The organism is Caulobacter sp. SRI_008 (assembly GCF_057586355.1).
This window is the reverse complement of the sequence record NZ_JBYCZS010000036.1, coordinates 1-50,530: the sequence shown is the minus strand read 5'-3', so window position 1 is coordinate 50,530 and position 50,530 is coordinate 1. Positions and strand designations below refer to the sequence as shown.

40 protein-coding genes and 1 tRNA gene are annotated in these 50,530 nt (G+C 69.4%); 17 read left to right on the top strand and 24 right to left on the bottom strand.

From position 1 onward, the window contains the following. The 5 genes from AC2YHT_RS23900 to AC2YHT_RS23880 form a co-directional block, all read right to left on the bottom strand. Positions 1–954 (bottom strand): TrbL/VirB6 family protein (locus AC2YHT_RS23900; RefSeq protein WP_487292328.1); only part of this gene is annotated, 954 nt, incomplete at its 3' end. Beyond that, the gene (locus tag AC2YHT_RS23895) at positions 951–3,302 is read right to left on the bottom strand and encodes a VirB4 family type IV secretion/conjugal transfer ATPase (protein WP_487292327.1); all 2,352 of its coding nucleotides are present in this window, start codon (positions 3,300–3,302) and stop codon (positions 951–953) included. The genes AC2YHT_RS23895 and AC2YHT_RS23900, both read right to left, overlap by 4 nt. After that, positions 3,299–3,586, bottom strand: a complete 288-nt coding sequence (locus tag AC2YHT_RS23890; protein WP_110121867.1) for a VirB3 family type IV secretion system protein — start codon at positions 3,584–3,586, stop codon at positions 3,299–3,301. The genes AC2YHT_RS23895 and AC2YHT_RS23890 overlap by 4 nt, the downstream gene beginning before the upstream one ends. Before the next feature lie 6 nt (positions 3,587–3,592). After that, the gene (locus AC2YHT_RS23885; protein WP_487292326.1) at positions 3,593–3,910 is read right to left on the bottom strand and encodes a TrbC/VirB2 family protein; all 318 of its coding nucleotides are present in this window, start codon (positions 3,908–3,910) and stop codon (positions 3,593–3,595) included. Continuing rightward, positions 3,910–4,527 carry a lytic transglycosylase domain-containing protein gene (locus tag AC2YHT_RS23880; RefSeq protein ID WP_487292325.1) on the bottom strand — a complete coding sequence of 206 codons (618 nt, stop codon included), beginning with the start codon at positions 4,525–4,527 and terminating at the stop codon, positions 3,910–3,912. Before AC2YHT_RS23880 ends, AC2YHT_RS23885 begins: the two co-directional genes overlap by 1 nt. Positions 4,528–4,917: 390 nt before the next feature. Between AC2YHT_RS23880 and AC2YHT_RS23875 the strand changes: the two genes are divergently transcribed. Then, complete coding sequence (locus AC2YHT_RS23875; protein WP_487292324.1) at positions 4,918–7,395, top strand: TonB-dependent receptor; 2,478 nt, start codon at positions 4,918–4,920, stop codon at positions 7,393–7,395. Between the two features lie 205 nt (positions 7,396–7,600). Here the strand turns inward: AC2YHT_RS23875 and AC2YHT_RS23870 are convergent. After that, positions 7,601–7,675 (bottom strand) — tRNA-Thr (locus AC2YHT_RS23870). A 341-nt stretch (positions 7,676–8,016) separates the two neighbouring features. Between AC2YHT_RS23870 and murA the strand changes: the two genes are divergently transcribed. The 5 genes from murA to AC2YHT_RS23845 all read left to right on the top strand — a co-directional run bounded on the left by murA (position 8,017) and on the right by AC2YHT_RS23845 (position 14,276). Next, complete coding sequence (gene murA / locus AC2YHT_RS23865) at positions 8,017–9,309, top strand: UDP-N-acetylglucosamine 1-carboxyvinyltransferase (protein ID WP_487292323.1); 1,293 nt, start codon at positions 8,017–8,019, stop codon at positions 9,307–9,309. Positions 9,310–9,311: 2 nt separating this feature from the next. After that, positions 9,312–9,749, top strand: coding sequence for a DUF2948 family protein (locus tag AC2YHT_RS23860; protein ID WP_487292322.1), 438 nt, complete (start codon positions 9,312–9,314; stop codon positions 9,747–9,749). A 198-nt stretch (positions 9,750–9,947) separates the two neighbouring features. Then, the gene (locus AC2YHT_RS23855; RefSeq protein WP_487292321.1) at positions 9,948–11,063 is read left to right on the top strand and encodes a hypothetical protein; all 1,116 of its coding nucleotides are present in this window, start codon (positions 9,948–9,950) and stop codon (positions 11,061–11,063) included. Between the two features lie 56 nt (positions 11,064–11,119). Beyond that, positions 11,120–13,033, top strand: coding sequence for a M1 family metallopeptidase (locus AC2YHT_RS23850; protein WP_487292320.1), 1,914 nt, complete (start codon positions 11,120–11,122; stop codon positions 13,031–13,033). A gap of 70 nt (positions 13,034–13,103) precedes the next feature. Further along, positions 13,104–14,276 (top strand): glycoside hydrolase family 5 protein, encoded by a 1,173-nt coding sequence (locus AC2YHT_RS23845; RefSeq protein WP_487292319.1) that lies wholly within the window; start codon positions 13,104–13,106, stop codon positions 14,274–14,276. A gap of 283 nt (positions 14,277–14,559) precedes the next feature. Here AC2YHT_RS23845 and AC2YHT_RS23840 read toward each other — a convergent pair whose 3' ends face one another. Both AC2YHT_RS23840 and AC2YHT_RS23835 read right to left on the bottom strand, forming a co-directional pair. Continuing rightward, entirely contained in the window at positions 14,560–15,813 is a 1,254-nt protein-coding gene (locus AC2YHT_RS23840) for a dicarboxylate/amino acid:cation symporter (RefSeq protein ID WP_487292318.1), read from the bottom strand. A 143-nt stretch (positions 15,814–15,956) separates the two neighbouring features. After that, complete coding sequence (locus tag AC2YHT_RS23835; RefSeq protein ID WP_058346819.1) at positions 15,957–16,163, bottom strand: hypothetical protein; 207 nt, start codon at positions 16,161–16,163, stop codon at positions 15,957–15,959. A gap of 226 nt (positions 16,164–16,389) precedes the next feature. Here AC2YHT_RS23835 and AC2YHT_RS23830 point away from each other — a divergent pair, with 226 nt between their 5' ends. After that, on the top strand, positions 16,390–19,398 hold the full coding sequence (locus AC2YHT_RS23830) for a TonB-dependent receptor domain-containing protein (RefSeq protein ID WP_487292317.1): 3,009 nt from the start codon (positions 16,390–16,392) through the stop codon (positions 19,396–19,398). A 300-nt stretch (positions 19,399–19,698) separates the two neighbouring features. Here the strand turns inward: AC2YHT_RS23830 and AC2YHT_RS23825 are convergent, their stop codons facing one another. Further along, positions 19,699–19,974, bottom strand: coding sequence for a FecR/PupR family sigma factor regulator (locus AC2YHT_RS23825; RefSeq protein ID WP_487292316.1), 276 nt, complete (start codon positions 19,972–19,974; stop codon positions 19,699–19,701). A gap of 252 nt (positions 19,975–20,226) precedes the next feature. Between AC2YHT_RS23825 and AC2YHT_RS23820 the strand changes: the two genes are divergently transcribed. Further along, a complete protein-coding gene (locus AC2YHT_RS23820; protein WP_487292315.1) occupies positions 20,227–20,589 on the top strand; it encodes a CZB domain-containing protein in 363 nt (120 codons plus the stop codon). 9 nt (positions 20,590–20,598) lie between these two features. Here the strand turns inward: AC2YHT_RS23820 and AC2YHT_RS23815 are convergent, their stop codons facing one another. From AC2YHT_RS23815 to AC2YHT_RS23780, 8 genes are all read right to left on the bottom strand, one after another. Then, complete coding sequence (locus AC2YHT_RS23815) at positions 20,599–22,002, bottom strand: efflux transporter outer membrane subunit (protein ID WP_487292314.1); 1,404 nt, start codon at positions 22,000–22,002, stop codon at positions 20,599–20,601. Next, positions 21,999–25,202, bottom strand: coding sequence for an efflux RND transporter permease subunit (locus AC2YHT_RS23810; RefSeq protein ID WP_487292313.1), 3,204 nt, complete (start codon positions 25,200–25,202; stop codon positions 21,999–22,001). The genes AC2YHT_RS23815 and AC2YHT_RS23810 overlap by 4 nt, the downstream gene beginning before the upstream one ends. Continuing rightward, a complete protein-coding gene (locus AC2YHT_RS23805; protein ID WP_487292312.1) occupies positions 25,199–28,333 on the bottom strand; it encodes a multidrug efflux RND transporter permease subunit in 3,135 nt (1,044 codons plus the stop codon). Before AC2YHT_RS23805 ends, AC2YHT_RS23810 begins: the two co-directional genes overlap by 4 nt. 15 nt (positions 28,334–28,348) lie before the next feature. After that, the gene (locus AC2YHT_RS23800) at positions 28,349–29,638 is read right to left on the bottom strand and encodes an efflux RND transporter periplasmic adaptor subunit (protein WP_487292311.1); all 1,290 of its coding nucleotides are present in this window, start codon (positions 29,636–29,638) and stop codon (positions 28,349–28,351) included. 104 nt (positions 29,639–29,742) lie between these two features. Beyond that, positions 29,743–30,003, bottom strand: coding sequence for a hypothetical protein (locus AC2YHT_RS23795; RefSeq protein ID WP_487292310.1), 261 nt, complete (start codon positions 30,001–30,003; stop codon positions 29,743–29,745). Between the two features lie 175 nt (positions 30,004–30,178). Next, positions 30,179–31,351, bottom strand: coding sequence for a S41 family peptidase (locus tag AC2YHT_RS23790; protein WP_487292309.1), 1,173 nt, complete (start codon positions 31,349–31,351; stop codon positions 30,179–30,181). A gap of 89 nt (positions 31,352–31,440) precedes the next feature. Continuing rightward, positions 31,441–32,202: a pseudouridine synthase gene (locus AC2YHT_RS23785; protein ID WP_487292308.1), complete on the bottom strand. Its 762-nt coding sequence runs from the start codon at positions 32,200–32,202 to the stop codon at positions 31,441–31,443. A 4-nt stretch (positions 32,203–32,206) separates the two neighbouring features. Then, on the bottom strand, positions 32,207–33,247 hold the full coding sequence (locus tag AC2YHT_RS23780; protein WP_487292307.1) for a lysine-2,3-aminomutase-like protein: 1,041 nt from the start codon (positions 33,245–33,247) through the stop codon (positions 32,207–32,209). 197 nt (positions 33,248–33,444) lie between these two features. On the opposite strand from AC2YHT_RS23780, the gene AC2YHT_RS23775 reads away from it, so the two are divergent. Beyond that, positions 33,445–33,990 (top strand): GNAT family N-acetyltransferase, encoded by a 546-nt coding sequence (locus AC2YHT_RS23775; protein ID WP_487292306.1) that lies wholly within the window; start codon positions 33,445–33,447, stop codon positions 33,988–33,990. A 43-nt stretch (positions 33,991–34,033) separates the two neighbouring features. On the opposite strand, the gene AC2YHT_RS23770 is transcribed toward AC2YHT_RS23775, so the two are convergent. Further along, positions 34,034–34,159 carry a hypothetical protein gene (locus tag AC2YHT_RS23770; protein WP_255580250.1) on the bottom strand — a complete coding sequence of 42 codons (126 nt, stop codon included), beginning with the start codon at positions 34,157–34,159 and terminating at the stop codon, positions 34,034–34,036. A 129-nt stretch (positions 34,160–34,288) separates the two neighbouring features. Here AC2YHT_RS23770 and AC2YHT_RS23765 point away from each other — a divergent pair, with 129 nt between their 5' ends. Beyond that, positions 34,289–35,191 (top strand): LysR substrate-binding domain-containing protein, encoded by a 903-nt coding sequence (locus AC2YHT_RS23765; RefSeq protein ID WP_487292305.1) that lies wholly within the window; start codon positions 34,289–34,291, stop codon positions 35,189–35,191. A 145-nt stretch (positions 35,192–35,336) separates the two neighbouring features. Here AC2YHT_RS23765 and AC2YHT_RS23760 read toward each other — a convergent pair whose 3' ends face one another. Together AC2YHT_RS23760 and epmA are read right to left on the bottom strand one after the other, a co-directional pair. Next, entirely contained in the window at positions 35,337–35,777 is a 441-nt protein-coding gene (locus AC2YHT_RS23760; protein ID WP_487292304.1) for a VOC family protein, read from the bottom strand. 83 nt (positions 35,778–35,860) lie between these two features. Next, the gene (gene epmA, locus AC2YHT_RS23755) at positions 35,861–36,913 is read right to left on the bottom strand and encodes an EF-P lysine aminoacylase EpmA (RefSeq protein ID WP_487292303.1); all 1,053 of its coding nucleotides are present in this window, start codon (positions 36,911–36,913) and stop codon (positions 35,861–35,863) included. Between the two features lie 140 nt (positions 36,914–37,053). Here epmA and efp point away from each other — a divergent pair, with 140 nt between their 5' ends. Next, the gene (gene efp / locus AC2YHT_RS23750) at positions 37,054–37,620 is read left to right on the top strand and encodes an elongation factor P (RefSeq protein WP_487292302.1); all 567 of its coding nucleotides are present in this window, start codon (positions 37,054–37,056) and stop codon (positions 37,618–37,620) included. A 261-nt stretch (positions 37,621–37,881) separates the two neighbouring features. Here efp and AC2YHT_RS23745 read toward each other — a convergent pair whose 3' ends face one another. Beyond that, complete coding sequence (locus AC2YHT_RS23745) at positions 37,882–38,817, bottom strand: alpha/beta fold hydrolase (protein ID WP_487292301.1); 936 nt, start codon at positions 38,815–38,817, stop codon at positions 37,882–37,884. 194 nt (positions 38,818–39,011) lie between these two features. Between AC2YHT_RS23745 and AC2YHT_RS23740 the strand changes: the two genes are divergently transcribed. Continuing rightward, positions 39,012–39,407, top strand: coding sequence for a MerC domain-containing protein (locus tag AC2YHT_RS23740; RefSeq protein WP_487292300.1), 396 nt, complete (start codon positions 39,012–39,014; stop codon positions 39,405–39,407). A gap of 173 nt (positions 39,408–39,580) precedes the next feature. Here AC2YHT_RS23740 and AC2YHT_RS23735 read toward each other — a convergent pair whose 3' ends face one another. Continuing rightward, positions 39,581–41,401: a glycoside hydrolase family 9 protein gene (locus AC2YHT_RS23735; protein WP_487292299.1), complete on the bottom strand. Its 1,821-nt coding sequence runs from the start codon at positions 41,399–41,401 to the stop codon at positions 39,581–39,583. Positions 41,402–41,801: 400 nt separating this feature from the next. Next, positions 41,802–42,395, bottom strand: a complete 594-nt coding sequence (locus AC2YHT_RS23730) for a hypothetical protein (RefSeq protein WP_487292298.1) — start codon at positions 42,393–42,395, stop codon at positions 41,802–41,804. Positions 42,396–42,771: 376 nt separating this feature from the next. Here AC2YHT_RS23730 and AC2YHT_RS23725 point away from each other — a divergent pair, with 376 nt between their 5' ends. Then, positions 42,772–44,286, top strand: a complete 1,515-nt coding sequence (locus AC2YHT_RS23725) for a DUF885 domain-containing protein (RefSeq protein WP_487292297.1) — start codon at positions 42,772–42,774, stop codon at positions 44,284–44,286. 170 nt (positions 44,287–44,456) lie between these two features. Here the strand turns inward: AC2YHT_RS23725 and AC2YHT_RS23720 are convergent, their stop codons facing one another. After that, positions 44,457–46,094: a pectate lyase gene (locus tag AC2YHT_RS23720; protein ID WP_487292296.1), complete on the bottom strand. Its 1,638-nt coding sequence runs from the start codon at positions 46,092–46,094 to the stop codon at positions 44,457–44,459. 531 nt (positions 46,095–46,625) lie between these two features. On the opposite strand from AC2YHT_RS23720, the gene AC2YHT_RS23715 reads away from it, so the two are divergent. The 4 genes from AC2YHT_RS23715 to AC2YHT_RS23700 all read left to right on the top strand — a co-directional run bounded on the left by AC2YHT_RS23715 (position 46,626) and on the right by AC2YHT_RS23700 (position 50,217). Next, positions 46,626–46,805 carry a hypothetical protein gene (locus AC2YHT_RS23715; RefSeq protein ID WP_110120980.1) on the top strand — a complete coding sequence of 60 codons (180 nt, stop codon included), beginning with the start codon at positions 46,626–46,628 and terminating at the stop codon, positions 46,803–46,805. Positions 46,806–46,890: 85 nt separating this feature from the next. Next, positions 46,891–47,913: a sensor histidine kinase gene (locus tag AC2YHT_RS23710; RefSeq protein WP_110120981.1), complete on the top strand. Its 1,023-nt coding sequence runs from the start codon at positions 46,891–46,893 to the stop codon at positions 47,911–47,913. A gap of 100 nt (positions 47,914–48,013) precedes the next feature. Continuing rightward, positions 48,014–49,960, top strand: a complete 1,947-nt coding sequence (locus AC2YHT_RS23705; protein WP_487292295.1) for a transglycosylase domain-containing protein — start codon at positions 48,014–48,016, stop codon at positions 49,958–49,960. 80 nt (positions 49,961–50,040) lie between these two features. After that, entirely contained in the window at positions 50,041–50,217 is a 177-nt protein-coding gene (locus AC2YHT_RS23700; RefSeq protein ID WP_487292294.1) for a hypothetical protein, read from the top strand. Positions 50,218–50,530: the final 313 nt, after the last annotated feature.

Genomic DNA, 50,530 nt, shown 5'->3' with positions numbered 1-50,530 from the left:
CGGCTCCAGCGGCGCGGCGGTCTGGCCGGCGCCGATCGAGGGAGACGCCGCCTGATCGCGGGAGCGTTCGCGCGGCAGGCGCAGGCCGGCGGCCATGACCGAGACGGCGATGGCGGCGGCCGTCACCACCAGGGCGAACACCAGGCTGAGCACAAGCACCGTGACCGCCGGACCGATGTCGAGCTCGGCGAACTGCTGGGCGGTCTTCATGGCCGCCAGCGCCTTCAGCGACGGGGTCATCATCGCCAGTTCCAGCGCCAGGCCCAGGGTGGCGACCATCGGCAGCAGGGCCAGGGCGATCATCGCCTTGATCCAGCCCTCGACGAGGCCCCGGGTGGCGTCGAACAGCAGCAGGCCGGCGACCAGCGGGGCCAGGCCCAGCAGGATCGACAGCACCACCTTGCAGGCCAGGACCGCGCCCAGGCTGGTCAGCAGCATGACGAGGCCCCCGACATTGGCCGCGAAGGCGGCGAAGCCCGGCCCGCCCTGCAGGGCGGCGTCGCGCGCGCCGGCCCGGCTGGCGAAATGCTGGGCGGCCTGCTGCAGCACGTCGTAGGCCGACTGCAGGCGCAGATAGGGATCGGCCTTGCCGGCCTCGCCGCCCAACTGGCCCAGCAGCAGGCCGCCCAGCTCGGCCGGGGCCTTGAACAGGGTGTCGTAGGCCAGGGTCTCCAGCAGCGCCCAGTTGGTGGCCAGGGCCACGACCAGGGCCATCTTGACCACGGCGATGGTGGCGTCGCCGATCCGCAAGGATCCGCGACCCAGCACCAGCCGGTAGCCCATGAAGGCGACATAGACGGTCATCAGCACCGTCAGCAGGGTCGAGACCGGCGAGCCGGGCGCGGCCAGGGCGGCGTAGCCGGCCTGGGCCAGGCCGTGCACCTGGCAGTCGACCGAACCGATCAGGCCCTGGACCAGCGGGGCGTCGGCGGCGGGACAGGCGACGGGAGTCATGCGGCGTCCCTCACCAGCTTGGCCATCCAGGCCTCGGGCGCGTCGCCCAGGTGTTCGCGCAGGGCGTCGAGCCGGCGCACCGTGCTCTCGCGGCCCGACAGCACCGTCAGCAGCTCTGGCGAGCCGGCCAGGTTCAGGCGGGCCACGACGCTGTCGGTCCCGTGCTTGATCAGGAAGCAGCGGGCGGTGTCGGGCAGGCTGCGGACCAGCTCGAACTCATGCTCGGTCAGGCCGAAGCCTTCGCAGTAGTCCCTCGCCTGGGCCTTGGGGTTGGCCATGAAGATCTGGGTGGCGGCCTGCTCGACGATGGCGCTGGCGATACGGCTTTCGAGGGCGTCCTGGGCCGACTGGGTGGCGAAGCCGACCAGGCCGTTGCGCTTGCGCAGGGTCTTTTCCCAGTCCTTGATCCGGGCGACGAACACGTCGTCGTCCAGCGCCTTCCAGCCCTCGTCGACGACGATCAGGGTCGGGTGGCCGTCAAGGCGCTGCTCCACGCGGTGGAACAGGTACATCATGGCCGGAGTGCGCAGGGCCGGGTCGTCCAGCAACTGGGTCATGTCGAAGCCCAGGGTGGCGGCCGAAAGATCCAGGCCGTCCTGGGCGTTGTCGAACAGCCAGGCGTGCTCGCCGGTCCCGTGCCAGGGCGCCAGGCGCGCGGCCAGATCGGCGGCGTCCGGGCGGCGCGAGCCCTTGAACAGCTCGGCGAAGAACCGCAGGCGGCGCAGCTTGGGCGCCTGGTCGTAGTTGGCGTCGACCGCGTCCTTGATGCGGGCCAGGTCGTCCGGCGTCAGGCTCTCGCCCGGTTGCGACACCAGGCGCGCGATCCAGTCGGCGACGAAGCGGCGGTTGGCCGGCGTGTCTTCCAGGGCCAGCGGGTTGAAGCCCGTCGCCTGGCCCGGACGCAGCACCTCGTAACGGCCGCCGATGGCGCGCAGGAAGATCTCGGCCCCGCGGTCCTTGTCGAAGAAGACGGTGCGCGGCTTGTACTTCTGGGCCTGGGCCAGCAGGAAGTTCAGCACCACGGTCTTGCCCGAGCCCGACGGGCCGATGATCGAGAAGTTCCCAAGGTCGCCCTTGTGGAAATTGAAGTGGTACGGGCCGGCCGAAGTAGTCTCCAGCAGCGTCACCGCCGGACCCCAGTGGTTGCCCAGGGCCTTGCCGACCGGGAAGTTGTGGCCGCTGGCGAAGCCGGCGAAGTTGGCGGTCGAGATCATCGCCCGGCGGGCGATGTCCTTGAAGTTGCCGGGGAACTGGGCCCAGAAGGCCGGCTCCAGATTGACGTCCTCGCGCACGGCGATGGCGCCCATCTCGGTGAAGGCCGACAGCACCTCGGCCGTGGATTGGTCCAGGCCCTCCAGGCTCTCGCCGCGCACCAGCACCGACAGGTGATGCTCGCCGAAGGCGGCCCGGCCGCTGACCACGTCGTCCTTGGCGCGGATCAGGTCGGCTTTCAGGCTGACGCCGTCGTCGTCGGCCGCGCGCATGCGGCGCAAGGCCAGGTTCATCTTGTCCAGCGTCGGCTGGCGATCGACGAAGCCGAAGCTCTGCGTCACCACCATCTCGCACGGCAGGCGCAGCAGGTCGTCCAGCATCCCCGGGGTGGTCTGGGCGGGGTAGTCCTTGACCGAGACCATCGAGGCGAAACCGCGCGCCAGGGCGCCGGCCCGCGACAGCTCCAGCGTCTCGTGGCCGAAGCTGACCCGGCGGTAGGGCAGGTACTGGCCCGCGTCGCCTTCCGGCGCCAGCACCGGGCGCATCTCGCCGTTATAGAGGCAGGACAGGAATTCCAGCGGCTCCGAGCAGGTCCCGTTCGAACCTTCGTATTGGCCCAGCACCCGCGCCCCGTAGGGCGCCAGGGCCGAGACCAGGCTGTCGCGGGCGGCGTCGAGTTCGCGGCGGTCCTGGGTCTTCTGGCCGGCGCTTTGCGCCGAGCCCTTGGCCAGGCGCAGGGCCTTGTCGATCAGCCCGCCCTGGCCTTGCAGCGGGCGGCGGACGATCGTCAGGAAGAGGTCGTTGACGTAGAGCTTGCGACCGGCGAGGCGGTCGCTCCAGTCGGCGTCCACCCGCCTGCTGAAGGCGTCGGAGAAGTCGCCTTCCGTGCCGACCCTGGCCTCGCGGCGGATGATGTGGTGGTAGACGGCGAAGCGCGAGCTGGCCAGGCCGCGCAGCATCACGTCGCGCACCGCCTTGCGGTAGTTCAGCGTCTCGCTGTCGGCCGTCTCGAACGGCAGGCCGGCCAGATGGATCACCTGGAGCAACAGCCCGTCGCGGGTCTCGATCGTCCGCGCGTCCAGGTGGCGGGCGTAGGGCAGGCGCTTGCCGGCCGACGCTTCCTTTTTCGGATTCACGGTTGGTAGCTGTTGCATCGCCAGGCCCGGAAGTTGGGAACGCGGGGGCAGCGGCTGACCTTGGCCAGCCACAGGTCGAAGATGCGCGGTTCGCGCAGGCAGGCCGCGTAGCCGATCGCGTGGACCACCAGGGCCGCGAGCAGGGCCCAGAACGACTTGGTGATCAGGAAGAGCTCGGTCGTGACCACGCCGTTGACGACGAAGTAGCTGTAGGTCACGCCGGCGAACATCTGGGGCCGGGTCAGGGCCCCGAACACCACGTCGCGATCGAGGGGAGCGGCCATCGGGCTCTACGCGCCCGCCGCGGTGCGGATGCCGCTGACGATGGTGGTGGCGCCGAACAGGATGAAGCAGCCCAGAATCACGGTCGCGCCGTAGCGCCAGTTCATGCGGCCGGTCAGCATCATGAAGCCGACCGCGGCCACGGCCATCACCGCCACGGCGGTGGCGACGTTGCCCATCAGCGTGCCTTGCAGCCACAGCACGCCCGACAGCACGGCCGACGAGCCTTGCGGGTCGGCCTGCGAGACCTGGGCGTGGGCCTGGCTGGCGGCGGCGAGGAGGGCGGTCGCCAGGGCGGCGGCGCGAACGCTTACAAGTTTACGCATCAGTTGGGGGCTCCGAGGGCGGGGAGGGCGAGGGCGGGCGCCGCCACGGCCATGCGGCCGAGGATCGAGGCGACATAGGCTTGGGTCTCGGCGTAGGGCGGCACGCCGCCGTGCTTGAGGACGGCGCCGGGGCCGGCGTTGTAGGCGGCCAGGGCCAGCTTCACGTCGCCGCCGAAGCGATTGAGCATCTGGCGCAGGTACATCGCCCCGCCCTTGATGTTCTGGGCCATGTCCGAGGGATCGACGCCCAGGTCACGGGCGGTGGCCGGCATCAGCTGCATCACGCCCATGGCGCCCTTGCTCGAGCGGGCGGCGGGGCGGAAGCGGCTCTCGCGCCAGGCCACGGCCTCGACCAGCTTGGGATCCAGGGCGTAGTCGGCGGCGGCGGCGTGCAGTTCGCGCCGCACGGCCTCGCTGGCCGCGGTCTCGACGACGGCGACGGGCGGCGGCGCGATCGCCTCGACCGCTTCGCCCGTGAAGACGGCCGGACCGTCGAAACGGGTGACCTGGCCTTCGTCGCCGATTTCCAGAACCTGGGCGGCGGCCGGGGCGGCGAGCAGGCAGCAGGTCGCGATGGCCGCCAAGCTCATGGCCTGGCGGGCGAGATCGAACGTCATCGACGCTCCCCCGTACAGCTATGGTTAAGCGATATGCTTAATGCATCTGTATAAGGTCTGCCTGAATCGCGTAATGCGGCAGGACAGCGCATGAGGTAGCCAGTTATCTATGTCGAAAAGTCTACGTATGAAGTTGTTTCAAGTTAATCGGCGTTAAGTATTTCGCACTTTTACTTATGCTGAAGCTTGCCGCGCGTGCGGTGATAACGGTCAAGCTCGGCCGATCATCCGGCGACGGACTTCAGGCCAGGCGCAAGGGGGCGTTCGTGCGCCCGGGGCGGCCCGAACGGCGATCACCAAGCATCGCCGTGATTGTTTCCGTCCAGTGATGGTGCTGCACAACTTACGCCTTAGGAGCCCTGCTTCGCTCATCCTGGACGAAGAGGGACCATGGCCGTCGCACCGTTTGTCATTCTGGCCGCAGCCGCCCTGTCGACGGCCCCGGACACGGCTCCAGGCGCGGCGCCGACCGACGTCTCCGGCGTTGTGGTCGAGGCCGCCAAGCGCGGCGAGGCGCGGGGCGGCCAGACGCCGCTGGTCGCCTACGACCCGATGCAGATCCAGGCCTTCGGCGCGGCCACGGTCGACGAGCTGATCGAACTGCTGGAAGCCCAGACCACCAGCGCCCGCGGCGGCTCGCCGGTGTTCCTGATCAACGGCCGGCGCATCTCCGGCTTCCAGGAACTGCGCGGCCTGCCGACCGAGGCCATCGAGCAGTTCCAGATCCTGCCCGAGCAGACCGCCCTGGCCTATGGCTACAGCGCCGACCAGCGGGTGGTGAACATCATCCTGCGCGAGCGCTTCCGCTCGCTGTCCGAGCAGGTCGACGCCGAGCGGCCCCAGGGCGGCGGGCGCACGGTTGGCAGCTCGCGCACCAACGCCCTGCGCATCCAGGGCGGCGCCCGCACCTCGCTGAGCCTGGACCTCAAGAACCAGTCGGCCCTGTATGAAGACGAGCGCGAGATCGACCGCTCGGAAAGCGGCGGCGTCACCACCAACCGCACGCTCGCGCCGCGCCTGCGCCAGGCCCAGCTGTCGGGCGTGGTCAAGCGCGACCTGACCGACAAGGTCGGCCTGACCCTCAGCGGCGGCCTCAAGTCGGTGGATCAGGTCAGCCGCCTGGGCCTGCCGGAGGTCGCCGACGACGTCTATGTCGATCGGCCCGACACCTTGCAGAAGCGCACCAAGACCACGACCGCCGATCTGGGCGCCCTGGTCGACGGCTTCGTCGGCTCCTGGGCCACGACCGGCAGCCTGGCCTACCAGCGGGTGGAGACCAATTCGGTCACCGGCCGGGGCTTGGACACGACGGCGCTGGACGCGGCGATCGACGCCGGGACGGTCGATCTTTCCGGCGATCTCGCTTCCTACCTCTCGGTGCTGGATCCGACCCGCGCGGCGTCGGTGGCCCAGAGCGTGACGGGCGAGGTGGTGACCAACGGCTCGCTGCTGCGGCTGCCGGCCGGCGCCGTGCGCCTGTCGCTGAAGGTCGGCGGCGATCACTCCAGCCTCGACAGCGAGAGCCTGGTCGAAGGCGTCTCCACCAGCCGCGAGGTGTCGCGCGACCAGGGCTCGGTCCAAGCCAGCTTCGACCTGCCGCTGCTCGCGGCGGGTGAGGGCGCGGGCAAAAGGCTCGGCGCGGTCTCGGCCAATCTCAACCTCGCCGCCGCGCAGGTGTCGGACTTCGGGACCCTGCGCACCCTCGGCGCCGGCCTCAACTGGACGCCGGTCGAGAAACTGGTCTTCACCGGCGACTACACCACCAAGACGACGGCCCCGACCCTGTCGCAGCTGAACGATCCGACGCAGACCACGCCCAACGTGGCGGTGTTCGACTACGCCACCGGCCAGACGGTGTCGGTGACCCAGACCAGCGGCGGCAACGCCGACCTGGAGGCGCCCGAAAGCCGCATCCTGCACTTCGGCGTCAACTGGACCCCGACTTCCAGGCACGCCCTGCAGATGAACCTGAACTGGACCCGCACCGAGGTTCTGGACGGGATCAGCAGCTTCTCCAGCGTCACCGCCGGCCTTGAGGAGGCGCTGCCCGAGCGCTTCACCCGATCCGCCGACGGAACCCTGCTCAGCATCGACGCCCGGCCGATCAACGTGGCGCGCGAAGTGAAGGAAGAGGCCGCCTGGGGCTTCACCTTCTCGCGCGCCTTCGGCAAGCCGATGCAGTTTCCGCCGCGCCAGGGCTTTGGTCCGCCGGACGGCGGCCCTCCCGATGGCGGCCCGCCGCCGGGAGAAGGGGGCGGTCCGCCTCCTGGCGAGGGCGGCGGTCCTCCGCCTGGCATGGGCGGTCCGGGCGGTGGTCCCCCGGGCGGGGGTCCTGGCGGCCCTCCCGGCGGCGGGCGGCGTCCGGCCGTGATGATGCGGCCGGGCCAGGGCCTGATCAACATCTCGCTGACCCACACCTGGCGGCTGAAGGACGAGGTGACGATCCGCAACGGCTCGTCGGTGCTCGACCTGCTGAACGGCGACTCCATCTCCGGCTCCGGCGGCGAGTCCGAGCACGAGGTCAAGCTGCAGGTCGGGGCCTCGCGCCGCGGCGTCGGCGGCTTCGTCAACGCCAAGTGGGAGTCCGGCACGGTCACGAAGGGCAATGGCCTGACGCCGGACTACAAGTTCGGCGACCTGGCGACCGTGAACCTGCGGCTGTTCGCCGACCTCTCGCAGCGCCGCGAGTGGGTGCAGAAATATCCGTGGCTGCGGGGAACGCGGGTGACGGCCGAGGTCACCAACCTGTTCGACGCCCGCACCAAGGTGACCAGCAGCGACGGAACCCTGCCGCTGACCTACCAGCCCGACTATCTCGATCCGCTGGGCCGCGTGTTCCGCATCGGCTTCCGCAAGATCGTGTTCTGAGGTGGGGAGAGGGGGCGGCCCGGCGGGCTGCTCCCGATCCGGCGGGCGATTCCAGCCGGCTAAACGATGCGCTTCCAGCTTCGACGGACGGCTTTGTCCGTTCGGACACGACTTCGCGCGTGCGAACGATCACGCCGTCTGGCGTTGGGAAAGCTTTGCGATTTCAGGGGTGTGGTGGGGACCCAGACTTCCGTCTGGGTCCCCGTGGTGCCGCCGGGCAGGATTGAACTGCCGACCTCAGCCTTACCAAGGATGCGCTCTACCACTGAGCTACGGCGGCGACGAGGAGGGGCGTATAGCCAACGATTTCGGGGATTGCAAAGCCCAAATCGCGTTGACTGAACGTCGCGGGCAATTCACCTGTGGACACATGAGTCAGTCATCGAAGCCAAACCCCAGTCAGGACAAGGAAAAAGCCGAACGCGAGGCGCGTCTGGCCCAGGCCCTGAGAACCAACCTCCGCCGTCGCAAGGCGCCCGCCAGTGCGTCGGCCAAGCCGGAATCGGCTTCGGAATAGGAATCGGCGCGGCCTCTTGCATGCCCCCTTGCAAGCGTTAGAACCGCGACCTCACATGTGACCCGCGTGGAAGACGGCTTTTCCGCGCGTTCGAGGGAATTTCATTGGATCGCATCGCCATCACCGGCGGCGCGCAGCTGAACGGGACCATCCCCGTCAGCGGCGCCAAGAACTCTGCCATCAAGCTGATGGCCGCCAGCCTGCTCACGGATCAGCCGCTGCGGCTGACCAACATGCCGCGTCTGGCCGACACGCGATTCCTCGGCAAGCTGCTGACGCGCCTCGGCGTCAGCGTCACCGAAAGCGACGACGGTCCCGACGGCCAGCAGACGATTCTGCATGCGCCGGAGATCACCAGCGGCTTCGCGCCCTATGACCTGGTGCGTCAGATGCGCGCCTCGTTCAACGTGCTGGGCCCGCTGGTCGCCCGCTCGGGCCAGGCCAAGGTCAGCTTGCCCGGCGGCTGCACGATCGGCGCGCGCCCGGTGGACCTGCACCTCCAGGCCCTGGAAGCCCTGGGCGCCAAGATCGACCTGCACGAAGGCTACGTCTACGCCCAGGCCCCGCGCGGCCTGAAGGGCGCCGAGATCGTCTTCCCGATCGTCTCGGTGGGCGCCACCGAGCACGCCATGCTGGCGGCCGTGCTGGCCGACGGCGTGACGGTGATCCGCAACGCCGCCTGCGAGCCTGAACTGGCCGACCTGCAGGAATGCCTGAACGCCATGGGCGCCAAGGTCGAGGGCGCGGGCACCCCCACCATCACCATCACCGGCGTCGCCCGCCTGAACGGCGCGACCCACTCGGTGATCCCCGACCGCATCGAGATGGGCACCTACGCCGTCGCCGCCGCCATGGCCGGCGGCGAAGTGCGCCTGACCAAGGCCCGCCCCGAACTGATCGAGAGCCTGTCGGTCAAGCTCGAGGAGGCCGGCGCCACGGTCGTGCGCACCGAGGACGGCGTCATCGTCAAGCGCAACGGCTCGCGCCTGAACGCCGTCGATCTCGAGACCGCCCCGTTCCCGGGCTTCGCCACCGACCTCCAGGCCCAGTTCATGGCCCTGATGACCACGGCGAACGGCGAGAGCCGCATCCGCGAGACCATCTTCGAGAACCGCTTCATGCACGCCCCCGAGCTGATGCGCCTGGGCGCCGACATCTCGGTGCACGGCGGCGAGGCCCGCGTGCGCGGCGTCGCTCAGCTGGAAGGCGCCGAGGTGATGGCCACCGACCTGCGCGCCTCCGTCAGCCTGGTGATCGCCGGCCTGGTGGCTCGCGGCGAGACCGTCGTGTCGCGCATTTATCACCTCGACCGGGGCTTCGAGCGCCTGGAAGAGAAGCTGGGCGCCTGCGGAGCCCAGGTGCGCCGCATCAAGGGCGACGGCGAGCCGGAGCTCTGAGCATGAGCGCCGCGCCCCTCCGCCTGCTGGCCCACGAGCCTGAAGACCTGCCGGTGATCTCGGCCGCCTTGCAGGACGCCGTCGCCAAGATCGGCGACATCCGCTGGGACGCGGCCGCCCGCACCCTGACGCTCGCCTGCAACCGCTTCCGCTGGGAAGCCGGCGGCAAGAAGAAGGGCGGCGAGCGCGTGCGTTCGGCCTTGCAACTGGGCGACGTCACCGGCGTCCAGGCCCGTAACCTGCGCCGCGACGCCAAGCAGGCGGTGGTCGAGCTGCTGTCGGTCGCCTTCGAGCCGGGCGAAGAAGCCCCGGGCGGCGTGATCCTGCTGACCTTCGCCGGCGGCGGCGACCTGCGGGTCTCCGTCGACTGCGTCGAAGCGGCCCTGGCTGACGTCTCCGAGCCCTGGGCGACCCCCCGGAAGCCTGGGCACGCGGACTGAGGAGCCGAACCTCGCCCTTCGACAAGCTCAGGGTGAGGTTCTACTTCAGCGGCCTGTGAAATGGTCCTCACCCTGAGCCTGTCGAAGGGCGAGGACCACGCGCCGCCCGTTAACCAACCAACCTTCTGATTTCCAAACATTTCAAATCGCGACTCACCTGATACAACTCGCCGGAGTTGAATCGACTTCGAGTGCGTGATGACCAGGATCGGCTCTCAGGGCTACGCCGCCGCCTACGCCTATGCGGGCGCGACGAGCAGCCAGACGGGTACCGCCGCCGCCCAGGCCAAGGCAGCGGAAGCCGCCAAGACCGGCGCGTCCAGCGTCAGCGTCACCCTGTCGGCGGAAGCGCAGGCCGCGCTGGCCGCCGCGAGCACCGACGGCCGCAGCCTCGCCACCGTGACCTCCGACGCTCGCAAGAGTCTCGACAGCCTGCTCTCCGCCGCCAAAGCCACCAGCGCCCTGAAGGACGGCAAGGCGACGATCGACGTCTCCGGCCTCGACCGTCGCAGCCTCTACGCCATCGCCTCCAACCAGGGCGGAAGCTTCCCGATCGAGGAGCAGGTGGTCGCCAGCCTCCAGTTGAAGGCCGGCCTCGACAAAGCACTGGCCGCGCCGGCCGCCGACGCCCGGGTCACCGGCGACTATGCCGGCCTCTACAAGGCCGCCCTGACCCGCCACGAGGCCGCCGGGACCGAGGAGAAGGGGACGCTGGCCTGGCAGAACGCCAAGACCGCCCTGGTCGAGGGCCTGCGCCAGGCGACCGCCAAGCCCGGAACCGCCCCGACGGGGATCGCCGACGATCCGGTCGCCGCCTACCTCAAGGAGAACGGCGGCGTCGTCGCCAATCCGCGCTCGCGCGACATCGCCGACGTGGCCTCTGACGTCCGAACCGCCCTGGACCGCCAGTACGCGCTGGCGACCGGCGAGGGCATGGCGACCGATGGCGACGCCGGAACCATCGACTTCACCCGCTTCGACGACCGCTCGCTGTCGGCGATCGCCCTGAACAAGGGCGGCAAGTTCTCCGAGCACGAGGTCAAGGAGGCCGCCGACGAGGTGCGCGCCCGCAACCGCGAGGGCGTCTCCTCGAACTGGAAGTCGGCCCAGCAGTCGGGCGACGCCTCGGTGTTCGGCCGCAACCTCGTCTCGCAATATGTCTCGATGAGCGACGAGGAGCGCGAGGCTGTCGGCTGGACCCCGGCGCTCTACGACAAGATGGTCTCGTTGCAGACCCTGTCGGACAAACTTTCCTCGATGTTCGGCGCGGACGGTACGCTCAAGACGGGTATGAGCCTGCTCGACTATCTGTAGGCCCCGGTATCTGGAATAAGAGGCGCAAAGTTCCGCTTCCACGGATTCATCGTCTCATGTCCCTGATCTCGAACACCTCGCGCGCCCTGCTCGTGGCCGCGCTCCTCGGCGGCGTCGCCGTCCCGGCCCTGGCTTTGGCGGCGCCCGCGAAAGCCCCCATGATCGCCCCGCTGTCGACCCGCTCGGACGCCAAGGACATCCACTCCTACGCCAGGCCCCAGGTCGCCCGCGTCACCCACGTCGACCTCGACCTGACGGCCGACTTCGAAGCTAAGAAGATGGTCGGCAAGGCCGCCCTCGACCTCAAGCTCGCGCCCGGCGCCAAGGAGGTCGTGCTCGACACCAAGGGCCTGAAGATCAAGTCGATCACCAACGTCCAGGGCAAGCCGCTGAAGTGGACGCTTGGGACGTTCGACCCGCATCTGGGCGCGCCCCTGACCGTCACCCTGGCCGGCGCCAAGCGCATCGTCATCGCCTATGAGAGCGCCCCCGACGGCGCGGCCCTGCAATGGCTGTCGCCCTCGCAGACGGCCGGCAAGGTCAAGCCGTATCTGTTCAGCCAGGGCGAGGCGATCCTCAACCGCACCTGGATCCCCACCCAGGACAGCCCCGGCATCCGCCAGACCTGGACCGCCCGCATCGTCGCGCCCGAGGGCCTGAAGGCGGTGATGAGCGCCGAGATGCTGACCCCCGACGGCGAACCCGTCGCCGGCGGCCGCGCCTATCGCTTCAAGATGGACAAGCCGGTCGCGCCCTACCTGATCGCCATCGCCATCGGGGATCTGGCCTTCCAGCCGCTGGGGCCGCGCACCGGGATCTACACCGAGCCCTCGGCCCTGAAGGCCGCGGCCTGGGAGTTCGCCGACGTCGAGAAGATGGTCGAGGCCGCCGAGAAGCTCTACGGCCCCTACCGGTGGGGCCGCTACGACCTGCTGGTGCTGCCGCCGTCGTTCCCGTTCGGCGGCATGGAGAACCCGCGCCTGACCTTCGCCACCCCGACGGTGATCGCCGGCGACCGCTCGCTGGTCAGCCTGGTGGCGCACGAGCTGGCCCACTCCTGGTCGGGCAACCTGGTCACCAACGCCACCTGGGCCGACTTCTGGCTCAACGAGGGCTTCACGGTCTATTTCGAGAACCGGATCATGGAGGCCCTCTACGGCAAGGACACGGCCGCCATGCTGGCCGACCTGGGCTGGACCGACCTGCACGAGGCGATCGAGGAGGCCGGCGGCATGACCGGTCCCGACACCCGCCTGCACATCGACCTGACCGGCCGCGATCCCGACGACGGCATGACCGACATCCCCTACGAAAAGGGCGCGGCCTTCCTGCGCACCATCGAGAAGGAGGTCGGCCGCGAGCGCTGGGACGCCTATCTGCGCGGCTATTTCGACCGCCACGCCTTCCAGCCGCAAACCGCCGAAGGCTTCATCGCCGACCTGCGCGCCAACCTGTTCAAGGGCGATGCGGCGCTGGAAAAGAAGATCGACGTCCAGCGCTGGATCTACCAGCCGGGCCTGCCCGAGAACGCCGTCCACGTGCAGTCCAAGGCCTTCGAGCCGGTTGACGCCGCCGCCAAGGCTTTCGCGGACGGCGGCGGTGCGCCAGTCGAGGCCTGGAAGGGCTGGGGCACTTCCGAGCGCGTCCGCTTCGTCGGCCAGTTGCCGCGCAAGCTGACGAACGCCCAACTGGCCGCCGTCGACGCCGCCTTCGGCCTGTCGGCCCAGGGCAACAGCGAGATCCGCTTCGCCTGGCTGCAGCTGGCCATCGCCAACCGCTACGAGCCGGCCGTGCCGTCGCTGGAGCAGTTCCTGACCGGCCAGGGCCGCCGCAAGTTCGTCGCCCCGCTGTTCGTCTCGCTGTGGGGCCAGGGCGAGTGGGGCCAGCCGATCGCCAAGCGCATCTATGCGGAGTCCCGGCCGCTCTATCACGCCGTCACCCGCGAGACGGTCGACAAGACGGTGAAGTAGGGGCCGCTTGCGCCCAAGGGTATTTGTAGGATGAATGCGCTCCGTCCCTTGCTGGTGGCGGAGCGTTTTCTTGTCGGCTTTCCTTAAAGGCCTCGCGGCCGCCCTGGCCTGCGCATTGCTGGCTGTCCCGGCTCTCGCCGCGCCCAAATATCCGCTTTCCACGCGGGGGCCTGACATCGTCGACGCCAAGGGCGCGAAGGTGCGGCTGGTCAGCGTCAACTGGTTCGGCGCGGAGTCGGCGGAGTTCGTGGTCGGCGGGCTGGACAGGCAGCCGCTCGACGCGATCGTGAAGACCATCAAGGCCGGCGGCTTCAACTCCGTGCGCCTGCCGTGGTCGAACGAGCTGGTCGAACGCAACCCGGTGGTCGAGGACCGCTTCCTGGCCGCCAATCCGAAGCTGAAGGGCAAGACGGCGCTTCAGGTGTTCGACGCGGTGGTCGACGCCTTCGGCCGCGAGGGGCTGATGGTGGTGCTCGACAACCATCGCAGCCGCGGCGACTGGTGCTGCGACGAAGCGCACGGCGACGGCCTGTGGTGGACGCCCGCCTATCCCGAAAGCGCATGGCTGGCCGACTGGAAGACGGTGACGGCCCGCTACGCCAACCGCCCCTTCGTGGTCGCCGCCGAACTGCGCAACGAGATCCGGCCCGACCCGTCCTTGAGCCTCAAGCCGGTCTGGGGCGGCGGCGATCCGCGCACCGACTGGCGGGCGGCCTCGATGCGCGGCGCCGAGGCCGTGCTGGCGGTCAATCCGAAGCTGCTTATCATCGTCGGCGGCATCGACTACCAGAACCACCTGACCGGCGTGCGCGACCAGCCCGTGACCCTGTCGGTTCCGGGGAAACTGGTCTACGCCGCCCACGACTACGCCTGGAACCGCAAGCCCGAGGAACTGGCCGATCCGGCCCTGTTCGCCCGCCGCTCGCACGAGCGCTGGGGCTTCGTCCGTGACCCGGGCCAGCCCTGGACCGCGCCGGTCTATATGAGCGAGTGGGGCGGCTGCACCCAGCCCGGCCCCGACGGCCAGCCCTGCAAGAGCGACCGCATCACCTTCGTCCAGGCCCTGGCCGACTATGCGCGCTTCAGCGGCATCGACTTCGCCTGGTGGCCGCTGAACGGCACGCAGTCGGGCGGCTACAACCGCACGGCCGGGGCGGTGGAGCCCTATGGGCTGCTGGATCCGACCTGGGGGAAGTGGGCCGATCCGAAGGTGGTGGAGGCGCTTACGGGGAAGGTTCCCTAGGCCCCGAGGCCCCTCTTCTTCGCCTTCCTGGGCCTTGTGCCCAGGATCCAAGGTTCAGCCTGCTCAGACCTTTCGCGTTGGAGCGAGGTCTGAGCAGCGGCCGGCATGGGCCCTCGCCACGAGGGCGAGGGAGGCGGTGTTGTTGGGAGCATCGGGGCTCAAGCCCCCCCCCAAACCGTAAAACCCCCGCGAAAGCGGGGGCCTAGGCTTTTTGTCGTAGAGCGCGGCGCGTTTCAGAAAACGCCTGGGTCCCCGCTTTCGCGGGGATTTTACGGAGGAGAGATCAGGCCGTGGCCGTCTCGGCCTCAGGCTGGATGTCTTCCAGCTCCCCCTCCCACTTGGCCACCACGGCCGCGGCCACCGAGTTGCCGACGACGTTGGTCGCCGAGCGGCCCATGTCGAGCAGGTGGTCGACGCCGAGCACGAGGGCGATCCAGGCCTCGGGCAGGCCGAAATAGGTCAGGGTGGCCATGATGACGACGAGCGAGGCGCGCGGCACGCCGGCGATGCCCTTGGAGGTAACCATCAGCAGCAGCAGCATGAAGATCTGCTGCTGGATCGTCAGGTGCACGCCGTGGGCCTGCATGATGAACATGGTGGCGAAGGTGCAGTAGAGCATCGAGCCGTCGAGATTGAACGAATAGCCCAGCGGCAGGACGAACGAGACGATGCGGCGGCGCACGCCCACCTTGGGCAGGCTGTCGAGGATACGGGGGTAGGCGGCTTCGGAGCTGGCGGTCGAGAAGGCCAGCAGGGCCGGCTCGCGGATCACCCCGAACAGCGGGATGGCGCGCTTGCCCAGCACCACGAAGGCGGCGGCGAACAGCAGCACCCACAGCGTGCCCATGGTGGCGTAGAAGCCCAGCACGAACTTGGCGTAGGTGCCCAGCATGGCCAGGCCCTGGGTGGCGATGGTCGAGGCCAGGGCCGCGAAGATCGCCAGCGGGGCCAGCTTCATGACGAAGCCGGTGACCTTCAGCATGATCTGGGCGCACTGCTCGACCAGGTGCAGCACCTGCGGGGCCTTGTCGTCCAGGGCCGCCACGGCGGTGCCGACGAACAGCGAGAAGACGACGATCTGCAGGATCTCGTTCTTGGCCATGGCGTCGAAGATCGAGGTCGGCACCAGATGGGTGATGAAGCCCTTCAGCGTGAAGGCGTCGGTCGAGGCGGCGGGCTTGGACGAGACGGCGGCCTCGACCAGGTGCAGGCCATGGCCCGGCTGCAGAAGGTGAACCATCAAGAGGCCCAGCAGCAGCGACACGGCCGAGGCGCCGATGAACCAGCCCAGCGTCTTGGCGCCGATGCGGCCGACCGCGGCGGCGTCTTCCATGTGGGCGATGCCGGCCACCAGGGTGGTGAACACCAGGGGGGCGATAATCATCTTGATCAGGCGCAGGAAGATGTCGGTGATCAGGCTCAGGCCCGAAGCCGCCGACTTGGCCCCCTCGGCGTCGAGGAACTGGTTGCACCCCCAGCCGACGAGCACCCCCAGCACCATCGCGCCGATGATCAGATAGGCGAAGCGTTTGTTCATCGGGCGAAACCTCTGCGCATGCGGCCGGCGAGCCGCCTGTCGCTAAGGCGTCCGCAAGGTGCGTGAATTTTGGGGAAAGGGCGGACGGCGGGGCCGGAAAAGGCCGGTCCCGGTCAGGAACTAGCGGCGCTGCAACGCCGTGGTCAGGAGGCGGCGGCCTTTTGCAGGCGCTCGTAGCGGCTCAGGAGGCGCTCCCAGGTGACCCGCTTGATCGGCTCGCCCCGGCGCAGCTTGGTCCAGGTGGTCTCGCTGATCCCGTAGACGTTGTTGAGGTGCTCGCGAGTGATGGCGGGCAGGCGGCTCTTCAATCGCTCGAAGTGTTCGGCGGGGATCTGGATCACGTCCGGCATAACGGTCCCGTAGCTCTGTTCAGAAGGCCGACTTAAGCGGCCCGCATCTATCAAGACGCAGTCGCACGACGTTTCCTCACGTTCGGCGACAAAATATTTTCTCCTTACCAATCCGTGACTTGGCTTTACGGCAAAATGTCGTCGGGAAGATGTGGGTTCCGCAACAGGCTGCGTCTTGAAGTTCGGAAGCGCGAGGGGCGTGACCGAATACGAAGGGGACTAAGCGATGCGATCCAGCACCTTGCGAGCGATGATGGCCGGCGGTTGCGCCTATGGCGCCCTGATGATCGGCGCGGCCGGCGCCTACGCCCAGGAGGCCGCGCCGGCGCCGGAAGAGCCCCAGGCCGTCGAGGCCGTGGTCGTCACCGGCTCGCGCATCGCCCGCCAGGACTATGTGGCCAACAGCCCGATCCAGACGGTCGGCGCGGCGGCGATCGAGGCCACCGGCCAGGTGACGGTCGAAAAGGCCCTGTCGCAGATGCCCCAGTTCACCGGCTCGTTCGGCCAGGGCAACACCGGCTCGACCTCGACCGGCCTCAACGGCGGCCAGTCCTACGCCAGCCTTCGCGGCCTGGGCGCCAAGCGCACCCTGATCCTGCTCGACGGCCGCCGCCTGCAGCCGTCCAACCCCGACGGCTCGGTCGACCTCAACATCATCCCCGAAGCCCTGATCGAGAACGTCGAGGTCATCACCGGCGGCGCTTCCACCGCCTACGGCTCGGACGCCACGGCCGGCGTCGTCAACTTCAAGCTCAAGCGCAGCTTCGAGGGCCTGACCGCCGACGCCCAGTACGGCATTTCGGAAAAGGGCGACGCGGAGTCGTTCCGCTTCTCGGTCACCGGCGGCTCGTCCTTCGCCGACGGCAAGGGCCGGGCGGTGCTGTCGTTCGACTACACCAACCGCGACCGCGCCCTGCAGAGCGCCCGCGACTACTACATCTTCCGCACCTCGGCGCCGGGCCTCTCGACCATCCCGCAGGGCACGGTGCTGTTCGGCGCCAACCTGCCGACCCTGGCCTCGATCAACAGCCTGTTCCAGGGGACCTACGGCACGGCGGCCCTGACCGGCAACAGCGCCGGCCGCTACACCGGCCAGCTCGGCTTCAACACCGACCAGACCCTGTTCTCGACCTCGGGCGTGCCGGTCCTGAACTTCCGCGATCCGCAGACCGACAACGCCTACATCGTCAACGCCAACGCCTCGGGCACCTCACAGCAGGTGAACTTCGGCTACAACGGCAGCTCGATGCAGTCGGACCTCGACCGCTACGCCGTGTTCGCCAAGGTCGACTACAATCTGACCGACAATCTGCGGTTCTTCTCGCAGTTCACCTTCACCGACTACACCTCGGTGGGCGTGTCCAACCCGACCCTGGCCTCGAACGTCTACGGCCTGACCGTGCCGGTGACGAACCCGTTCATCCCCAACGACTTCAAGGCCATCCTGGCCTCGCGCCCGACCCCGAACGCCGCCTTCACCTTCTACAAGGCCCTCGATATCCTGGGTCCGCGCGTCCAGAAGTACAGCTACGACGTCTTCCAGTTCACCAACGGCCTGTCGGGCGACACCGGCTTCCGCGACTGGTCCTGGGACGGCTACGTCTCGTTCAGCCGCGCCAAGTTCGACAACGAGCAGACCGGCGGCGCCAGCGCCAGCGCCATCTCGCGCCTGCTCAACAGCCCGACCGGCGGCACGGAATACTGCGCCGGCGGCTGGAACCCCTTCGGCAACCTGACCCCGTCGGGCGAGTGCGTGCGCTACATGTCGCGCCGCACGCTGAACCAGAACAGCCTCGAGCAGCGCATGGTCGAGCTGAACGTCTCGGGCACGCTGTTCGACCTGCCGGCCGGCGCGGTGAAGTTCGCCGCCGGTACCGACTACCGCTCGAATGAATACACCTTCAAGCCCGACAGCCAGCTGAACCAGCCCGACGGCACCAGCGACATCCTGGGCTACAGCGTGCTGCGCGACGCCTCGGGCTCGGTCGACACCTACGAGGTCTACGGCGAGCTGCTGGTGCCGATCGTCAAGGACCTGCCCTTCATCCAGGAGTTCAACCTCGACCTCGGCTACCGCTATTCCGACTACAGCTCGGTGGGCGGGGTGCAGACCTACAAGGCCGACTTCGACTGGAAGATCATCGAGCCGGTGCGCCTGCGCGGCGGCTACAACCGCGCCATCCGCGCCCCCAGCGTCGGCGAATTGTACGCTCCCGTCTCGACGGGTTCGGTGGCCATCGGCACGGCCTCGTCGACCACCACCAACGGCGATCCCTGCGACGTTCGCTCGTCCTACCGCACCGGCGCCAACGCCGCGGCGGTTCGCACCCTCTGCCTGGCGCAGGGCGTGCCGACGGCGATCATCGACAGCTACCAGCTGGGCACCGCCCAGGTCTTCGCCCTGACCGGCGGCAACCCCGACCTGCAGGAAGAAACGGCCGACACCTACTCGTTCGGCGCGGTGCTGCGCTCGCCGTTCGAGGGCCCGCTGCTGAGCCGGATCACCGCCTCGATCGACTGGTACGACATCAAGGTGAAGGACGCGATCGGCAGCCTGTCGATCGTCAACGCCTTCCAGTTCTGCTTCAACTCGGGCGGCGCCAACCCGACCTATGACCCGAGCAACTACTACTGCTCGCTGCTGACCCGCAATTCGGCCAGCGGCGTGCCGACCAACCCGGTCCAGCCGCTGCTCAACCTGGGCCAGTTCCAGACCACCGGCGTTGACGTGCAGGTCGACTGGAACTTCGACTTCGCCGACACCCTGCTGGACAAGATCCCCGGTTCGCTGTCGGTCAACGTGGCCCTGGGCTACACCGACAAGTTCAAGATCCAGAGCCTGCCGGGGGCCGCGGTCTACGACTATGTCGGCACCATCGGCACGGGCGTCGAAAGCACCGCCGGCACGGCCCACCCGAAGTGGAAGTCGGTCACCTCGACCACCTACACCTGGGGGCCGGCGAGCGTGGGCCTGCGCTGGCGCTGGATCGACGCCATGGACAACTCCGCCAAGGTGGTCACCCCGACCAGCACCTCGCGCGGCGTCGTCTCCTACAACGCCTTCGACTTCAACGGCCGCGTCAAGCTGCCGTGGGACACCGACCTGCGCTTCGGGGTCAACAACCTGTTCGACAAGGCCCCGCCGCAGGTGGGCGACACCGAGGGCAACTACGACGCCCAGAACTACGACGTGCTCGGCCGCTCCTACTACCTGGGCGTCCGCAAGCGGTTCTAACAGAGGGAAGCGTGGCAGCCGAAAGTGGAAGCCGGTTTCGGCGCCCGCCACGCGCAAACCTAGAGAGATACGGGCGCGTCGGCCCCCTTTGACGCGCCCGGCCTTCGCCGCCGATCCCCCCCGGCGGCGGCGAGGAGGGGCGTCGGTCTTGGCGGGCCGGCGCCCTTTTCGCGTTCTTGATCCTCCCCCTCTGGGGGAGGTGGCCCAGAGGGCCGGAGGGGGTAGCGCCGACCTGCGCCGAGCAGACCCCCTCAGTCGGCTTCGCCGACAGCTCCCCCAGAGGGGGAGCATCTTGTGGCCTCAGTGCGCCAGCACGCCCGCGACCGCCAGGGCCGCGACGGCGATGCCGGCTCCGCCCAGGGCCAGGACCCTCAGGTCACGCCACACCGAAGGCTCCGGCGGATCCCAGCTGGCGATCTCGGCCTCGACGGCCTGCACAGCCTCGACGGCGTCGCGGCGGCGGGGCTGGGCGATCCAGGCCTCGAACGCTTCGTGGTCCGCTTCGCCGGCGTCGGGCGCGCGCAGGCGCTCCAGCCAGGCGGCGGCCTCGCGCACGTCTTCTTTGGTCCGGGTCATTTCGGCGTCCCTCCGTCTTCGGATGAAGCGGAGGCCGTTGTTCCGGGAGACTGTTACGGTCGAATGTCGCGCCGGACGTGCGGCGATATTCAGGGTTGTCCGACGGGCGCCGCGCAGGCCGGGCGCCCGCGAAATCGGCGATGGCGAGGCTTTGAGCCCACCCTTCGTCAAACTGCAACCTGGGCGCAATAATCGCGAAACCGAAAGTCGCCATTGCGCACGTTCAGTCGCCCCCAGCGTGAGAGCGTGGTCATGGACTTTCTCGAACAGACCCAGTTTCACAACCGCATCTGCGAGGACCTCGAAGAGGCCATGGCCGGCGGCCGCCAGGTCGACGCCGTCGCCGTCCGCGCCGAGCGCCAGTGCGCCGCGGGTCAGTGGCTGCACGGCGAGGGCCACCGGCGGATGCCGGGCAGCCACCTGCACCTGCACTGCCTGGAGGCCCACCGCGAGTTCCATCGCGTCGCCGGCCAGGTCGCCGACCAGGTCAACCGCGGCGCCGTCGCCGACGCCCGCCGGTCCCTGCGCAACGGCGGCGCCCTGGCTCAGGCCAAGGCCGACCTGACCGCCGCCTTCCGCAAGATGCGCATCGCCGCCGAGACGACGACGGGGTAGGGGGCAGCCCTACTCCTTCACCCCCGTCCAACCGCCGCCCAGCGCCTGCACCAGGGCCACGGCCGCCGCCTGGCGCGACACCCGGGCCGTGGCCAGCTCGCGCCGGGCCGACAGGGCCGAGGCCTGGGCGGTGACGACGTCCGTATAGGCCACCTGGCCGGCGCGATACTGGTTCAGCAGCATCTGTTCGGTCTGGTCGGCGGCGGTCGAGGCGGTCTGCAAGAGGGCGTACTGACGCTCCAGCACCCGCACGGCCGTCAGCTGGTTCTCGACGTCCTGGAACGCCTCCAGCGCCGTCTGGCGGTAGTCGGCGGCGGCGGCGTCGTACGAGGCGCGGGCCTGGGCCACCTGGGCCTTGCGGGCCCCGGCGTCGAACAGGGTCTGGGCCGCGGCCAGACCCAGCGACCAGGTGTTGGTCGAGGCCGCGAACAGGTCGCCCAGTTTCGTGGCGCTGCTCGAGCCGTCGCCGGTCAGGGTGAAGGTCGGGAAATAGGCGGCGCGGGCCACGCCGATCTCGGCGTTGGCGGCGGCCACGCGGCGCTCGGCGGCGGCGACGTCCGGACGGCGCTCCAGCAGGGTCGAGGGCAGGCCCACGGGGATTTCCGGCACGGTCGCCGACCAGTTGGGATCGGCGGCGATCGTGAAGCTGCTGGCTGGCTCGCCGACCAGCACGGCCACGGCGTTCTCGTAGGTGGCGCGGGTCTGGGCCAGACCCTCCAGCGTCGACTGGGCGTTGGCCAAGGTGGTCTGGGCCTGCAGCACGTCCGAGCGTGGGGCGATGCCGGCGTCGTAGCGGTTCTGGGTGATCTTCAGGGACCGCTGGTAGCCCTCGACCGTGGCCTGGACGAGGGCGATCTCGGCGTCGGTCTGGCGCAGGCCCAGATAGTTGGTGGCCAGTTCGCCTTGGGCCGACAGCTCGGCGGCGGCCAGGTCGGCGGCGCTGGCCTGGGCCGAGGCCTTGGCGTTGTTGACGCTGGCGCGGATGCGGCCCCAGACGTCCGGCTCCCAGCTGGCGCCGATGCCGGCCTGGTAGCGCTCGCCCTTGCTGGACGACGAGGCCCCGCCGCCGCCGGTCTTCGTCGCGGAACCCGACAGGTCGATCGCGGGGAACAGCGAGGCGCGCTGCTCCTTCACCAGGGCGCGGGCCTGGCGATAGGCGGCCTCGGCCGAGGCGATGGTCTGGTTGTTGACCTTCACCCGCTGGGCCAGGGCGTCCAGCTGCGGATCGCCCAGCAGGGTCCACCAGTCGCCGCGATCGACGTGGTCGGCCGGATCGGCGGCCTTCCAGCCGTCCAGCGCCTTCCAGGCGGCGGGCGTCGGCGAGGCGAGCTTGGGGGTCTCGTAGGCCGGCGTCGTCGAGCAGGCCGCGACGAGCGCGAGCAGGGGAAGCGAAGTCAGGATACGGGCGGTCATCGGGCGGGCTCCGGCGGGGCGGGCATGTGGGTCAGGTCGCGCTCGTCCTTGCGCCGCTTGCCGCGCAGGCGGTCCATGTAGACGTAGACGACCGGGGTGGTGATGAGGGTCAGCAGCTGGCTGGCGATCAGGCCGCCGATGATGGTGATGCCCAGCGGCCGGCGCAGTTCGGCGCCTTCGCCAAAGCCGATGGCCAGGGGCAGGGCGCCCAGGGCGGCGGCCAGGGTCGTCATCAGGATCGGGCGGAAGCGCAGCAGGCTGGCCTCGCGCACCGCCTCCAGCGCCGTCAGCCCCCGGGCCCGCTGGGCTTCCAGGGCGAAGTCGATGATCAGGATGGCGTTCTTCTTGACGATGCCCAGCAGCAGGAACACCCCGATCAGCGCGATGATCGAGAACTCCATGCCGAACAGCAGCAGGGCCAGCACCGCCCCGACGCCGGCGGCGGGCAGGGTCGACAGCACCGTCACCGGGTGGACGTAGCTTTCGTAGAGGATGCCCAGCACGATGTAGATCGCCACCAGCGCCGCGGCGATCAGATAGGGCTGCTGCTTCATCTGCTCGTTGTAGCTGCGGGCGCTGCCCTGGAAGCTGCCGCGCACGCTGGTCGGCAGGCCGATGTCGGCCTCGGCCTGGGTGATGGCCGCCTGGGCCTGCGACAGCGACACCCCGTCGGGCAGGTTGAACGACACGGTGGTCGCCAGCTCGCCGTTCTGGTGGTTTACCGAGGTCGGGGTGGCGTTCTGCGAGACGCTGGCGATGGCCATCAGCGGCGTCATCGGCGTGGCCGAGGTGTTCAGCGTCGAGCCCGTCGAGGCGTCGCGCAGCGACGGATTGACCGACGCCCCGCTGGTGCTGGCCGTGGTGGTCGTGCTGCTGGTGCTGGTCGGCACATAGACGTCGTTCAGCGCCTCGGGGCCCTGGGCGAACTTCTGGTTCCACTCCAGGATCACGCCGTACTGGTTGACGTCCTCGTAGATGGTGGCGACCTGGCGCTGGCCAAAGGCGTTGTAGAGCGCGTTGTCCACGGCCTTGGGGGTGACGCCCATGCGCGAGGCGCTGTCGCGGTCGATGGTGACCAGGGTCTCGACGCCGTTCTCCGACTGGTCGCTGTCGACGTCGGTCATGACGTCGGAATGCTCCTTCATCGCCTCGGCCAGCTTGGGCGCCCACTCCTTGAGGGCGGCGCTGGAGTCGCTGGTCAGGGTGTACTGGTAGGTCGAGTTGCTCGACCGACCGCCCATCCGCACGTCCTGCACGGGGTTGAGGAAGATCGACAGGCCGGTGACCTTTTGCAGTTGCGGCCGCAGGCGGGCGATGACGGCGCTGCCCTTGTCCTTGCGCTCGGAGACGGGCTTGAGGTTGACGAACATGAAGCCGCCGCCCGAGCGGTTGCCGCCGGTGAATCCGACCACGGTGTCGACGGCCGGGTCCTTGCGGATGATGTCGACCACGGTCCGCAGCTTGGCCTGCATGACTTGCGAGGAGACGCTTTCGTCGGCGCGCATGCCGGCCATCAGCTGGCCGCTGTCCTGCTGGGGGAAGAAGCCCTTGGGCACGGCGATATAGAGCCAGATGGTCATGCCGATGACCGCGATCAGGATCATCAGCACCAGCGGCTTGGCCGCCAGGGCCCAGTCCAGGCTGCGGGCGTAGAGCCGCTGGACGCGGTCGAACAGCCGCTCGAAGGCGCGGGCGATGCGGCCTTCCTGGTGACCTTCGGGGCGGGCGCGCAGCAGGTAGGCGCACATCATCGGCGTGGTCGTCAGGCTGATGACCAGCGAGATCAGCACCGCCGCCGACAGGGTGACGGCGAACTCGCGGAACAGACGCCCCACCTGGCCGCCCATGAACAGCAGCGGGATGAACACCGCGACCAGAGAGACGCTGATCGACAGCACGGTGAAGCCCACCTCGCGCGCGCCCAGCACGGCGGCCTTGAAGCGGTCCATCCCCGCCTCGATGTGGCGCTGGGTGTTCTCCAGCACGACGATGGCGTCGTCGACGACGAACCCAGTCGCCACGGTGATGGCCATCAGGGACAGGTTGTTGAGCGAGAAGCCCAGCAGATACATCACGCCGAACGTGCCCAGCAGCGAGACGATGGTCGCCGCCGTCGGGATGAAGGTCGCCCGGGCGCTGCGCAGGAAGGCGCTGACCACCAGCACCACCAGGATGATCGAGATCAGCAGGGTGATCTCGATCTCCTTCAGCGACGAGCGGATCGAGTTGGTGCTGTCGCTGGCCACCTGCACGCTGATGTCGCTGGGCAGCTGGGCGCGCAGCTCGGGCAGGGCCTCGCGCACGCTGTCGACGGTCTCGATGATGTTGGCGCCCGGCTGGCGGGTGATCAGCACGATGATCGCCGGCTTGCCGTTGAACAGGCCGAGCGTCCGGGTGTTGGCGACGCTGTCCTTGACGTCGGCCACGTCCGACAGCTTGACGCCGGCGTCGCCGCGCCAGGCCACCAGCAGGCCGGCGTAGTCGGCCGCCGTGCGGCCGCTGCTCGAGGTGTAGATCTGGTAGCGCTTGCCGTCGCCTTCGAGGGCGCCCTTGGGGCGGTTGGCGTTGGCCGCCTGGATCGAGGCGCGCACGTCCTCCAGGCTCACCCCGTACTTGTTGAGCAGGAACGGATTGACCGAGATCCGCACGGCCGGCAGCGAGCCGCCGCCGATCTCGACCCCGCCGACGCCCTGAACCTGCGAGACGCGCTGCGAGACGATGTTCGACACCGCGTCGTAGATCTGGCCCGGCGTCTTGGTGTCCGAGGTCAGGGCCAGGATGATCACCGGCGAGTCCGACGGGTTCATCTTGCTGTAGGTCGGGTTGCTCTTCAGCGTCGCCGGCAGGTCGGCGCGCGTGGCGTTGATGGCCGCCTGCACCTCGCGGGCGGCGCCGTCGATCTTGCGGTTGAGGTCGAACTGCAGGGTCACCCGCGTCGAGCCCGACGAGCTCTGCGAGGTCATCTCGTTGACGCCGGAGATCACGCCGAGGCGCCGTTCCAGCGGCGTGGCGACGCTGGAGGCCATGGTCTCGGGGCTGGCCCCCGACAGGCTGGCCGACACCGCGATGGTCGGATAGTCCACCTGCGGCAGGGGCGAGACCGGCAGCACGAAGAAGCCGAAGATCCCGGCCATGGCCAGGCCGACGGTCAGCAGGACCGTGGCCACCGGCCGGCGGATGAAGGGCGCCGACAGGTTCATGACGGCAGCCCCGGCAGCGGACGCTCGACCCGGCCCTCGTCGGCGTTCCCGTCCTCGCGGCGGCCCTTGGCGCTGGGCGCCAGGCGGTCGAAGGCGAGATAGACGACCGGCGTGGTGAACATGGTCAGCAGCTGGCTGACCAGCAGGCCGCCGAAGATGGCGATGCCCAGCGGACGGCGCAGCTCGGCGCCTTCGCCGAAGCCCAGCATCAGCGGCACGGCGGCGAACAGGGCCGCCAGCGTGGTCATTAGGATCGGGCGGAAGCGCAGGATGGCGGCCTGGAAGATCGCCTTCTCGGGCGACTTGCCCTCGTTGCGTTCGGCCTCGATCGCGAAGTCGATCATCATGATCGCGTTCTTCTTGACGATGCCGATCAGCAGGATGATGCCGATGATCCCGATCACGCCCAGGTCATTGCCCGTCACCCACAGCGCCAGCAGCGCCCCGACGCCCGCCGACGGCAGGGTCGACAGGATGGTCAGCGGGTGGATGTAGCTCTCGTAGAGCACGCCCAGCACGATGTAGACGCAGACCACGGCCGCCAGGATCAGCCACAGCTGGTTGCTCAGCGAGTTCTCGTAGGCCCCGGCCGCGCCCAGGAAGGTGTGGGTCACCGACGTGGGCATGCCAATGTCCTTCATCGCCTTGCGCACCTCGTCCACCGCATGGCCCAGCGACACGCCGGGGGCGGTGTCGAAGCCGATGGTGGTGGCCGGGAACTGGGCGACGTGGGTCACCTGCAGCGGCGCCTGCTTTTCCTTGATGGTCGAGAAGGCCGCCAGGGGGGCGGGCGAGCCGCCGCCGGTCTTGAGGTTGAGATTGCCCAGCGAGGCCGGGTCGGTCAGCAGGCCAGGCTTGGCCTCCAGGATCACCCGGTACTGGTTGGTCTCGGTGAAGATGGTCGAGACGATCCGCTGGCCAAAGGCGCTGTAGAGGGCGTCGTCGATGTCCGAGGCGGTGATCGAAAGACGCGCGGCGGTGTCGCGGTCGATGTCGATATAGGCGGCCGAACCGGTGGCCGAGGCGTCGCTGTAGACGTTACGGACGGCCTTCACCTCGGCCAGTTTCGCGGCCAGCTTGCCGGCCCATTCCTTGACCGTGGCGGTGTCGGCGCCTTCCAGCGACAGGCGGTACTGGGTCGGGCCGCTTTCGGCGTCGATGGTCAGGTCCTGGGTCGGCTGGAGATAGAGGGTCACGCCCGGCACGGCGGCCACGCGCTCGCGCAGCCGCTGCATGATCTTCTCCTGCGAGCCGGACCGGTCGGCCTTCAGGTTGATCTGCATCTGGCCGGTGTGGAGCATGCTGTTATTGGCGCCGTCGACCCCGATGAACGAGGCGACGTTCTCCACCGCCGGGTCCTCCAGGATGGCTTCCGCCGCCTGCTGCTGCAGGCCGGCCATGCGCTCGTACGACACCGACTGCTCGACCTCGGTGCGGGCCTGCAGCTGGCCGGTGTCCTGGGTCGGGAACAGGCCCTTGGGGATGACCATGTACAGCACGCCGGTCAGCACCAGGGTGGCGACGGCGACGACCAGGGTGGCCTTCTGGCGGGCCATGACCCAGGCCAGGGCGACCTCGTAGCGGCCCTCGATCTTCTCGAACAGCGCCTGGGCCTTCTTGCCGACGCTGTTGGGCTTTTCTTCCTCGTCCTCGTGGCTCTTCAGCCAGCGGGCCGACAGCATCGGCGTCAGGGTCAGCGACACCACGGCCGAGATCAGGATGGTGATCGACAGGGTGATGGCGAACTCGCGGAACAGGCGCCCGACCACATCGCCCATGAACAGCAGCGGGATCAGCACGGCGATCAGCGAGATGGTCAGCGAGATGATCGTGAAGCCGATCTCGCGCGCGCCCTTCAGCGCCGCCTGCATCGGTTTCTCGCCCCGCTCCATGTGGCGGATGATGTTCTCGATCATGACGATGGCGTCGTCGACGACGAAGCCGGTCGCGATGGTCAGGGCCATCAGGGACAGGTTGTTGAGCGAGAAGCCCAGCAGGTACATCACCCCGCACGAGCCGATCAGCGAGATCGGCACGGCCAGGCTGGCGATGATCGTGGCGCGCAGGCTGTGCAGGAAGAAGAAGATCACCAGCACGACCATCACCACGGCCAGCACCAGCTCCATCTCCACGTGGTGGACCGAGGCGCGGATGCCGGTGGTGCGGTCTGCCAGCACCTCGACTTTCAGGGTGGCGGGCAAACCCGCTTGAAGCTCGGGCAGCTTGGCCTTGATGGCGTCGACCGTCTTGATGACGTTGGCGCCCGGCTGGCGCTGGACGTTGACGATGATCGACGGGGTCTTGCCGGCCCAGGCGCCCAGGCGGGTGTTCTCGGCGCTCTGCACCACGCTGGCCACGTCGCGGATGCGGATCGGGGCCTCGTTCTTGTAGGTGACGACGAGGTCCAGATAGTCGTCGACCGTCAGCAACTGGTCGTTGGCGTTGATCGTGTAGGTGCGGGTCGGGCCGTCGAAGCTGCCCTTGGCGCTGTTGGCGTTGGCGTTGCTGATCGCGGTCTCGAGGTTCGACAGGGTCAGGCCATACGAGGCCATGGCCTGGGTGTCGGCCTGGATGCGGATCGCCGGCTTCTGGCCGCCGCTGAGCGACACCAGGCCCACGCCCGAGACCTGGCTGATCTTCTGGGCCAGGCGGGTGTTCACGAGGTTCTGCACCTCGGTCAGCGGCAGGGTGTCGGACGTGATCGCCAGGGTCAGCACCGGCGCGTCGGCCGGATTGACCTTGGCGTAGGTCGGCGGGGCGGGCAGGTCGGCCGGCAGCAGCGAGTCCGCCGCGTTCATCGCCGCCTGCACTTCCTGCTCGGCGACGTCGAGGGTCTCGCCCAGGCCGAACTGCAAGGTGATGATGCTGGCGCCGGCCGTGCTGACCGAGCTCATGCGGGTCAGGCCCGACATCTCGCCCAGCTGCTTTTCCAGCGGGGCGGTGACGGTCTGGCTCATCACCTCGGGGCTCGCGCCCGGGTACAGGGTCTGGACCTGGATGGTGGGGTAATCCACCTCCGGCAGGGCCGACAGCGGCAGCAGCTTGAAGCCGACCAGGCCGGCCAGAACGATGGCCGCCATGAACAGGGCCGTGGCGACCGGCCGCTGGATGAAGGGACGCGAGGGGTTCATGGGGCGGCTTCCGGTCTATTCCGGACGCCGGCGGCCTTCGCCGCCCTTGCCTTGTTCGCCCTTCTTGCCCTTGCCCGCGCCTTGACGCTGCACCTGGCCCGGCAGCTGAACCTTGCCGCCTTCGGTCAGGCGGTCGCCGCCCTCGGTGATCACCTTGTCGCCGATGGCGAGGCCCTGCGTGACCGCCACCTGGGTGGTGGTCGCCTGGCCGGTCGTGACCTTGGTCTTGGTGACGGTCTGGTCGCTCTTCAGCTTCCAGACGAACGAGCCGTCCGAGCCCTGGCGCACGGCCGTGGCCGGCACGACGATGGCGTCCTTCAGGGTGTCGAGCTGGATGCGGACATTGACGAACTGGCTGGGGAACAGCTTGCCGCCGGTGTTGGGGAAGCGGGCCTTGCCCTTCACCGTGCCGGTGCCGGTGTCGACCAGGTTGTCGAGGGTCGAGAACGTGCCCTGGTCCAGGGTGTTGGTGCGGGTGCGGTCGAGCACGGTGACCGGCAGGGTCGCGCCGCCGAACACCCGCTGCGAGATGCGCGGCACGTCGTCCTGCGGGACGGTGAATTCCACGTCGATCGGCGACAGGGTGGTGATCACCGCCACGCCGCTGCTGTCGCCCGAGGCGATGTAGTTGCCGACATCGACCACGCGCAGGCCCACCCGGCCGCTGACCGGGGCGACGATGCGGGCGAAGCCGAGGTTCAGCCGCGCGGTGCCGACGGCGGCGCGGTCGGCCATCACGGTGCCTTCCAGCTGCTTGACCGTCGCGGCCTGGGTGTCGACCTCCTGGCGGGCGATGGAGTCCTGGGCCAGCAAGGTCTGGTAGCGCTTCAGGGTCAGCTGGGCGACCGACAGCTGGGCCTCGTCGCGGGTCAGGTTGCCCTGCGCTTCCATCAGGCTCATCTGGAACGGCCGGGGATCGATCTGCACCAGGGTCTGGCCGGCCTGGACCAACTGGCCCTCGCGGAACAGCACCTGGGTGATGACGCCCGAGACCTGCGGCTTGACCGTCACGGTCGCCGCCGGGGTCACGGTGCCCAGGGCCTCGATCACCACCGGCAGGTCGGCCTTGGCCGCCGTCGCCACCGCCACGGTGCTGGCCGGACCGCCGCGACGACCGCCGCCGCCGCCCGGGCCGCCGGGACCACCGGGTCCACCCATGTCGCCGCCGCCCTGGCCGCCGTTGTGCAGCAGGGTCCAGGCCAGGACGCCGACGCCCGCCAGGGCCGCCACGGCGACGGCGCCGCCGATGATCCGCGCCCGACGGCTGGGCTTGCGGGCGGAGTAGGACGGGCTGGATTCGGTCATGGACGGCCTCTGGGCGCGGGCGGGCGGCGAAGATGGTCGGGTATAGGCGAGGGTAGGAAATGTCGGGTCGCCGACGCTGGCGACCCGATGCTCAAGCTAAACTGCTAGAGGCGGCATTTGATCCATTTACCGCCCTGACCGCGATAGGCGTCGCGCTTGACGTCGTAGTTGCGGTACTTGGCCTTGCAGGCGCGGACGTGGCGTTCCTGCTTGGATTCCTTGCCCGGCTTGGCGTCGTGGCGCTGCTGTTGCGGCTGCTGAGCGGCCGGCGCCTGGGCGCCGTGCTGGTCGTGACCCTGGGCCAGGGCGGGGGCGGAAGAGGCGGCGGCGAGGCTCAGGGCGATCGCGGCGAGAACGGCTTTCATGTCGGTCTCCGAAATTGAGGGGACCGCACGGCTAGCAATGCGAAGTGGCGGCGATGTTGCCGCTTTGAAACGGCGTCCGGCGAACTTGCAAAAATGGGCGGAAAGTTTCGGTACAGGCGCGAGTTCAATCGCCCGTTTAGTTCCGGTCCATGACTAGGATCGGCGAAAAGCGCCTTCAGGGCTTGCAGGCGAAGTCTTCCCTTCGAACGCCGCCGACGCTCGACAGGCGCTCGGTCGGCAGCTTCAGGACCAGACCGGAATGGTCCAGGCGGTAGTCGTAGACCGCCCCCCGCAGGCCGGCCATCGGACATCCCGAGACCTTGGCGCCGATCGCGTCCAGGCCGATCGCCAGGCCTTCGCCCATGCTGCCGGTCCAGCGCCCGACCCGCACCTTCACCGGACCGGAATGATGACGGCCCGCGCGGGGCAGCACCTCCTCGATCCACTGGCGCGGCACGCCGCTCTGGCGCTCCTCGGCGATCAGCCGGTGCACCTGATAGGGCCGCGCCGACGAGACGAACCAGCCCATCACCGCACGCGCGACCACCGTGTTGCCGCCGCTCGGCGTCTCGGTCAGGTCGAGAATGACGGTCTCGCCGGGGCGGGCCTGCGCCATCGCCTGGTCGAAGGCCGCAATCGTGGCGTCGTCGCCCAGGGAGTCGTTGAACCGGATGGTCAGCGCCTTGCCGCCGCGTTCGACGGTGACCGGCGGCCGGTCCTGGCGCGGCGTGGCGTAGAGGCTCGGCAGGCTCACCGTCCGCACCTCGCCCGACGCCTTGCGGATGGTCAGCACGCGCGGCCGGTCGCGACGCCCCGCCGCCAGTTGCCGCGCCGCATAGCCCGCGCCATCCGGCGGAACCTCGACCCCAAGGTCGCGCCAGAAGGCCGCCACGGCCTCCGCCGTCGGCGCATGGTCGACCTCCAGCAGGCGATCGCCGATCGCCACGGCCGCCGTGGCCGCCGGCGTGTCCGGGCGGACGGCCGTGACGCGATAGCCGCCGGCGTCCTGTTCGATCCAGAGGTCGGAATAGCTGGGAACCAGCGCCCAGCTGTCGTTGAAGGAGCGGCTCGTGATCGCGTGCGGGTCGGCCAGCGCCGCCAGGCGGCGCTCGGCGTAGCGGGTCAGCGAGCGCGAGTCGCGAACCGCCTCGGCCTCGGCGCGGAGTCGCGGGCTCGACGGCGCCGCTCCTGACGGAAAGCGGTCGAGATAGGCGTAGTTGTCTTCGATCAGCCGGTCGATCGACAGCGCGTCGGCTTTGAAGTCCTCGGCCGTCTGGGCGAAGGCCGAAGAGCTGTTGGCGAGGATCGCGGCGGCGAGAACCAGGGCGGGGGAGAAGCGGAGAAGCATGGGCGGAAGCTCGGGCGCCCGCGGCCTGCGGACAACTGAAACTTCGGTAACGCTTCTCGCCTGGACAGCGGGGTAAGGCGGAGAGGGCCTCAGCCCTTGATCAGCGCCTCGCGCTCGGCCGCCGTCAGCGGGCGCCAGCGGCCTTCGGGCAGGTCGCCCAGTTCTATCGGGCCGACGCGGTAACGGAACAGGTCGATGACGTCCAGCTCGACCAGGTCGCACATCCGGCGGATCTGGCGGTTGCGGCCTTCGGTCAGTACGAAGCGCAGGGTTTCCTGGCCCAGGCGGTCGACGACGGCGCGCTTGAGCTTGCGGCCGTCCAGCTCCAGGCCGTGACGCAGCCAGTCGATCTTCTCGCGGGTCAGCTCGCCGCGCACCCGGACGCGGTATTCCTTCTCCAGCGTTGATTCCGGACCGATCACCGCCTTGGCCACCACCCCGTCCTCGGACAGGATCAGCAGGCCCCGGGAGTCCATGTCGAGCCGTCCCACCGGGGCCAGCTTGCTGTCGCGGCCGGGCACGGGGCCGGGCTGGCCGAACTGGGCGGCCCTGGTCAGCAGGCGCACGGCCGGGATCTGCTCGCCTTCCGGCTGGGACGAGACGATGCCGATCGGCTTGTGGATCATCACCGTCATCGCAGCGCCCAGCTGCTTGGTCGCGCCGTCGTTCAGCACCAGGGTCTGGCCGGGCAGGATCTTGCGGCCGGCGTCTTCCACGACCTCGCCGTCGATCGTCACCAGGCCCTGGCCGATCAGGGCTTCGGCCTCGCGGCGCGAGCAGACCCCGCTCTGGGCCAGCCACTTGTTGACGCGCTGAGGCTCGGCCTCGTCGTAGGTGCGGGTCCAGGCCATGGGGTCAGTCGGCTTTCGGGGGATAGGCGTGGGTCTGGCCGCGCGGGTCTTCGACCGCACCGTCGTCCAGATAGGTGGGGCCGATCGGAACCTTGCCGTGGCCGTCGGGGATGTCGAGCACGTAGGTCGGCTGGCACAGGCCCGAATAGCGGCCGCGGATGGCCTTCATCAGCGCCTGGCCTTCCTCGACCGAGGTGCGCAGGTGGCTGGTGCCGGGGGCCAGATCGCCCTGGTGCAGGTAGTAGGGTTTGATCCGCGTCTCCACGAGCGCCCGCATCAGCGCGCCCAGGCTCTCGGGATCGTCGTTGACGCCCTTCAGCAGCACGGTCTGGCCGATCATCGGCACGCCGGCGTCCACCAGCCGCGCGCAGGCGGCGCGGGCGGCCGGCGTCAGTTCGCGGGCGTGGTTGGCGTGCAAGGCGACATAGACCGCCTTGGAGCCGCGCTTCAGCGCCGCCACCAGTTCGGGCGTCACCGCTTCCGGATCGACGGAGGGAATGCGGGTGTGGAAGCGCACGACCTTGACGTGCTCGATCGCCTCCAGCCGGTCCATCAGGTCGGCGAGGCGGCGCGGCGACAGCACGAAGGGATCGCCGCCGGTGACGATCACCTCCCAGATCTGCGGGCGAGCGGCGACATAGGCGAAGGCTTCGTCCAGCTCGGCCGGCGACAGGGTCTTCAGCCCCTCGGGGCCGACCATCTCGCGGCGGAAGCAGAACCGGCAATAGACCGCGCAGGTGTGGGTCGGCTTCAGCAGCACGCGATCGGGGTATCGGTGGACGATCCCCTCGACCGGGCTATGGGCGAAGTCGCCGATCGGGTCGGCGCTCTCGGCGGGCAGGGTGGTCAGCTCGGCTTCGGTGGCCACGAACTGGCGGGCGATCGGGTCGAACGGGTCGGCCTCGTCGATCAGCTGGGCCATGTCGGGCGTGATGGCCACCGCGTACTGGGCGGCCACGCGCTCCAGCGCCGGCAGGCGTTCGGCGGCGACGAGGCCGGCGTCCGCCAGGGCCCTGGCGCTGCGGATGGTCTTGGCGGCGATCATGATCGCCGGGGATATGCGCCGAACGGGCGAGGTTGGCAAATGCGGCGGAGGGGCGTGGCCGGCTCCGCTCCTACGGTCTCGTTGTTCTGCGTATCTGAACCGGGAAAATCCGTCGTCGCCGGCGATCCTGGAGATGGCGGGCCCGAACCCGGTCAGAGTAGATTGCGGGCGCGCCCGCAAGTCAGCATCATCGGCGCATGCGGCCGCCAGAAGAGTTGCTCACCAACCGGTTACGCCTCCGTCCCGTCAGGGCCGCGGACGCCGAACAAATCTTCACGACCTATGCCGGCGAGGTCGCGCCGACACGCTTCATGCCCTTCAAGCGTCACGGCGATGTCGCCGAGAGCCTGGCCTTCGCCGAACGCTGCGAAGCATGCTGGATCTCGGGGGCGGCCTTCCCATGGGCGATCACCGACAGGTGGGACGTCAAGGCGTTCATGGGCGTGCTCGAGCTTCGCCTTTCAGCGCCCAGGGCCGATTTCGGGTACATCCTTGGAGAGCCGTTCTGGGGGCGCGGGTTCGCCAGCGAGGCCGCCGCCGCCGTGGTCTCATGGGCGATCGCCCAGCCGGCGATCTTTCGCGTTTGGGCGACCTGCCATCCCGGCAACACCGCGTCCGCAGCCGTTCTTCGCAAGGCTGGGCTTCGCTACGAGACGACGCTCGCCAACTGGGAGGCGCGACCCCAGCTCGACGGAGCCGTTGGGCCAAGCGACAGCTACGTCCTGACCAAGGCGGCCGGTTGAACCGCCGCGCCGGGCGGCGGCGATGACGTGGGAAAGAGCGGGCTCACCTCGGGCTGTGCACCGGCACGCTGCCGGGCCAGGGCTCGGCGCGGAAGGGCGAGGAGGGGGCGCGGTCGATCGCGCCGATCAGGGCGAGCGCCAGGGCGCCGCCGGCAAGCAGCAGTTTCATCGTCTCAATCCTGTTAGATGCGGTCACGGGGAAGGGCGGCCGCAGGGAGACAATCGCAAATCCACGTCGGCTTTACGAACGATGGCTTCTGCGTCAGGTTGTGAGTCCAGCTAACGGATATGGGTTACGTTGCGCCTTCCGCCCTTCAGCGCCATGGTCGCCCTGGAGGCGGCCTACCGCCACCGCAGCTACAGCCGCGCGGCCGACGAGCTGCACGTCACCCACGGCGCGGTCAGCCAGCAGATCCGCAAGCTGGAGGAGGACCTGGGCGCGGCCCTGTTCCGGCGCGAGGGCAACGGCATGGTCCCCACGCCCACCGCCCGGCGCCTGGCCGAACACGTGGCCGAGGCCCTGTCGATCCTGAAGGCCGGGGTCGAGAGCGCCCGCCAGACCCTCGAAGGGCCGCTGGTGGTCAGCGCCACCGCCGCCTTCGCCAGCCGCTGGCTGGTCACGCGCCTGGCCCGCCTGGCCGCCGACACCGGCGAGGCCGACCTGCAGCTGCGCATCGAGGACCGCAAGGCCGACCTGCGCACCGACGGCGTCGACATCGCCCTGCGCTTCGGGCGCGGCCCCTGGGCCGACGTGGAGTCGATCCCGCTGCTGGGCGAGCGGCTGTTCCCCGTCTGCTCGCCGGGGTTCCTCGAAAAGCACCCGATGAGCTGTCCGGCCGATCTGCTGACCGTGCCGCTGCTGCGCCACACCGGGGTGCACTGGGCCGTCTGGTTCCGGGGCATGGGGCTGGAGCCGCCGGCCATGATCACGGGCCTGGCCTTCGACGACACCTCGGTGATGCTCGACGCCGCCGCGCAAGGGATCGGCGTCGCCCTGGCCCGCGAAGGCCTCTCCGAACGCGACCTGCGCGACGGCCGCCTGGTGCGCCCCTTCCCCGGCGAGGTCGAGGTCGAGACCGGCCACCACGTCGTCTGGCGCGCCGACGCGCCCCGGCTGGCGCGGATCCTCAAGGTGCGCGACTGGCTGCTGGCCGAGGTGGGGCGGGAGGCTGACACCCCTCAGTCGTCATCCCGGCCGTAGCGCGCAGCGCGGAGAGCCGGGACCCAGGGGCCGCCACACGGCGCTGGCCACCGCCTGGGGAGGAACCCTCCGCCGCGCCCAGTCCCCCTGGGTCCCGGATAAGCCCTGTGGGCTTTCCGGGATGACGAGCTTTGAGGGGCTGAAGCTACTGCCCCGGCTTCCAATCCGCGCCGGGCACGGTGTTGATCATCCACGGGATGCCGAACCTGTCGGTCAGGCTGCCGTAGCCCGGCGACCAGAAGGTGGCCGCGAACGGCATGCCCACCTTGCCGCCCTCGGCCAGGGCCTCGAACACCCGCCTGGCTTCGGCGGCGTCGTCCGTGTGGAAGGTGACGTCGAAGCCGTTCTTGGGCTTGTCGATGTTGGGGGCGAACTCGGGCGGCAGGTCGGCGCCCATCAGCGCCTGGTCGCCGACGTCCAGCCAGCAGTGCATCAGCCAGTCCTTGTATTTCGGATCGATCGGCATGTCGGGCGGGCCGTCGCCGAACGGCATGGCGGCCGTGACCTTGCCGCCCAGCACCTGGGCATAGAACTCGAAGGCCTGGCGGCATTCACCCTTGAAGCTCAGGCTGGTGACGATCTTCATGGCGGCTCTCCCTTTCCGCGTCTGTCCGGACCATAGGACGCCCAGCCGCCGACGGAACCGACATTCCGCCTGAAAAAGATCGCTCAGACCTCCGCCACCGGAACCCACAGCACCTCGTCGATGCGCCGCGCGCCGGTGGCCAGCAGCACCAGGCGATCGAAGCCCAGGGCCGAGCCGGCGGCGGGCGGCATGTGCTCCAGGGCCGCCAGGAAGTCGTCGTCGATCGGATAGCGCTCGCCGTAGACTCTCTGCTTCTCGTCCATCTCGGCCACGAACCGCCGGCGCTGTTCGGCCGCGTCGGTCAGTTCGCCGAAGGCGTTGGCCAGCTCCACTCCGCAAGCATAGAGCTCGAAGCGCTCGGCAACGCGCGGATCGCCCGGCTTGGGCCGCGCCAGGGCCGCCTCGGCCGTAGGATATTCGCACAGCACGGTCGCCCTGCCGATCCCGAGGTTGGGCTCGACCTTCTCGACGATCACCCGGCTGAAGACGTCGGCCCAGGTGTCGTCGGCCGACACCCGGATTCCCGCCGCCGTGGCCGAGGCCGCCAGGGCGTCGCGATCGGTCTCACCGCCCTCGCCAAAGCTGGCCAGCAAGTCGACGCCCGCATGGCGCTCGAAGGCTTCGGCCACCGTCAGCCGCTCGGGCTGCGCGAACGGATCGCAGTCCAGGCCCCGGAACGAGAACAGCCGGGTCCCCGCCGTCTCCGCCGCCAGGGCCAGCAGGGCCGCGCAGTCGTCCATCAGGGTCTCGTAGGGCTGCCCGACCCGATACCACTCCAGCATGGTGAACTCCGGATGGTGCAGCGGACCCCGTTCCCGGTTTCGCCACACCTTGCCCAGGCTGAAGATCCGCTCTTCCCCCGCCGCCAGCAGCTTCTTGCAGGCGAACTCCGGCGAGGTGTGCAGGTGCAGGGCCGCGCGCTCGCCGGCCAGGGTGATCGCTTCGGTCGAGAAGGCGTGCAGGTGCGCCTCGTTGCCGGGCGAGACCTGCAGGCAGGCGGCGTCGATCTCCAGGAAGCCGCGGCTTTCGAACCAGTCGCGCACCGCCGCCGTGATCCGGTTGCGGGCCAGCAGGAACGGCCGGCGGTCCTGGTGCTTGCGCGGGCTCCACCAGGGAGAAGGAGAGGGGGCTGTCACGGGCTGGCTCGGAAAGGGCGAAACGACGGAAGGGCTGGCGATCTAGCCCCGTTCGCTATAGAGGGGCACACGGATTCATCTGCAATATACGCGCGCGCGGTCTTGAAACGCGCCGTCGCCCGATCTTCGAGGACTCTCACGTGAAGGTAGCCGCCAGCTCGCTCCGCAAGGGCGCCGTCGTCGACATGGAAGGCAAGCTCTATGTCGTCCTGACCGTCGACAACATCCACCCCGGCAAGGGCACCCCGGTGACCCAGCTGAACATGCGCCGCATCAGCGACGGCGTGAAGGTTTCGGAACGCTACCGCACCACCGAGCAGGTCGAGCGCGCCTTCGTCGACCAGCGCAACCACACCTTCCTGTACCAGGATGGCGAGGGCTACCACTTCATGAATCCGGAAACCTACGACCAGGTCGTGGCCTCCGAGGACGTGATCGGCGACGCCGCGCCCTACCTGCAGGAGAACATGACGGTCCAGCTGTCGACCCACAACGACGTGCCGATCGCCATCGAACTGCCGCGCACCATGATCCTGGAAGTCGTCGACACCGAACCGTCGGTGAAGGGCCAGACCGCCAGCTCGTCCTACAAGCCGGCCCTGCTCAGCAACGGCGTCAAGACCACCGTCCCGCCGTACATCGCCGTGGGCACCCGCGTGGTCATCCTGACCGAAGACAACACCTATCAGGAACGCGCCAAGGACTGATCGTCCTTCACGCGATCCTTCGAGCTTGAAGATCCCGGCGGCCGCGAGGTCGCCGGGATTTTTCGTTTTTGGGGTGCGCCCCCAAAGTTCGTCATCCCGGGCGGAGGGCCGCGAAGCGGACCGCAGACCCGGGACCCAGGGGACTGGGCGCCGAGGTCGGGTTCGCCGCTCTTCGCGGTAGCTAGCGCACTGCGACGGCCCCTGGGTCCCGGCTCTCCGCGCTGCGCGCTCCGGCCGGGATGACGCGCGGGAGGAGGCGGCCTACCCCAGCCGCACGAACGTCTCGATGTGCGCGGCGCTCGACACCGGATGCTGGTGCTGCGGGCCGTGGCCGGCGTTGGGGTAGGTCAGCAGCTGCAGGGTCGGCAGCTGGTCGTTCAGGGCGTACCAGTTCTCGACCGGGCAGATCAGGTCGTGGTCGCCGCCGATGTGCAGGATGGGGATGGTGGTGGTCTTCAGGATCTGCAGGATCGGCGGGGCGGGGAACGGATTGGCCTTGGGCGCGTCGCCCAGGCTCTGCGCGGCCCACTGGTAGGGCACGGGCGGCGACAGCTCGGCGGTGCGGGCGGCGATGCGGTCGTGCGAGGCGCGGGCCGCGGCGCGGCTGGCCGGGCTGTTGGGCTCGAAGAACAGGATCACCTCGTCCTCGAAGTCGTTCTCGCGGGCGGCGGCCTGGTAGAACAGCGGCTCGGCCAGCTTGGCCGCCGGTCCCGGCGGCGTCGTGCCGATCAGCACCAGATGGCTGATCTTGCCGGGAAAGATCGACAGCGCCGCCTGGGCCGCGATCCCGCCCAGCGACCAGCCCAGCAGCACCACCTTGTCGAGGTTCAGGGCGGTGACCAAGTCGCTGGCGTCCTTGGCCCAGGAGAACGGGTTCAGCGTCTTCTCGCCGGTCGACAGGCCAAGACCCGTATAGTCGAAGGTGATAACCCGAAAGCCGCGCTGCGCCAGGCTGTCGAGGAACAGCGGGTCCCAGCTGTCGAGGTTGCCGCGAAAGCGGGTGCACAGCACCAGCGGCGTTCCCTCGCCGACCGAGCGGTAGGCCAGGCGCCGGCCGTTGCTCTCCACATAGCGGGTCGGGGCGTTCACGGCGCCGGCGGGAGCGGCCTGCGCCAGCGCCGGCGCGGCCAGGCCCAGCGCCAGCCCCGACAGCAGCACGCCTCGGCGCGAGCCGGCCCAGCGATCGATCGTTTGCATGGCGAGGGTCCTCCAGTCGCTTTGGTCGCGGCCGGACCATCGCCGATCAGGCACGCGGCGACTTGGATGATCCCGCCTGGGGTCGGACAGAGCGGACGCGGCGGACGGGTTGACGGAAATTCCGGCGGGCGCCTCTTGACTGAGTGTTATGTAATAACATTTAAGTCGCCTCAACCGTCGTACCGGAGTTCCGCATGCCCCGCCACAACCACCTGCAACGGGGTCTCGACGGCGCGGCGATCGGGCTTTCGAGCCTGTGTCTCGTGCACTGCCTGGCCCTGCCGGTGATGGCGGCCCTGCTGCCGCTGGCGGCGAACCTGTCGCACGCCGAGTGGCTGCACCCGCTGTTCCTGGCCATGGCCGCGCCGATCTCGGTCTTCGCCCTGGCGCGCTCGGGCAACTGGCGGCGGCCGCGCATGGTGGCGCTGGCCGCCGGGGGGCTGGCCCTGATGACCGCCGGCGCCTTCGTCCCCATGAGCGACTGGGCCGAGGCCGGCCTGACCAGCCTCGGCGGCCTGATGCTGGCCGGCGTCCACCTGCTGAACGCGCGGATCTGCTCGTGCGCGGAGCAGGGCGGGGCGGCGGCGTAAGAAAGGCCGCGGCCTTTCAACATCCCGTCATTCCCGCCCTTGTGGCGGGAACCCCTGGTTCCGCTGACACGTGAGGCGCAAGCGGCGTGCTCAGCACGCCGCCCCCATCTGCCCTTGCGGCTTACAGAGGGTTTCCCGCCACAAGGGCGGGAATGACGGGAAGATTTGGGACGTTACTTCCCCTCATCCAGGAACGCCGCCACCCAGAAGAACGGCGCGTTCCAGTTCACCGCCACCTCGTTCTGGGTGAAGGCGCCGGCGTCGTCGACCCAGCAGGTCTGGGCCGCGCACTTGCCCTGCATCTTCTTGGCCACCTCGTCGCTGAAGGCGGTGTTGTTGGGCCCGCCCGAGATCACCCCCGGCGGCGGGGCGGGGTACTTGCCCTGGCCCACCCAGAAGCGGTGGTGCGGATGCTTCATCGGCCGCGCGCCCCAGCCCGTCACATAGGACTGGTCCAGCGGGTTGCGGCCCAGCACGTAGTCCATGGCGTCGGCCGCGGCCTGGCGATAGGCCGCCTTGCCCGTGACGTCGTAGGCCGCGCCCAGCACCATGGCCCGGTTCATGATCACCGCGTTGGAGCCCCAGGAATAGCGCGTCCCGGCGTCGGGCAGGCGGTAGCCGGCCTTAAGGTCCTCGGCCGCATAGCCGTCGGCGGCGGCGACCAGCCCCGCCCGCGCCGCGTCGCGAGCGTCGGCCGGAAGCGTGTCCGAGATCGCCAGCGACATCACGCCCAGGGTCGCCGTCCAGCCCCAGCCCGGCGCCTGGGCCGGCTTGCCGGCGGCCGGCATGTGCGGCGAAGCCCGCACGATCTCGCCGTACGCGGCCTCGCCGGTGGTCGCCCACAGCTCGGCCGCCGCCCAGAACAGCTCGTCCGACAGCTCCGGATCGCCATAGCCGCCCCCGCCGGTGAACTGGCTGTGGGCGTAGATTTCAGGATTGCGCCGCGCCGCCGCGAAGGCCGAGCGGGCCACGCTTAGGCAGCGGGCCGAGAAGGCCGGATCCACCGTCTTCCACACTCGCGCGCACTGCGCCGCCACGGCGGCCAGGTTCAGGGTCGCGGCCGTGGTCGGGTGATAGAGGAAGCGCGGGGCGGGATCCTCGTGCGGGGCGGTCGGCACGCCGGTCCAGAAGCCGTCGGTCAGCTTCTGGTGGGCCATGCCCGAGGCGTCGACGCTGGTCAGGGTCAGCGGACCCTTGCCCTGATGGCCGACCGGCAGGGCCATGGTCGTTCCCGCCGGAACCTGCATGGCCAGCAGGAACTCCAGCTCCCACCGCGCCTCGTCCAGCAGGTCGGAGACGCCGTTGCCGGCCTCGGGGATACGCTGGCTTCCGTCGGCGAAGGCGTCCCTGCGGCCCAGGGCCGCCAGCCGCTCGCGATAGTTCACCAGCGTCCATACCGCGATGCCGCCGTTGACCACGTACTTGCCGTGGTCGCCGGCGTCGTACCATCCCTTGCTGGCGTCGAGGGTGTAGCCGCAGCCGGCCCAGGCCTGGCCGCGCTCGTCCTTGCCGTTGAAGCAGGTCGCCTTGTCGGGCGCATGGCCGGCCGGGCGGGCCAGCTTGGGATCGTCGCCGAACCGGGCCTCGATCGGTATGCCGCTGCGGTTCTGGTAGAAGAAGGCCAGGGCGTCGCGCTTGAGCCGCGCATAGGGATGGGCGGCGATCGCGAACGGCCGGCTGGCCCGACCGCCGGCCTTCAGCCGATAGCCCGCGCCGGCCGGGGCGGCCGAGAAGTCGATCTGGTGCAGGCGCTCGCCCGAGGCCTCGTCGGCGCCGACCACGATCGTCCTGCCCTTCAGCACCACGCGCCCGGCCGCGTTCTCCAGCGTCCAGTCCAGCGGCTGGGCCGAGGCTTCCGGCAGCACCGCCAGCTTGCCCGCGCTTTCCAGCACGCCCACCTGGTTCAGCCGGATCGGAGAGGGCGGCTCGGCGGCCATCACGGGCGCGGCGAAGGCGGAGGCGGCCAGCAGGGCCAGTATCGGACGGGTCGGCAAGGCTTCCTCCGGGAACGCTACGCGAAATGGTCAGGCGTCTTGTCGCGCCCCGCAAGCATCCTAGGGGATCTCTGACAGCGTTGTCATGCGCCTCATAGTCCCTCTCTCTAAGAGAGAGGGAGGTGCCCGCCGCCGCAGGCGGTGGGAGGGTGAGAGGTTACATCCTATCCGAACCAGGCGCAGCCAGCATGCCGGCGGCGACTCCTCTGGAATCTGAGCCCTCGCCTGAACAGCGAGCGCTCGCGTCCATGGCGGCAGCCTCGGCCCGCTCCTTGAGAAACCGCAATGGGATGGGATCGAGGTTTTCCGGCTGACGGTGAAACCTCTCACCCTCCCACCGCTTCGCGGCGGGCCCCTCCCTCTCTCAAAGAGAGAGGGGTTGAGCGCTTCCGCCGCCGCCTCAGTACCCGTTGAACTGCAGGGACGAGTGGTGGACGATGATCCGCACCACGCCCTTGTCGTCCTTCTTGAACACCCAGGTCTTGTCGACCACCACGGCCGGCTTGTCGTCCTGGCCCTTCACGTACAGTTCGACCGTGCCCATGGTGCTGGCGACGGCGCCGTTGATCTGGATGCCGACGGGCTTGAACACCACCCGGCGCCACGGCTCCTTCAGCGCGAAGCCGTCGTCGTTGTATTCCGGATCGTCGTCGACGAAGTAGGACAGCGCGCCCTCCTTGGTCAGGCGGAAGACGTGCGGCTTGGTGGTCAGGGTCGGCTTGAACAGCACCGGACCCAGATTGTAGCCGTAGGCCTTGTCGATGAAGGCGCTGGCCACCGCCTTGGCCCGCGGCAGGTTCTCCCGCTTGCCGTTGTAGGCGACCGAGATGGACACCAGGCCTCTGCCCCAGGCGTCGGCGGCGGCGAGAACCTCGGCTTCGGTGATCTGCTGCGGGGCGGCGTCTCCGGCCACGGCGAGGGCCGGGGCGGTGGTGGCGGCGAGGGCCAGGCCGAACAGCGAGGCTGTCAGGGCGCGACGAGTGGCGTGTTTCATCGGTCTTACCTCCATGGCGGAACGTCGGCCTCGCATGGGCCGCGCGCGGGTCGTTGGACGCGGACGCTGACTGTCACTGTCTCTTCGGGACCGGCCCTGGGCCGCCCGGAGGATCGGAACTTCAAGCGGGGGAGAGCGTGGCCCTGGCGACGCGGCCCCCCGGCGTCGATTTAAGCGTCGGTTCGGGCGTCGGTCCGAGCGCGATGCGGCCGAGGCTATGCTCGGTTCCTCCCCCAAGGTTCCGGAAGTAGCTTTTGGGTGGTTTTACCGATTCATGCAACCTGGTGATGCATGCCGTGGTCTTCGCGGATCACTCTGGACACCGGTGTCTTTCCCGCTACGACAGGGATCAACAACGGCAAGGGAGAGGCCGGGAATGATCGATCGTCGCGGGATGATGCTGCTGACGGCCGCCGGCCTGACGGCGAGGCCGGCCTTGGCCCGCCAGAACGGAGACGCGGCCCTGAAGACCCTGCTCGACGGCTTTCCCAAGGTCGCCGGCGCGGCCGATCGCCTGAAGGCCCTGGCCGCCCTCGATCCGGCGACCCTCTCGCCCAAGGCCCGCCTGGACTACGACGCTGTGCGCAACGCCGTCGCCATCGAAGCCGAGCTGGTCCGCCGCTTCCCGTTCGGCGCCGGCGCGGCTGGACCCTATGTCGTCACCACCCGCGCGGGCGCCTGGTTGAAGGTCGCCGACGCGGCCGGCAAGCCGGAGGCCGAGGCGGCCCTGGCCAAGCGCATCGACGCCGAGACCGACCAGATCGAGCACGACGCCGGCGCCGGCGTCGTCCCGCCGGCCTTCCTGATCGCCCGCCTGGAGACGGCGATCATCGAGCCCGTCCGCAAGGGCGGCCTCGGCAAGGATCTGGCCGCCTCCCTGGTCTGGCAGGCCGAGGCGCTGTCGAGCCTCAAGCCCCGCGCCGGCAAGGCCGCCGGGATCCGCTTCAAGGACCGCGAGGCCTATTACGCCCTGGCGCTGAAGGGCCAGTTGGGCGCGCTCCTCGCACCCGCCGAGGCCCGCCGCCGGCTGGACGAGACGATCCGCGCCCTGCACGCCCGCGCCGACGTCCTGCTGAAAGCCCAGGGCCTGACGAAGGGCGGGGTGGGCGAGCGCCTGCGCGCCCTGGCCGCCGATGAGCGCTTTCTCTACAGCGACGACGACGCCGGCCGGAACCGCGCCGTGGCCGACATGGCGCCCTGGTTGGCCAAGGCTCGCGCCCGTCTGCCGCTGGCGTTCGCCAACCTGCCGGGCGCGGTGAACGCCGTCTCGGTGCGCCGCATGTCGCCCGCCGACGAGGCCGCCGGCCGCCAGGGCTATCGCGACCTGCCCTCGGCCGACGGTTCGAAACCCGGCGCCTACTATCTCGACCTCAAGCAGATCCGCCGCCGGCCCAGCTGGAGCCTGCCGGCCGTGGTCCACCACGAGGTGATCCCCGGCCACATGCTGCAGATCCCGCTGGAGGAGGCCTCGGGCGCGCACCCGTACCGCACGCGCGTGGCCTGTCCGGCGGCCATGGAGGGCTGGGCCGTCTATGCCGAGCACCTCTTCTGGGAGATGGGCGCCTTCGATGGCGAGCCCCTGGCCGAGATCGGCGGCCTCTACTGGATCCTGTTCCGCGCCGCCCGCGCCCGCATGGACCTGGGCGTCCACCTGGAAGGCTGGACTCCCGAGCGCGCCATGGCCTTCCTGGCTGACACGCAAGGCGACCCGGTGATCTTCGCCCCCTTCACGCAAGAGGTCGAACGCGCCGCCATCGCGCCGGGCGTCGCGGCTGGGCAGGGGATGTACTGGCTGGAGCTCTCCCGCCTGCGCCGCGCCTGGGGCGGGACCCTGCGCGAGTTCCACGGCAAGATGCTGGATCGCGGGACGCTGCCGGTTTCGATGCTCTGATCCTTCTCCCCTTGCGGGAGAAGGTGGCGCCGATAGGCGTCGGATGAGGGGTCTCTCAGAACCTGACACCTCACCCGGCCTGACCGCTGCACGCGGCTTTCAGGTCTGAGAGACCCCTCACCCGACCTCGCTCCGCGAGGCCACCCTCTCCCGCAAGGGGAGAGGGACGCCTATGCCGCCCCGATGTACTTCAGCAGCGTCACCATGTTCTCGATGTAGCTGCCCGTCGAAATCCCGATCTTCGGCTTGTCGGTCACGTACGGGGAGGTGTCGCTCGCATCGCCCACGTGCGTGCGGCTGAAATCCCCCGGCGCCGGGGTCGCCGAGCCGTCGCCGATATAGGGGTTGGAGGTCGCTTTCAGCTCGGTCGGCCACCAGCCGGCCTCGTTAAGCGCCGCGATCAGGCCGGCGACCTTGTCGGGGGCGCTGGCGGTGGTGTCGCCCTTCAGGGCCCCGACATTGAGGTCGGACACCGACACGTCCTTGAGGGTGAAGTATTTCGGCAGCGCCTGGCGGCCGCCCTTCAGCGGCGAGGTCTTGCTGGCGACCTCGGGCGGCGTGGCCTTCAGCGTCTCCAGCCGCTTGCGCAGGGCCGGGATGTTGATCCCTCGGAACGACGAATAGTGCGCCACCGTGTTTTCGGGGTTCTGGTCCACGTAATAGCGGCCGTTGACCACGTTGCTGCCGGTGCGGTGCACATAGAGCGGCTTGCCCGTGCCGATCTCGACGAAGGTCGGGAAGGCCCGGCCCTTCTGATATTCGACCGGCAGGCGCAGGGTCTCCAGCCAGTCCAGCGCCTCGGAGAGCCGCGCCAGGTACTTCGGATCGCCGGTCAGCTCGTAGAAGCCCATGCAGGCTGTGATGTTGGCCGCGGTGGTGTGGGTGGCGAAGGCTTCCGGCTCGTAGGTGCGGGCGCCGGCCGGCTTCAGGTCGGCGACGCGGTGTTGGAGCCCCCAGCCCGGCTGGGGTTGCGGCTGCTGGCAGGCGAGGAAGCAGTCCATGGCCTTCTTGATCGCCGGCAGGGCGCGCGGGTCGCCCAGGGCCTGCCAGACCATGATCAGGAACTCGATGTTCTCGCCGGCCACGTCGTCGTTGAAGGTGATGAAGCCGGTGTAGTCGGGCCGGCCGTGATGGTGGAACTCGTCCTTCAGCGGGAAGCGCTGCGGCCAGCCGCCGACCGGGTACTGGCTGTCCAGGACGAAGCCGATGGCCTTGTCCAGCGCCGGCTTGAAGGCCGGATCCTTCTTCTCGACATAGAGACGCAGCAGGAACTGCGCGCTCTCGGCCGTGCCGGCGTCGTCGAAGGTGGCGTTGCCGTAGTAGTGCTGGAATTCCTCGAGCCGCCAGCCGTTCTTGCCGATGGTGTCGTACCACTTCTTGATCGACGGCTCGCCGGCCAGGTCGCCCAGATAGTTCCAGCCGCCCGCCGGGTGCTGGATCTTGATCAGGGCCCCGGCCACCTGCTTGGCGGCCTCGTAATAGTATTCGTCGCCGGTGGCGTGATAGGCGTCGAGGAACAGGTGGCCCATGGTCGCCGTGCCCGGCGGCTGCACCCAGATCATCGTCGGATAGGCCTCCATCTCGCCCCAGCGGCGCGAGAAGTCGGGCAGGTAGCTCCAGACATAGCCGCCCTGGTAGGCGACCTTCTCGACCATGAAGGTGGTGGCCCGCTTCATCGTCGCCAGCGCTTCGTCCTTGCCCGGCGCCTCGGCGGCCAGGGCCTTGAACGGCGCCAGCCCCGCGGCGGCGGCGAAGGCGGCCGCGGTGGTCGCCATCAGGCGGCGGCGGGTGAGGGGGCTGAGCGGCATCGACGCTTACTCCGTATCCAGACTTGCGCGACGCGAGGACGCAGGCGGCATGGGATGGGGAGCGGTTCGACGCTTGAAATCAAGCGTCGCCTTGGTTTCCTTCCCCGTCGGAGGCCAAGCTCCGAGTCCTTGCCGCCGTTGGCCCGGCGCGTGTTGGGCGACACAATGTCCACCGGTGTCATTGTTTGCAAGAGCGCCTTTGGCGAACCGGCGCGAAATTTCCCCTGCCGCGTGTGCGACAGGCCGCCGCGTTGTGTCGCGCAAGGCTTTCCGCGAAATGACGACCATCGGTTTATGAGGCGACGCCGCCGCGCCGGATGGCAGCGGGCGACGCCGTCCTGTTGGGGAACAGGACGACACCCCCGGACCCTCAGGGTCCGGGGGTGTTTTCATTCCGGGCGCCTGTATTCCCGGGCGCCATGCACCTTGTGCAAATACACACTAAGGCGCTGATACCGCTAACGAAGTTCTCCGAGCTGCGTCGCGCGGTCGCATGGAGAACGGCGTTCATCTCCAGTAAACAATCACCCCATGCCGAGCCAAAACGATCATCTCAAAGAAGCCGAACGGCTGGAGCGCCAGGCGGAGATCGCCGACAGCGCCCACGCCCGCGAAGCCCTTCGCCGCATGGCCCAGACCTCGCGCGTCACCGCCGCGATGGTCGGGCTGATGGAAGCCTGCGCCGAGGATGCGCCCAGCATCTCCTTCTGACGGCGCCTACCGCACGCGCCTTTGACGAGCGTCCCGGCCTCGCGCAACTCTGGCTCCCAAACGGGGGCGGAGCGAAGGAGGGGGCATGGCGCAGGACCGTACGGACGCAGGCGTGCTGGCCGCCGCTGGGGCCTATTTCCACAGCGTGCTGGAAGCCAGCCAGGACTGCATCCGCGTCATCGATCCCGAGGGGCGCGTCGAATACATGAACGGCCGCGGCCGGGTGCTGTTCGAGATCGACGACTTCGACGGCCGCAACCGCGACCGCTACTGGCCCGACATGTGGCCGCCCGAAAGCCGACCCGCCGTCGAGAACGCCCTGAACAAGGCCCTGGCCGGCGGCGCGGCCTTCTTCCGCGCCCTCTGCCCGACCGCCAAGGGCAATGTCCGCTGGTGGGACACCACCGTCTCGCCGGTCCGCGACGAGGCCGGAAGGGTGGTGCGGGTGCTGGCCGCCTCGCACGACGTCACCGCCGCCATGCTGGCCGAGCGCCACCGCCAGCTGCTGGTCAACGAGCTCAATCACCGGGTCAAGAACACCCTGGCCATCGTCCAGTCGATCGCCGCCCAGTCGCTGCGCAACGCCGGGGTCGATCCGGCCGTGCGCCGCGCCTTCGAGGGCCGGCTGATGGCCATCGCCGCCACCCACAACGTGCTGACCGACGAGAACTGGGCCGCCGCCAGCCTGCGCCAGATCGTCGAGGGCTCGCTGAAGCCCTATCTCGGCGGCGAGCACCGCGCGACCATCGCCGGTCCCGACCTGATGGTCTCGCCCAAGCCGGCCGTGGTCATGGCCCTGGCCTTCCACGAACTGGCCATCAACGCCCTGAAGTATGGCGCCCTGTCGGTTCCCGGCGGCGAGGTCGAGGTCGGCTGGGCCTCCGAACCCGGCGCGCGCCTCGTCATCACCTGGACCGAGCACGGCGGGCCTCCGGTCAAGACGCCCACCCGGCGCGGCTTCGGCTCGCGGATCATCGAGCTGGCCCTGGCCAGCGAACTCGACGGCGAGGTCGCCCTCGACTATCGCCCCGAAGGGCTGGTCTGCACCGTCCGCGCCCCCCTGACCGCCCTCGACAAGGTCGACGCCTTCATGGCCCTGCAGGCGTGAGCCTTCCGAGCCAGGCCAGGCAACCTTGACCGTTCCCGGACGCTTTCCTGCCGCAACTGCCTGCCATCCAGGGGCGGGCTGAACAGGAAACGGGGGCCGGGTGGCCGATCTCGACTGGCGAGCTTGGACTGTGAAGGCGCGGCATGTCGCCCTGACTGTCGCGGCCTTCGTCGCCGCCAAGGCCCGCGGCTTCGCCGCCTTCGTCCGCCGCCATCCGCGCTGGATGGGCCTTCTGGCCGCCGTCTTCGCCGTGCTGCTGGCCGCCTTCGTCTGGGTCGGGGTCAGCCTGCCGCTGTCGCGCGCCCTTGAGCCTCTGCCCAGCCCCGCCGTCGTGCTGCTCGACGCGCAAGGCAAGCCCTTCGCCCGGCGCGGCGCCTACAAGGAGGCCCCGGTCGTCGTCGCCGATCTGCCCGACTACGTGCCCAACGCCTTCATCGCCATTGAGGACCGGCGCTTCCGCCATCACTTCGGCCTGGATGTCTGGGGCATGGGCCGGGCCGCCGCCGTCAATCTCAAGGCCGGCAAGGCCCGCGAGGGCGCCAGCACCATCACCCAGCAGCTGGCCAAGAACGCCTTCCTCAGCAACGAGCGCACCCTTCGCCGCAAGGCGCAGGAGGCGGTGATCGCCGTCTGGCTCGAGCTGCGACTGTCCAAGGACGAGATCCTCGCCCGCTACCTGTCGAGCATCTATTTCGGCGACGGGGTCTATGGCCTGGGCGCGGCCTCGCGGCACTATTTCGGTCGCCCGCCCGAGAAACTCACCCTCGGCCAGGCCGCGATCCTGGCCGGCATGGTCAACGCTCCCAGCCGCCTGGATCCGGTCGACAACCCCAAGGCCGCCGCCGCCCGCGCCGACCGGGTGCTGGCCGACATGGTCGAGGTCAAGTTCATCACCCCCGAGCAGGCCGCCGCCGCGCGCGGCGCCCGGGCCCGCGCCGTGCGCGCCAGCCTGCCGGTCGGCGGCTATTTCGCCGACTGGGTCTCGCCCCAGATCGCCGACGCCTTCGAGACCGCCCGCTACGGCGAGGTCAAGGTTCCCACCACGCTGGACGGCCGCCTGCAGCGCCGCGCCGAGCAGGCCGTCAACCGCGCCCTGGCCAAGTCCGGCGGCCGGCTGAAGGCGGGGCAGGCGGCCCTGGTCGCCATGCGTCCCGACGGCAAGGTGGTGGCCATGGTCGGCGGCCGCTCCTACGCGACCAGCCAGTTCAACCGCGCCGTCCAGGCCAGGCGCCAGCCGGGCAGCGCCTTCAAGCTCTTCGTCTACCTGGCCGCCCTGCGCGACGGCGCCCACACCGACATGCGGGTGGTCGGCGACCCGGTCACCATCGATGGCTGGAGCCCGAAGAACTACGAGGGCGAGGCGGGCCAGGACATGACCCTGCGCGACGCCTTCGCCCAGTCCAACAACATCATCGCCGCGCGCATCTGGCAGACCGCCGGCGGCGAGGCGGTGGTCCAGGCCGCCCGCGACCTCGGGATCACCTCGCCGCTGAAGGCGACCGACGCCAGCCTGTCGCTGGGCACGGCCGAGACCACCCTGCTGGAACTGACCAGCGCCTACGCTTCCGTCGCCTCGGGCCACATGCCGGTCGCGCCCTACGGCCGTCCGCGTCCGGCCGGCGAGGCGGCCCCGCCCAGCCAGCCGCTCGACACCGCCCAGCGCGCGGCCCTCTACGAGCTGCTCGGCGCCGTGGTCGAGGAAGGCACCGGCCGCGCCGCCCGCACCGGCCAACTGACCTATGGCAAGACCGGCACCACCCAGGACCATCGCGACGCCCTGTTTGTCGGCTTCACCGGCGACCTGGTGGTCGGGGTCTGGGTCGGCAATGACGACCACTCGCCGATGAACGGCGTCACCGGCGGCGGCCTGCCGGCCCAGATCTGGCGCGACTTCGTCGGCCAGGGGCTGAAAGCCGGCCTGATCGCCCGCGACCGCGCCCCGGTCCCCCGCGCCCCGCCGCCGTCGGAAGACGACGAGATCGGCCGCGACATCGACCGCGCCGTTGGCGGTATTCCGGGCTGGCTGAAGCGGATCTTCGGCGGCTGATCATAACTCTGTGTCGCAGAGTTGTGATTGGACGGGCGCGGCCGGCCATGGCCTGCTGCCCGCGATCCACGGAGACCGCCATGCCGCTCCCCAAACCGCCCCCCAAAACCAAATGGGCCGCCGCCATGGCCGACGGCCAGGCCAAGCGCGACGCCAAGGCCGCCAAAGCCCGCAAGGCCGCCCAAGCCGCCACCGACCTCAACACCACGCTGGGCCCCGCCGCCCTGATTGCGATGCTGACCGGCTCGAACACCTGATCGCGCAGATCCTCCTCCTCTGGAGGAGGTGGCCCGAAGGGCCGGAGGGGGGCCGTTTTCAGCTTCCGCAGCGCCGACCGTCTCTCCCCCGTAAAATCCCCGCGAAAGCGGGGACCCAGGCTTTTTCTGAAACGCGCGGCGCTCGACGATAAAACACCTGGGTCCCCGCTTTCGCGGGGATTTTATGGATTTGGGGTGGTCTTACGCACACCACTCACACGGCGTAATCGGGAAAGAGTTCAACCAACTCAACGCTCTAAAACTTTATAACCCCAACTTATCCCCGCCTGCTCGAGCCGCCCCATAATCAAAC

Excerpts from the sequence above, each read along its gene's own strand:
- AC2YHT_RS23800 (WP_487292311.1), bottom strand. The coding sequence starts at position 29,638 with ATGACCGAATCCAGCCCGTCCTACTCCGCCCGCAAGCCCAGCCGTCGG.
- AC2YHT_RS23710 (WP_110120981.1), top strand. The coding sequence starts at position 46,891 with ATGGCGCAGGACCGTACGGACGCAGGCGTGCTGGCCGCCGCTGGGGCC.
- AC2YHT_RS23830 (WP_487292317.1), top strand. The coding sequence starts at position 16,390 with ATGCGATCCAGCACCTTGCGAGCGATGATGGCCGGCGGTTGCGCCTAT.
- AC2YHT_RS23850 (WP_487292320.1), top strand. The coding sequence starts at position 11,120 with ATGTCCCTGATCTCGAACACCTCGCGCGCCCTGCTCGTGGCCGCGCTC.
- AC2YHT_RS23785 (WP_487292308.1), bottom strand. The coding sequence starts at position 32,202 with ATGGCCTGGACCCGCACCTACGACGAGGCCGAGCCTCAGCGCGTCAAC.
- AC2YHT_RS23885 (WP_487292326.1), bottom strand. The coding sequence starts at position 3,910 with ATGCGTAAACTTGTAAGCGTTCGCGCCGCCGCCCTGGCGACCGCCCTC.
- AC2YHT_RS23760 (WP_487292304.1), bottom strand. The coding sequence starts at position 35,777 with ATGAAGATCGTCACCAGCCTGAGCTTCAAGGGTGAATGCCGCCAGGCC.
- AC2YHT_RS23730 (WP_487292298.1), bottom strand. The coding sequence starts at position 42,395 with ATGAAACACGCCACTCGTCGCGCCCTGACAGCCTCGCTGTTCGGCCTG.
- AC2YHT_RS23775 (WP_487292306.1), top strand. The coding sequence starts at position 33,445 with ATGCGGCCGCCAGAAGAGTTGCTCACCAACCGGTTACGCCTCCGTCCC.
- AC2YHT_RS23715 (WP_110120980.1), top strand. The coding sequence starts at position 46,626 with ATGCCGAGCCAAAACGATCATCTCAAAGAAGCCGAACGGCTGGAGCGC.
- AC2YHT_RS23825 (WP_487292316.1), bottom strand. The coding sequence starts at position 19,974 with ATGACCCGGACCAAAGAAGACGTGCGCGAGGCCGCCGCCTGGCTGGAG.
- AC2YHT_RS23780 (WP_487292307.1), bottom strand. The coding sequence starts at position 33,247 with ATGATCGCCGCCAAGACCATCCGCAGCGCCAGGGCCCTGGCGGACGCC.
- AC2YHT_RS23805 (WP_487292312.1), bottom strand. The coding sequence starts at position 28,333 with ATGAACCCCTCGCGTCCCTTCATCCAGCGGCCGGTCGCCACGGCCCTG.
- AC2YHT_RS23740 (WP_487292300.1), top strand. The coding sequence starts at position 39,012 with ATGCCCCGCCACAACCACCTGCAACGGGGTCTCGACGGCGCGGCGATC.
- AC2YHT_RS23890 (WP_110121867.1), bottom strand. The coding sequence starts at position 3,586 with ATGGCCGCTCCCCTCGATCGCGACGTGGTGTTCGGGGCCCTGACCCGG.
- AC2YHT_RS23860 (WP_487292322.1), top strand. The coding sequence starts at position 9,312 with ATGAGCGCCGCGCCCCTCCGCCTGCTGGCCCACGAGCCTGAAGACCTG.
- AC2YHT_RS23770 (WP_255580250.1), bottom strand. The coding sequence starts at position 34,159 with ATGAAACTGCTGCTTGCCGGCGGCGCCCTGGCGCTCGCCCTGATCGGC.
- AC2YHT_RS23855 (WP_487292321.1), top strand. The coding sequence starts at position 9,948 with ATGACCAGGATCGGCTCTCAGGGCTACGCCGCCGCCTACGCCTATGCG.
- AC2YHT_RS23745 (WP_487292301.1), bottom strand. The coding sequence starts at position 38,817 with ATGCAAACGATCGATCGCTGGGCCGGCTCGCGCCGAGGCGTGCTGCTG.
- AC2YHT_RS23840 (WP_487292318.1), bottom strand. The coding sequence starts at position 15,813 with ATGAACAAACGCTTCGCCTATCTGATCATCGGCGCGATGGTGCTGGGG.
- AC2YHT_RS23835 (WP_058346819.1), bottom strand. The coding sequence starts at position 16,163 with ATGCCGGACGTGATCCAGATCCCCGCCGAACACTTCGAGCGATTGAAG.
- AC2YHT_RS23810 (WP_487292313.1), bottom strand. The coding sequence starts at position 25,202 with ATGAACCTGTCGGCGCCCTTCATCCGCCGGCCGGTGGCCACGGTCCTG.
- AC2YHT_RS23820 (WP_487292315.1), top strand. The coding sequence starts at position 20,227 with ATGGACTTTCTCGAACAGACCCAGTTTCACAACCGCATCTGCGAGGAC.
- AC2YHT_RS23720 (WP_487292296.1), bottom strand. The coding sequence starts at position 46,094 with ATGCCGCTCAGCCCCCTCACCCGCCGCCGCCTGATGGCGACCACCGCG.
- AC2YHT_RS23875 (WP_487292324.1), top strand. The coding sequence starts at position 4,918 with ATGGCCGTCGCACCGTTTGTCATTCTGGCCGCAGCCGCCCTGTCGACG.
- AC2YHT_RS23880 (WP_487292325.1), bottom strand. The coding sequence starts at position 4,527 with ATGACGTTCGATCTCGCCCGCCAGGCCATGAGCTTGGCGGCCATCGCG.
- AC2YHT_RS23815 (WP_487292314.1), bottom strand. The coding sequence starts at position 22,002 with ATGACCGCCCGTATCCTGACTTCGCTTCCCCTGCTCGCGCTCGTCGCG.
- AC2YHT_RS23790 (WP_487292309.1), bottom strand. The coding sequence starts at position 31,351 with ATGCTTCTCCGCTTCTCCCCCGCCCTGGTTCTCGCCGCCGCGATCCTC.
- AC2YHT_RS23700 (WP_487292294.1), top strand. The coding sequence starts at position 50,041 with ATGCCGCTCCCCAAACCGCCCCCCAAAACCAAATGGGCCGCCGCCATG.
- AC2YHT_RS23725 (WP_487292297.1), top strand. The coding sequence starts at position 42,772 with ATGATCGATCGTCGCGGGATGATGCTGCTGACGGCCGCCGGCCTGACG.
- AC2YHT_RS23795 (WP_487292310.1), bottom strand. The coding sequence starts at position 30,003 with ATGAAAGCCGTTCTCGCCGCGATCGCCCTGAGCCTCGCCGCCGCCTCT.